Below are 55,909 nucleotides of genomic sequence, written 5' to 3'. Positions count from 1 at the left end.
CGCCCTCCTCGGTGCAGTCGCTGTGCTCGACCATGATGTACGGGGCCAGCGAGTGGCGGCGCATCGCCATGAGGTAGCCCTCGCACCGGGAGGCGCGGTTGCCCTCGATGTGCGCGATGCGCTTGTGCCCCAGCCCGACCAGGTGGTCGAGGGCGAGGCGGGCGCCGTGCTGGTCGTCGTCGACGACGATGTCGACCCCGGCGAGCTCGATGTCGCGCTCGCCGACCACCACGGTGGGCGTGTAGGACGTGGCCTCGATCAGGGTCTCGCTGGTGGGGGCGATGCCTAACAGCACCAGGCCGTCCACCCGCAGTTCCAGGAAGGCCTCGACCGCCTCGTCCTCGAAGGCGGGGTCCCACTGGGAGTTCCCGATCAGCATGCGCAGGCCGTCCCCGTGCAGGCTCTCCTGGAGCCCGTCGAGGAACTCGGCGTAGAACGGGTTGTGCAGGTCGGCGACGAGCGCCCCGACCAGGTGGGTCCGGCCTTCGACCAGGCTGCGCGCGACCGCGTTCGGCCGGTAGCCCAGCTCGCGCGCGGCCTGGAGCACCGCCTGCCGCCGGTGCTCGCTCACGTGCGGTGACCCGCGCAGCACTAGCGAGACCAGCGACTTGGAGACGCCCGCCCGTTCGGCGACGTTCCTGATCGTGGGCCGGGTGATGGTGGTGTTGACCGGCGGTCCTGACATATGTCTCCCCCGCGATGCGTGGATGGGCACCTGTCTCACCAAACGATCGAGTTCGCCGCAGGGTACGGCCTCCCGCGACGCTTGTCCGGGATTGAGGCGGATACTGTGCTCTGGTGAGCACCGGGAAGACGCGGCGCAGGCTCAGCGTCGACCGTCGCCGCGAGGAGTTGATGGCCGCGGCGCTCGAACTGTTCAGCAGGCGTGACGCGGAGGACGTCTCCATCGACGACGTGGCCTCGGCGGCCGGGGCGTCGCGGGCGCTCGTCTACCACTACTTCGGCGGCAAGCAGGAGCTGTACGTCGCGGCGCTGCGCAGCGCGGCCGAGCAGTTGGAGGCCCGGCTGCTGCCGCAGGAGGGCGGTCGCCCGCTGGAGCGGCTCGCCTCGGGGCTGAGCAGGTACTTCGACTTCGCCGAGGAGCACGCCGCGGGTTTCGCCGCGCTGCTGCGCGGCGGCCCGGCCGACCGCGCGGGCGAGGTGGGCGAGATCGTCGACGGGGTACGGCAGCGCCTGTTCCGGCTGATCACGCGCCAGATGTCGGTCGAGGAGCCGGGCCCGGTGCTGCGCACGACGCTCAGGTCGTGGATCGCCTCGGTCGAGACGGCGGGCCTGGACTGGCTCGAACACCGCGACCTCGAACGGGCGGTGCTGGAGCGGATGCTGGTCGAGCAGATGGTCGCGCTGCTGGGGGTGGCCGCCCGTCACGACGGGGACGTGGCGCGGCTCGTGCAGCGGCTGGGGTGAGGGGTCGGAAGGATGGCGCCGGGCGGGCGGCGCCAACTCCCGTGTACTCCCCCGTCACACGGATGGACCTCTCGGCCCACCATGACCCCCCTCAGGTCTGGTGACGAGCGGTGACTACTCCGAGCGCTGCTGCGGAATCCCCGCCAGCAGCGCCCGGACCTCGGTCTCCCGGTAACGCCGGTGACCGCCGAGGGTGCGAATCGACGTCAACTTGCCTGCCTTGGCCCACCGCGTGACGGTCTTGGGGTCGACCCTGAACATGGTCGCGACCTCGGCGGGCGTGAGCAGCGGCTCGGCCTCGGGTGTACGAGCTGACATTTGTGCGGCCTCTCCTCCGTGTGGACCGGCTTGAGCGATCCCTGCTTTTCGCGTGTCACGGATGTCCCCCTATGGCCCAGAGCGTGCGGCTTTTCTGAGCCATATGCGGCATCACCCGAAGTGACCATACCGCCACGCAGAGCGATTGGCGAGCCCTTCTTGGACCCAACTGCCCGCCCACGTGGCGATGTCACGCTCGGTGATTCTAGCGACACGTTTCGTGGTATCGCAGTGAAAACGGCAAACTACTCAGTTCGCAGATGCCGGAGGGCGTCCCCCTTGACCCACCCATGCAGGTCAGAGTGCCGCTTTGGGGTTCAGTTGGCGGATTCCAGCAGTTGCATTGACTTCCAGCGGAGTGTCACGCGCTGATACATGGCGAAGGCAAGTTCTTCTTGACCGGTGTCCAAACCCGTGAGAGCGGCCGCGATCTCGGCCACGGAGTGGTCGGCCTTCAGCGCCTCGTCGTCCATCAGATGGACCAGCCCACCGTAGTCCAGCTCCACCAGCGAGTGCGGATGGAACTCCTCCAGCCACCGCGCGACGTCCTCGACCTCCATGCTGCTGGCCACCCGGCCGACGTGCCGGCGCAGCACCTGCAGCGCCCGCGCGGTCCGGCGGCGGGCCTGGGCCATCGAGGTCACGTAGATGAGGTTGCGACCGGTCGTGGTGGTGACGTCCTTGCCCGCCGTACCCAGGACGAGCCAGCGCTCGGTCCCGTCGAACGGCACGCACCAGGAGATCGGAACGTGCCACGTGGTGGTCCGGATGTGGGTGCGAAGGCCGGAGGCGCCCGCGCCGCGCTTGAAGCGGTCGAAGTCGCCCACGGTCTGCTCGGCGATGGCCTTCGGGACGAAATGGTCCATCAGCTTCACCGGAGTGCTCCCGCGCAGCCGTGAGAACGCCAGCCACGAACGCAACTGGGTCTGCCAGGGACAGACGTACAGCCGGTCCTCAACGCGTCTCAGATACGCGTTGCGGCTCTCCTGGCCGGGTGCCGGATGCGGAGGTCGCGCCAGGAGCCGGATCAGCCCCTCGCCGTGCTCGGCCTCCAGCGCGGTGGCCCGGCGCGGGCGGTCGCGGGAGTCGGCGTAGTCCGCCCAGACCTTCTGCGCTTCCGGGGGGAAGGCGGTCAGCGGCTCGTACACGCGGAGATAGGCGGCATAGGGCAGCACGGAGGCATCGTGTCACGAAGTCTCCTAGGCTTGAAGGGATCTCTGCCGCGACGGGGCGGCGGACCTGGACAGGGAGTCACTACCGTGACCGACGTCTTCGGGCATGAGCAGGTCGTCTTCTGCGCTGATCGGCAGAGCGGGCTGCGCGCCATCATCGCCATCCACAACACCGCCCTCGGGCCGGGTCTGGGTGGCACGAGGTTCTATCCGTACGAGAGCGAGCAGGCGGCGCTGGCCGACGTGCTCAACCTCTCCAGAGGCATGGCCTACAAGAACGCGCTCGCCGGGCTCGACCTCGGCGGCGGCAAGGCCGTGATCATCGGTAACCCGGCGAAGGACAAGTCCGAGGCGCTGCTGCGCGCCTACGGCCGCTTCGTCGAATCGCTCGGCGGGCGCTACATCACCGCCTGCGACGTCGGCACCTACAGCGAGGACATGGACCTCGTCGCCCGCGAATCGCGCTTCGTGACCGGGCGCACCGTCGCCAACGGCGGCGCCGGCGACTCCTCCATCCTCACCGCGTTCGGCGTCTTCCAGGGCATGCGCGCCTCCGCCCAGCAGGTGCACGGCACGCCGTCCCTGCGCGGGCTGCGCGTCGGCGTCGAAGGCGTCGGCAAGGTCGGCCACCGCCTGGTCGACCTGCTGATCGAGGACGGCGCCTCGGTCGTCGTCTGCGACGTCTCGCCGCACGCCGTCGAGCTCGTACGGCAGCGCCACCCGGCCGTCGAGGTGGCCCGTTCCGCCACCGAGCTCATCGCCCTCGACCTCGACGTCTACGCCCCGTGCGCGCTCGGTGGCACGCTCGACGACGACTCGGTCGCGGCCCTGCGCGCCCGCATCGTGTGCGGCGCGGCCAACAACCAGCTCGCCCACCCCGGCGTGGAGAAGCAACTGGAGGAGCGCGGCATCCTCTACGCTCCCGACTACGTGGTCAACTCGGGCGGCGTCATCCAGGTGGCCGACGAGATCCAGGGGTTCAACATGGACCGGGCCCGCGCCAAGGCGGCCCAGATCTACGACACGACCCTGAAGATCTACGCCATCGCCGCGGAGGAGGGCGTTCCGCCCGCGGTCGCGGCCGATAGGCTGGCTGAGCGCAGGATGTCCGAAGTCGGGCGACTCAGGGGCATCTGGCTAGGCGGCTGACGTCCCACGCCCATACGGCGTACCGAGCTGGGCACAAAACAGGTACGGTAATAGGCGAACGAGAGAGCTGACGCCGCCGAGTCAGGCGTCAGTATTGCGGTGCGTTAGCGACGAGGGGTCGGGGACGACCCCACACGAGGGGGTCGAGCCAATGGGGCGCGGCCGGGCAAAGGCCAAGCAGGTCAAGGTTGCCCGCCAGCTGAAGTACAACAGCGGCGGCACCGACCTTGAGCGACTTCGCGACGAACTTGGGGTCAGAGACTCCAATGCCAATGACGACGCCGACGAGTACACCGACGAGCTGGCGGATCGGTACGCCGACTACGCCGAGGATTACGGCGACAACGACGAGGACGACGACGATCGTCCGTCCGGTCGCCGGTAACCGCTCTCACGGTCTTCGGTAGACACAGCACCCGGTGTGGCCAAGCCACACCGGGTTCCTGTGCTTCCCGCCAGTTCCCCTGATCGTCCCCGTACGGCCGGCCGCCCATGGGGTCTTCAGGCGGAGGTCACGGCCGTCGTGGTCGTGGCCAGGAAGGGCAGCAGCGCCTGCGCCACCAGCTCGGGGAACTCCGCCTGCGGGTAGTGCCCGGCCCCCGGGACCAGCACCGCCTCGGCCCCCATCCGAGCCCCCTGCAGCTCGGCGACCGCGACCGGGTCACCGAAATCCGGGTCCGCCGTCCCCATGATCACCAGCGCCGGGCAGACCACCCGGTCGAGCACGGCCTCGTCCACCGGAGCGGCCCGCACATAAGCCCGGGTGGCGTGCGTGCGCTCGCGCACGGCCGCCACCGACGCGGCCCGGTAGGCGTCGAAGTCGACCGGCGGGGCACTCGGGTAGGCCGTCTTGAGGTAGGCGCCCCACGCCCCCGGCACCACGGGGATCAGCCGCCCGACCGCCGCGAGCATCATGCGCTTGGCCCAGCCCACCGGCAGGTTCGGCACGAACCCGGCGACCGGCACGACCCCCGCCACCAGCTCGGGCGCCTCGGCGGCGGCGAACATGATCGACCCCGCCGCGTAGGAGTTGCCGACCAGCACCGCAGGCCCGCCGCCCAGGTGACGGAGCAGCGCGACCAGGTCGCCGCCCTGCGCCTCGTAGGAGTAGTCGGCCCACTCGGCGCTGGACTCGCCGAATCCACGGATGTCCACGGTGACGACGCGGTAGCCGGACTCGACGAGCAGCGGGCGCAGGAAGCGGTAGGAGGCGCGGGAGTCGAGCATGCCGGGAACCAGGACCACGAGCGGGCCCTCACCGGTGACGTCGTAGGCGATCCGGCCGGCGGGTACCTGGAGGTGCTGGGTCTGCATGGCATTCTCCGTGAGCGTTGGTCTGTTTCAAGAGCAGTGCTCTCACTATGGCGTACCTCACCCAGGAAAGGCAAGAGCAGTGCTCTCATTTCTCAGAAACTGTCGGTGGGATGGGGGAGACTAGGGCTCATCATGGTCATCTCCCCTCCCCTTCCGTTCAACGCCGTGCGTTCGCCGGCAGGCAGCATCGTCGTCTTCTACACCGGCGCCGAGCCGCGCCTGACCCGTGAGCAGGCGCTCGCCTTCGCCGACCAGCTCCGCGACCTGGCCACCCAGACCGCCGACTGAGCGACCGGCCCGCAGCCCAAAGGAACGGGCCCGCCGCGAGAAGTCAGCAGCGGCGAGCCCGGAGAATCAGCGGTAGCGGGCCTGGCCCGAGCCGGTCACGACCTCGCCCAGCACCCACGCCGGCACCCCGCGCCCGTTCAGCAGCCGCAGCGCCTCGTCCACCGCGCCGGGCGCGACGATCGCGGCCATGCCCACGCCGAGGTTGAAGGTGCGGTCCATGGCCTCCTGGCCCACGCCGCCGTGACCGGCCAGCACCTCGAAGATCGCCGGGGGAGTCCACGACCTCCGGTCGAGCACCGCGTCGAGAGTGGGCGGCAGCGAGCGCGCCAGGTTGCCCTCCAGCCCGCCACCGGTGATGTGCGCGTAGGCGTGCACCTCCACCGACCGGGCCAGCTCCAGGCAGTCGAGCGAGTAGATCCGGGTCGGCTCCAGCAGTTCCTCGCCCAGCGGCCGCCCCAGCTCGGGCAGCTCGGCGTCGAGCGATAGCCCGGCGGTCTTGATGACGTGCCGTACCAGCGAGTAGCCGTTGGAGTGCACCCCCGAGGAGGCCAGCCCCAGCACGACGTCACCCTCACGCACCAGCGACGGCCCGAGCATCTTCGCCGCCTCGACGACGCCCGTGCCGGCGCCGGCCAGGTCGTACTCGTCGGCGCCCATCGCGCCGGGGTGCTCGGCGGTCTCGCCGCCCACCAGCGCGGCCCCGGCCAGGCGGCAGCCCTCGGCCACGCCGCCGACGATCTCGGCGATGCGCTCGGGCACCACCTTGCCGCAGGCGATGTAGTCGGTCATGAACAGCGGCTCGGCCCCGCAGACCACCAGGTCGTCGAGGACCATGCCGACCAGGTCGATGCCGATGGTGTCGTGCTTGCCGTACTGCTGGGCCAGCATGACCTTGGTGCCGACGCCGTCGGTGGAGGTGGCCAGGATCGGCCGCTGGTACTTCAGCAGGAACGAGGCGTCGAAGAGCCCGGCGAAGCCGCTGGCGTCGTCGACGACCTCGGGCCGGCGCGAGCGCGCGACCTTCGACTTCATCAGCTCGACGGCACGCTCACCGGCGGCGATGTCGACCCCGGCGGCTTCATAGGTGGTCACGTGGAGCTCTCCAGCACGTATTTGCCGACGTTGTCGGAGTCGATCGGAATCGGGTACACGCCGTCGAAGCAGGCCCGGCACAACTTCGAGGCGGGCAGCGTGGTCGCCTCGGTGAGACCGTCGAGGGAGATGTACCCCAGCGAGTCGGCGCCGAGCGAGGCCCGGATCTCCTCCACGCTGAGCGAACCGGCGATCAGCTCGGCGCGGGTGGCGAAGTCGATGCCGTAGAAGCACGGCCAGGCCACGGGCGGCGAGGAGATGCGCACGTGCACCTCCTTGGCCCCGGCCTCGCGCAGCATGCGGACCACGGCGCGCTGGGTGTTGCCGCGCACGATGGAGTCGTCCACGACGACCAGGCGCTTGCCCTCGACGACCTCGCGCAGCGGGTTGAGCTTGAGGCGGATGCCGAGCTGGCGCAGCGTCTCGGACGGCTGGATGAAGGTCCGGCCGACGTAGGAGTTCTTCACCAGACCCTGGCCGTACGGGATGCCCGATTCCTGGGCGTAACCGACGGCGGCCGGGGTGCCGGACTCGGGCGTCGGGATGACCAGGTCGGCGTCGACCGGGTGCTCGCGGGCCAGGATGCGGCCGATCTCGACCCGGGTGACCTGCATGCCGCGCCCGGCGATCGTGGTGTCGGGGCGGGCGAGGTAGACGTACTCGAACAGGCAGCCCTTGGGCTCGGCCAGCGCGAAGCGCCGCGAGCGCACCCCCCGCTCGTCGATGGTGAGCATCTCGCCGGGCTCGACCTCGCGGATGAAGACCGCGCCGACGATGTCCAGCGCGGCGGTCTCGGAGGCGACCACCCAGCCGGACTCCAGCCGGCCCAGCACCAGCGGGCGGATGCCCTGCGGGTCGCGGGCGGCGTAGAGGGTCTTCTCGTCCATGAAGACGAGCGAGTAGGCGCCCTTGACCTTGGGCAGCAGCTCGGCCGCCGCGTCCTCGATCGGCTGGCTGCGGTCCTGCGCCAGCAGGGTGGTCAGGACCTCGGTGTCGGTGGTGGCCCTGGTCACCCCCGGGGCCAGCCGCTCGGCCAACTCGGGGGTGTTGATCAGGTTGCCGTTGTGCGCGAGCGCCAGGCCGCCCACCTCGGTGGAGCTGAGCGTCGGCTGGGCGTTCTCCCAGACGCTCGATCCCGTGGTGGAGTAGCGGCAGTGGCCGATGGCCAGGTGGCCTCTGAGGGTGCCCAGCACGGACTCGTCGAAGACCTGGGCGACCAGCCCCATGTCCTTGTAGACGAGGATGCGGCTGCCCTCGCTGACCGCGATGCCCGCGGACTCCTGTCCACGGTGTTGCAGCGCGTACAGCCCGAAGTAGGTGAGTTTGGAGACTTCTTCGCCTGGCGCCCAGACCCCGAAGACGCCACAGGCGTCTTTCGGTGCGCGGTCGTGGGGGTCCAGGTCATGGCCAAGACGGCCGTCGCCCTTCAGCACGTGCTTCAGTCTAGGTTGGGCGCTTCGGTGCTCGCACACTCGGGTCAGGTATGTGCGCTTCGGGCAGCGTTTGACCCCTCTCGAAGAATTTCTCCGGTGAGGTTGCGGTTGGCGGCGGAGCCGAGGAAAACGGCCAGGGCGGCCACGTCTTCTGAGGTGGACAGCCGCCTGCTCGGAATCTTCGCGGCCACCGCGTCCCGCACCTCCTGGGGCACCGGGGTGCTGTCGGTGGCGGTCAGCCCGGCCGCCAGCACGTTCACCAGCACCCCGTCGCCGCCCGCCTGCCAGGCCAGGGTGCGCATCAGGCCGTGCAGGGCCGCCTTGGCGGAGCCGTACGGGCCGGAGCCGGGGGTGCCCTCCTCGGCGATGCCGGACGAGATCAGGACGATCCGCCCGTAGCCCTTGGCCCGCATGCCGGGCAGGACGGCCTGCGCCAGCACCACGTTGCCGACCACGTTGGCGTGGAGGGAGGCAATCCACTCCTGCGCAGGCACGTCCTCGAAGCGGGTGGTGAACGTCGTGCCCTGGTCCCAGCGGACCGCGTTGGCGATCAGCGAGTCGAACGGGCCGTGCTCGGCGACGACCGCGCGGATGCCCTCGTGGTCGGCCAGGTCGAGGCGGACCGTCGTGGCGGTGCCGCCGGCCCGTTCGACCTCCTTGGCGACCCGGGCCGCCCGGTCGGGTCCGGAGTGGTAGGTCAGGGTGACGTCGGCGCCGATGCCGCCGAAGGCGACCGCGATGGCCGCGCCGATTCCGGAGGAGGCTCCGGTGACCAGAACGCGCATGGGGGAGTCCCTTCAATTAGCCAACTAATTAGCCAGCTAATCAGGGGTGCACTCGCCGTGCCCAGAGCTTTCGCCCTCAGCGGAAGGGCAGGACCACATCGCGGCCACCAGCCGGGTCAGCGTCTCGCGGTCCTCCGGCGGGAGCTGGGCGAGCAGGTCCTGGTCGGCGCGCTGCCAGAGCTCCTCCACCGGGCCCTGCAGATCCTTGCCCGCCTGGGTCAGGTGCACGCAGCTCTGCCTCGGCCGGCCGCTGAACGGCACCCGGGTGACGAAACCGGCCCGTTCCAGGCGCTGCAACGCCTTGGTCACCGTAGGCGGCTCCACGCCCAGCCGGGCGATCAGCTCGCTCTGGGGCAGGCCGTCCTCGCGCCAGAGCTGGTTGAGCAGCATCTCCTGGCCCACGTGCAGGCCGAGTTCGGCCAGGCCGGCGGCCACCCGGTAACGATGCACCTTGGTGATCTTGATCAGCGCGTAGGTCAGGGTCTCGTCCAGCATGTCCTCATCCTGCCCTGGCCTGGGGCTTTGGGGCACCCTGACCCAAGTATCGGCGGGCGCTTACCGTGTCGGCGGGTTCCGAGTCCCGTTCTCGGGGGAGTGTTGGGTATCCGGTATGCCGACGACACGTCGGGAGACGTAGACGTGACCACCACTCCTGAGGACCCGAACCAGCCGCCCCGCCGCAAGGGCGAGGAACCCGAGCGTCCGGCCGACGAGACGGACGGCGGCGAGACGGGCGCCGAGAGCACGATGGTGTTCGGCGCGCACGACTGGCCGGGCTCCGAACCCCCCGGCTCCGAACCTCCCGGCTCCGAACCTCCCGGCTCTGAGCAGGGCCGCTCCGGCTCCGGCTCCGGCTCCGGGCCTGGCTCCGGTTCCGGTTCTGGCTCCGGTTCCGGTTCTGGCGCGGCCGACGCGGACGCGGAGGAGCCGGCGCCCGCCTCGCCCTGGTCGCCACCGTCCGGCCCGGCCGACCCGCACCGGGGCACCGCCGACCCCTACCGGGGCACCAGCGAGCCCGACCAGCCCCGCGTGGAGCCGCCCGCTACGCTCCCGTCGGGACCTGACGGACCGGGCGGGGAACCGGGCCAGCCGGGACAGCCGGGACAGCCCGGCCAGCCGTACACCGTGCCGGGAGGGACGCCCGCCTACCCGGGCTGGGGCGGCGAGGCGGACGAGCCCGAGCCACCCGCGACCCCGCCGTCCCGCTACGAGCAGCCGCCCGCCACGCCGTCCCGCTACGAGCAGCAGCCGCCGTCGGGCACCACGCCGTCCCGCTACGACCCGCCGACCGCGCCCTCGCCCTATGAGGGCGGGCCCCGGGAGTACGGCCAGGCCACCCCGGGCGCCTCGCCGTACGGCGGCACCGCCCAGCCCACCGGCCAGTACGGCACGCAGCCCGGCCACTTCGGCCACGCCGGCCAGAGCGACCAGCCAGGCGACCAGCCCGGCCACTTCGGTCGGGCGGGCCAAGGCGACCAGCCCGGCCACTTCGGGCATGCCGGCCAAGGCGACCAGCCCGGCCACTTCGGGCACGCCGGCCAAGGCGAGCAGCCTGGTGACCAGCCCAGCCAGTACGGCAGCCCCGGGGACCGCCCCGGCCAGTACGGCCGGCAGTCCGCTCAAGGCCCCGGCGGCGAGCCGGAGCGGCCGAGCCAGGGCAGTCACCCGCTCCAGGGCGAGCAGCTCAACGAGCAGCCGCCGCTGTCCCAGCAGGAGCCCTACAGCATCCAGCCCGGCCCCCAGCCCCCCATGGGCGAGGAGCCGTACAGCGTGCAACGCCCCTTCGGCGAGCAACAGCAACACCAGCACCCCGGCTACGGCGCCGGCCAGGTGCCGCCCCCGCCTCCGGGCGGCGGCCTGCCGTACGGCGGGCAACAGCCCGCAGACTGGCAGCCCCGCAAGCCCGGCGCCGGCCTGGCCGTGGCGTCGCTGATCCTGGGCGTCGCCAGCCTGTTCCTGCTGGTCGTCTGCGGTCTAGGTGTGCTGACCGCGCTGGTCGGCCTGGTGCTCGGCATCGTGGCCGTGTCCAAGCGCGTGAAGCCGGGCATGGCGTGGGCCGGCATCGGCCTGAGCGTGCTGGCCCTTGTGCTGGCGGTGGTCGGCCTGTTCTGGTTCACCAACACCTTCGGCGAGTGCTTCGACCTGCCGTCGGAGCTGGTGCAGCGCTGCGTGGAGCAGAAGCTGGGCGGCGACTACTACTGAACCGGCAGGTGACCTGAGAGGTCGGCACGGGCGCCGCTCGCTGAGACGGCGCCCTTCGCCATGGCCTCGGTCCAGTCCAGCCGGCCGAGGGCGAGCTCCATCCAGGTGTGGGCGTCGGTCTCGATGACGTTGGGCGGGGTCCCGCGGGTGTGCCGGGGGCCTTCGATGGCCTGGACGGCGGCGAAGGGCGGCACCCGCACCTCGACCGTGCGCCCCGGCGAGCGGGCGGCCAATCGGTCGAGGGTGTGCCGGACCGCGAAGCGCAGCGCGGTCCGTTCCGGGGTGAGGCCCCGGTCGTAGGCGGTCATGACCGCGCCCACGAGCGCGTCGGCCAGCGCGGCGGCGGGGCCGTCGTAGGCGGGCGAGTCGAGCGCGACGAGCTGGGCGTCGAGGGCGCTGCGGAGCTTCTCCGGGTCGAGCTTGCGAGCGGGCACCGCTCCATCCTCCCAGCGTGTTCGTGCTCAGGGGTAAGAGCCTTCCTCCCAGCGTGTTCGTGCTCGCGGGTATGAGCCTTCATCGCGCATTCACCCCGGGTTCCGCCACGGGCCGTAACGTCCGGGCCGAACTACTGCGCATTTGTGGAGGACCCGTGAGGAAATTCTTGCCCCTGATCTCGCACCAAGGCGGCAGGAGCGCGTTGACCTGCCAGTTCCGGTGCGGCAACGCCTGCGCTCACGGGGTCGCCAACACCAGCGGCAACGAGTACTTCGGCGACATTGCGGCCAAGGCCCTGTCCCGGCGCGGGATGCTCCGGGCCGGAGCGCTCGGCGCGGTCGTCGTCGGCGTCGGGGCGGCGGGAGCCGTACCGGCGCTGGCCGACCCGGGCGCCGAGCCCGAGGTCGCGGCCAACGGCTTCGGCTGGGGCCGTGGCGACCTGCGCTTCACCCCGGTCGCGCCGAACACCGCCGACGCGCTGACCGTCCCGCAGGGCTACTCCTCGTCCGTGGTGGTGCGCTGGGGCGACCCGGTGCTGCCGGACGCGCCCGCCTTCGACTTCGACAACCAGAGCGCCGCCGCGCAGGCCAAGCAGTTCGGCTACAACTGCGACTACGTCACGCTCTTCCCGATGGGGCACCACCGCGCCCTGCTGTGGGTCAACCACGAGTACACCGACGAGAACCTGATGTTCCGCGGGTACACCAACGGCGCCGCCGCCACCGAGGAGCAGATCCGCATCGCCCTGGCCGCGCACGGCGGCTCGGTGGTGGAGATCGAGCGCCGGGGCAACACCGGCGACTGGAAGCTGGTGACCAGGGGCCGCCGCCGCTACAACCGGCGCATCACCGCCCAGACCCCGATGCGCTTCTCCGGCCCGGCGGCCGGCAGCGCGCTGCTGAAGACCGCGGCCGACCCCGAGGGCCGCACCCCGCTCGGCATGCTCAACAACTGCGCCGGCGGCACCACGCCGTGGGGCACGGTGCTGACCGCCGAGGAGAACTTCAACCAGTACTTCGTCAACGGCCCGCGCACCCCCGAGAACGCCCGCTACAGCATCCCGACCGGCGTCTCCGGCCGCCGCTTCGACCGGGTCGAGGAGCGTTTCGACCTGGCCAAGCACCCCAACGAGGTCAACCGCTTCGGGTGGATCGTGGAGATCGACCCGTTCGACCCGCAGTCGACGCCGATCAAGCGCACCGCCCTGGGCCGCTTCGCGCACGAGGCGGCGACCACCTCGGTCGGCCGCGACGGCCGCCTGGTGGTCTACATGGGCGACGACTCGCGCTTCGAGTACGTCTACAAGTTCGTCTCCAAGGAGCGGTACATCCCCGGCTTCGACCGGCACAACCGCACCCTGCTGGACGAGGGCACCCTGTACGTCGCCCGCTTCACCGGCGACAGCCCCGGCGAGATCGACGGCTCGGGCAAGCTGCCCGCCGACGGCGCCTTCGACGGCACCGGCGAGTGGATCCCGCTGGTCAGCGGCTCGGAGAGCTTCGTCGACGGGATGAGCGCCGAGCAGGTGCTGGTCTTCACCCGGCTGGCCGCCGACAAGGTCGGCGCGACCAAGATGGACCGCCCCGAGGACGTCGAGCGCAACCCGGTCACCGGCGCGGTCTACGTGGCGCTGACCAACAACGGCAACCGCACCGCCGCCCAGGTGGACGAGGCCAACCCGCGCCCGTCCAACAAGCACGGCCACGTGCTGGAGCTGGTCGAGCAGCGCGACGGCCGCTTCACCTGGTCGCTCCCGCTGGTCTGCGGCGACCCCAACGACGCCACGACCTACTTCGCCGGGTTCGACAAGACCAAGGTCTCGCCGATCTCCTGCCCGGACAACCTCGCCTTCGACCGCGACGGCAACCTGTGGATCTCCACCGACGGCAACCAGCTCGGCAGCAACGACGGCCTGTTCGTCATGCCGGTGCGCGGCCCGGAACGCGGCTACCTGCGCCAGTTCCTGACCGTGCCGTTCGCCGCCGAGACCTGCGGCCCCCTGGTCACCGACGACCAGCGCAGCGTCTTCGTGGCGGTCCAGCACCCGGGCGAGAGCGACGGCGCCACCCCCGACAACCCGACCAGCCACTGGCCCGACGGCGGCGCCTCCCAGCCCCGCCCGGCGGTCGCGGTGGTCTGGCACAGCCGGGGCAAGAAGATCGGCGCTTGACCTCAAGTCCACTTGAGCTCCTACTGTCGCTGCCATGAGCATGGAAGTGACAGCCTGGAACCAGCTTTACCGGATGAACGAGCGGCAGGAGCGCAGGGCCCTTTCCCGGGCCACGCTCCGCCGCGTCGCCGCCTTCGCGCGGCCCCACCGCCTGCGGCTGGCGTGGTTCCTCGGGCTGAGCGTGATCGCGGCGGCGCTCGCCGTCGGCTCGCCCGTGCTGGCCGGCCGGGTGGTGGACACCATCGTGGGCGGTGGCCCGGCCTCGACGGTCGTGACCATCGCCCTGGTGATCGCCGGCCTCGCGCTCGCCGAGGCCGGCATCGGCCTGCTGAGCCGCTGGTTGTCGGCCTCCATCGGCGAGGGCCTCATCCTCGACCTGCGCACCGCCGTCTTCGACCACGTGCAGCGCATGCCGATCGCCTTCTTCACCAGGACCCGCACGGGCGCCTTGGTCAGCCGGCTGAACAACGACGTCGTCGGCGCGCAGCGCGCCTTCACCGACGTGCTGTCCAGCGTGCTCGGCAACCTGGTCACCCTGGTGCTGACGCTGAGCGTGATGATCTCCCTGTCGTGGCAGATCACCCTGCTGGCGTTGCTCCTGCTGCCGGTTTTCGTGCTGCCCGCGCGCCGCATGGGCGTCCGCATCGCCCGGCTGCGCCGTGAGGCCGCCGACCACAACGCCGCCATGGGCAACCAGATGGTCGAGCGCTTCTCCGCCCCCGGCGCCACCCTGGTCAAGCTGTACGGCAGGCCGGACGCCGAGTCGGCCGAGTTCGCCGGCCGCGCCCGCCGCGTGCGTGACATCGGCGTGCGAGCCGCGATGACCCAGACCCTCTTCGTCACCGCGCTCACCCTGGTCTCCGCGCTCGCCCTCGCCCTGGTCTACGGCCTCGGCGGCGTCTACGCCCTGCGAGGGTCGCTCGACGCCGGCTCGGTCGTCGCGCTGGCCCTCCTGCTCACCCGCCTGTACGCCCCGCTGACCGCCCTGGCCAACGCCCGGGTGGACGTGATGAGCGCCCTGGTCAGCTTCGAGCGGGTCTTCGAGGTGCTCGACCTCAAGCCGCTCATCGCCGACAAGCCGGATGCGCGAGCCGTACCGGACGGGCCGGTCGCGGTGGAGTTCGACGACGTGCGCTTCGCCTACCCGGCCGCCGACAAGGTCTCGCTCGCCTCGCTGGAGGAGGTCGCGGTGCTCGACGCCCGCGGCGGCGAGGAGGTGCTGCACGGCGTCTCCTTCCGCGCCGAGCCCGGCCAGATGGTCGCGCTCGTCGGCTCCTCCGGCGCGGGCAAGTCGACCATCGCCCAGCTCCTGGCCCGCCTGTACGACGTGGACTCCGGCGCGGTACGGCTGGCCGGCACGGACGTGCGCGACCTGAGCGCGGCCTCCATCCGCGGCACGCTCGGCATGGTCACCCAGGACGGCCACCTGTTCCACGACACCATCCGCGCCAACCTGCTCTTCGCCCGCCCGGAGGCGAGCGACGCCGAGCTGTGGGAGGTGCTGCGCCGCGCCCGGCTCGGCACGCTGATCGAGTCGTTGCCCGACGGGCTCGACACCATGGTCGGCGAGCGCGGCTACCGGCTGTCCGGCGGCGAGCGCCAGCGGCTCACCATCGCCCGCCTGCTGCTCGCCCAGCCCCGCGTGGTCGTGCTCGACGAGGCCACCGCGGCGCTCGACTCCACCAACGAGGCGGCGGTCCAGGCCGCGCTCGCCGAGGCTCTGCAGGGCCGGACGGCTCTGGTCATCGCGCACCGGCTGGCCACGATCCGCGCCGCCGACCAGATCCTGGTCATCGAGGACGGTCGCGTGGTGGAGCGGGGCCGGCACGCCGAGCTCCTGGCCCAGGAGGGCCGCTACGCCGAGCTCTACCGCACGCAGTACGCCGAGGAGGAGGAACTGGCCGCCTGAGATGATGGGCGGCATGACCTTCGAGGTGGTTTGTGAGATCCAGCCGTCGACGAGACCCGACCTGAAGGCGGTCCGCCACCAGATCGGCACCCTGAGCACGGTCTCGTCGACCTTTCTCATCCCCGACAACCACATCGGCCGGGCGACGATCTCCAGCATCGCCGTGGCGCACGAGGTGCAGGCCATGGGCGGCCGGAGCATCGCCTGCCTCAACTCGCGCGACCGCAACCTGCTCGGCTTCCAGCGCGACCTGCTGACCGCCGCCGCCTACGGCGTCGACCAGTTCCTGTTCGTCTACGGCGACAAGCCGGCCAGCGGCAACCGCACCAGCGACCTGACCGTCCGGTCGATGATCGAGGAGGCCCGCGCCTTCTCCGGCGACCTCCGGCTGGGCGCGGCGGCCGGGCTCAAGCCGTTGCCCGGCTTCAAGCGGGCCGCCGACTTCCTCTTCCTCCAGGTCAGCTTCTCGGTCGAGGCCATGCTCCGCTGGCGGGAGGCCAACCCCGTGGACGTGCCGGTGTACGCCGGCGTCATGGTGCTGGCCAGCCAGAAGCACGCCCTCGCGCTCGGCGCGGCCATCCCGGACATCGAGATCCCGGCCGACCTCACCGAGCGCCTCGCCACCGACCGCATGGCCGGCGTCGAGGCGGCCTGCGCCCAGGTCGAGGCGATCCGCGACTCGGGCGCCTTCGCCGGCGTGCACCTCATCCCGGTCTCCCGCTACCGGGACGTGGAGGCCCGGCTGGCCAAAGCCTGACCCCGGAGGTCAGTCCCAGCGCTGGGCGTTGCCGTCGTTCAGCCGGCCCGGCGGATCGGGGATCACGCAGAAGTGCAGCCCGGCCGGGTCGCGCATGACCTGCCAGCCGTTGACCGCGCGCACCCGCACCGCCCCGAGCGCCTCCAGCCGGGCGGTCTCGGCGGCGACGTCGTCGGTGTGGATGTCGAGGTGGACTTTCGCCTCGCCCTCGCCGAGCCGCTGCACGAGCAGCCCGAGGTCGCCGGTGTATCCCAGCTCGGCCGACTGGTGGTACTCGGGGAAGCGCTCGATCTGCTCGAACGGGCGGCCGAGCGCGCCCTGCCAGAAGGCGACCTCGGCGTCGTGCGTCTCGTCCGGCGCGTCGATCACGACCACGCTCATTCTGCTGTAGTGGACCATGTACCGATCATGCCGCACCTGATACCGTTCGTACCCGAACGATAAGGTGAGGAGCGCCGATGTCCATGGTCGAGCACTGGATCGGCGGCGAGCGGGTCTCCTCCGGCGCCGGCTTCACCGACCTGTCGCCCATCGACGAGCAGCCCGTCGCGCAGGTCGCCCGGGGCGGCGAGCGAGAGGTACGGCAGGCGGTCGCCGCGGCCAAGGCGGCCTTCCCGGCCTGGGCCCGCACCAGCCGCGAGGAGCGCGCCCGGCTGCTCCACGCCGTCGCCGACGGCGTCGAGCGGCGCGTCGAGCAGCTCGCCCTGCTGGAGACCACCGACAACGGCGCGTTACTCCGGTCCCACCTGCGCGGGGTGATGCCGCGGGTGGCGCACAACTTCCGCTTCTTCGCCGACTGGCTGCTCGGGCTGAAACACGACGACTTCGAGACGCGCGGCCACACCAACCACGTGAGCTGGGACCCGGCGGGCGTCTGCGCGCTGATCACCCCCTGGAACGCGCCGCTCATGCTGGCCACCTGGAAGCTCGCCCCCGCGCTGGCCGCCGGTAACACCGTCGTGCTCAAGCCGGCCGAGTGGAGCCCGCTGACCGCCTCGGCGCTGGCCGACATCACCGCCGAGGCCGGCCTGCCGGAGGGCGTCTTCAACGTGGTGCAGGGCCTGGGCGCGGAGGCCGGGGCCGCCCTGGTCGACCAGCCCGACGTCGCCCGCGTCAGCTTCACCGGCTCGGTCCCGACCGCCCGGCTCATCGGCGCGGCGGCCGCCCGGCACCTGACCCCGGTCTCGCTGGAGCTCGGCGGCAAGTCGCCCAGCCTGATCTTCGCCGACGCCGACCTCGACCTGGCCGTCGACCTGGCCATCGAGCAGTACGACAACGCCGGCCAGGTCTGCCTGGCCTGCACCCGGCTGCTGGTCGCCGAGGAGATCGCCGCCCAGTTCACCGAGCGCCTGGTCGACCGGATCGGCCGGCTGCGCCAGGGCGACCCGCGCGACCTCGACACCGACCTCGGCCCGCAGATCCACCGGCGCCACCTCGAGCGCGTCGACGGCTTCGTCCGGCGGGCCAAGGCGGAAGGCGCCCGGGTGCTGGCCGGCGGCGGGCCGAACGAGGAACTCGGCGGCCTGTACTACCGGCCCACGCTCTTCACCGACGTGCCGGACGGGGCGGAGATCCTGCGCGAGGAGGTCTTCGGCCCCGTGCTGACCCTGCAGACCTTCCGCGACGAGGAGCAGGCGATCGAGCTGGCCAACGGCACCTCCTACGGCCTCGACGCCCTGGTCGTCACCGGCTCGCCCGAACGCGCCGCCCGGGTCACCCCGCGTCTGGTCGCCGGGACGGTGTGGGTCAACTGCTTCTTCGTCCGCGACCTGCGTGCCCCCTTCGGCGGCTCGCGCGAGTCCGGCATCGGCCGCGAGGGCGGCACCTGGAGCTTCGACTTCTACTGCGACGTCAAGAACACGGTGAGCGCGCCATGGGCGAAATAGTCGGCGCGGGCCTGCTGGCCCACGTCCCCACGATCGTGTTGCCGGAGGTCACCCGGCGCGAGCTGAACGAGGGCCGCGAGATCAGCCTCGTGCCGGGGCTGGAGCGGCTGCGCGCGGAGGTGTTCGAGCGCGATGACTACGACACCGTCGTCGTGCTCGACTCGCACTGGGCGACGACCCTGGAGTTCGTCGTCACCGCCCAGGACCGGCGGGCCGGGCTCTACACCTCCGAGGAGCTGCCTCGGGGGATGTGCCGCATGCCGTACGACATCCCGGGGGACCCGGAGCTGGCGCACGCCATCGCCGCGCAGGCGAGCGCGCACGGGACGTGGATCACCGCGATCGACGACCCGTACCTGCCGATCTACTACGCCACGGTCAACCTGTGGACGCATCTCGGCGTGCGCGACAACCCCTACCTGGGCGTCGCCGGCAAGCCGTGGATCTCCATCGGCGTCTGCCAGACCGCCGACACCGAGGACTTCCTGCGCCTGGGCCGAGCCCTCGGTACGGCTGTCGCCGCGAGCGAGCGGCGGGTGCTGCTGATCGCCTCCGGCGCGATGTCGCACACGTTCTGGCCCCTGCGCGAGATCCGCGCGCACGAGTCGAGCGACCCGGCGCACATCCGCACCCCCGAGGCGCGGGCGGCCGACCTGGAGCGCATCGCCTGGTTCCAGGAGGGCGCGCACGCCAGGGTGCTGGAGACGATGCCGGAGTTCCTGCGGCACAAGCCCGAGGCGCGTTTCGGCCACTACCTGATGATGATCGGGGCGCTCGGCGAAGGCGCCTGCACGGCGCCCGGGCGGCTGTTCAGCGAGTACGAGAACGCCGTGGGGACCGGGCAGGTGCACGTCTGGTTCGACCGGCCGGAGAGAGGGTGGCACGGGTGAGCGCCGAATACCGCCGGATCCTGCTGGACGGCGTGGCCGTCCAGGTCAGGGCCGAAGGCGACCTGCTGGTCAGTGCGGACGGGCGGGCGGTCGAGGCCGCCACGGCGGTGCACCTGCCGCCGGTCGAGCCGTCGAAGATCATCGCCGTGCACCTCAACCACCGCAGCCGGGTGGCGGAGTTCATGACCAGGCTGCCGCCCGCGCCGACCTACTTCCACAAGCCGGTCTCCGCGCTCAACGCGCACGGCGGCGCGGTCGTGCGGCCCGAGCGCTGCCGCTACCTCAACTACGAGGGCGAGGTGGCGATCGTCATCGGCCGCACCTGCCGCTCGATCACGCCCGAGCAGGCGGGGGAGTACATCGCGGGCTACACCGTCGCCAACGACTTCGGGCTGCACGACTTCCGCGACACCGACGCCGGCTCGATGCTCCGGGTGAAGGGCTCCGACACGCTCTGCCCGCTCGGCCCCGGCCTGGTCACCGGCTGGGACTTCCGCGACAAGGCGATCGAGACGCTGGTCAACGGCCGCCTCGCGCAGAGCGGGAGCACCGCCGAGATGGAATGGGACATGCACTACCTGGTCGCCGACATCGCGCGGACCATCACCCTGCGGCCGGGCGACGTGCTGCTCTCGGGCACTCCCGCCGGCTCGCGGCCGGTCGAGCCCGGTGACGTGGTCGAGGTGCGCGTCGAGGGCCTGGGGACGCTCCGCAACCACGTCGTGGCCGGGCCGCTGGCCGTGGACCCCGGCTTCGGCGCTCAGCCGACCGAGTCGGAAGAGGTCCTGTCCACCGCGTTCGGCGGCGACTGGGAGTTTCGCGGCATCCGCCCGCCGGCCCGCTGAGCCAGCACCCTGCCCCCGTTCCAGACGACGCCCACCTGCCGGTAGTACGCCCCGATCGGCTCGACCACCGGCAGCCGGGTCAGCTCCTCGGTCGGCGAGTCGAACAGGCGCAGCTCGAAGTCGCCCGCCCACACCGGCCCGCCCTCGAACGCGGCCGCGCCCGACTCGATCAGCTCCTCGTGCGCGTCCGGCTCGCCGGGCACGATCGAGGGCAGCCAGCGGTGATGTGCCATCGGGTGCCCGTTGACGAACCCGTTGCGCTCGGCCGGCCCGGTGAGCGTCACCACCGTCTCGGCCAGCCGCCGGTCGCCGGCCGCGAGCGTGGCGCCGAAGCGCGCGCCCTCCGCCAGCCGCGGCGCGGGCCCGAAGGGGTGCGGCCGGGTCTGGTGGATCGAGCCGAGCTTCTTCGGGTACCCCTGGTGCAGACCCCGGAGCACTGCGAAGTCCTTGTCCACCCAGATGTAGACGCAGCGCGAGTACACCCGGCCCTCGAAGGCACAGCGCACCACCGCGAAACACTCCTTGTACTGCGAGCGGACCGGATCGAGCAGTTCCTCGCCCGAGGCCCCGCACGACTGCCAGTCCGCCCAGATGAGCGCCACCGCACCGGGGCCGTCCGGCGCGGGCGCCAGCGGCGGAGGCAACAGCTCGGCGACCCGGCCCGGATGGGTCCGGTACTCGACGGTGAGCAGGTCGCCGGAGTAGTGCCAGGGCGGCGAGGGGATCAGCGAGGCCCGTCCGGTCGCGGTGCGCGGATAGAGGAAACCTCGCACGGCAGCACCTCTCTCGTATCGTTAGGATCCGTACGATAACCCTTGACCGCGGGGTGCGGCCAGCCTAGGTTTTGCGCAAACAATCTTTCCGAAGGGCGCGCGCCATGGAAGAGCTGGCATCCCGGGGCGTGGACGTGCTCCGGGTGGTCTATCCCGACCTGCTGGGCATCGACCGGGGCCGGGAGGTGCTGGTCGAGGCGCTGCCGCAGGCGATGGAGCACGGGCTGGCCTTCTGCCGGGCGGTCTACCACACGACGCCCACGGGGGAGACGATCCCGGTGCCGGGCGGGCTGGACCAGGGCTTACCCGACATGGCCATATTTCCGGACTTATCCACCGTGCAGGACCTCCCCTGGGAACCCGGCGTCGCCTGGTGCCTCGGCGACGCCCGCAACCCCGACGGCTCCCGCGCCGGCGAAGACCCCCGCGCGGTGCTCCGCGACCTGACCGCCAAGCTCGGTGAACTGGGCCTGACCGCGATCGTCGGCCCCGAACTCGAATACTTCCTGCTCAACCCGGACGGCACGCGGCACGGCGACTCCAAGGGCGACGTCTACACCGCCGGCCGCCGCGGCGACCCGGACGGCCACCTGCTCAAAGCCCTGCGCTGGACCCGCGACCTCGGCCTCGGCGTCACGATGGCCAACCACGAGTACGCCGGCTCGCAGTTCGAGATCAACCTCACCCATTCCGAGGCGCTCGACGCCGCCGACCGGGCCTTCCGCTTCAAGGCCGCGATCAAGGAGATCGCCCGGCTCGACGGGCGCATGGCGACCTTCATGGCGCGGCCCTTCGACGACGAGGGCGGGTCGGGCTTCCACGTGCACCTGTCGCTGACCGGGGCGGACGGGCGCAACGTCTTCGACGGGCCGGCCGAGCCGTACGGGCTGACCGAGACGGCCCGGCACGCCATCGGCGGGCTGCTCGCGCACGCGCCCGCGGCGGCGGCGCTGCTCAACCCGACGATCAACTCCTACAAGCGGTTCGGGCCGGACACGCTGGCGCCCTGGCTGATCGACTGGGGGCTCGACAACCGCAGCGCGATGCTGCGCGTGCCGCCCGAGCGCGGCGCCGGCGCCCGTTTGGAGGTACGGCTCGGCGACGCCAGCGCCAACCCCTACCTCGGCACCGCGGCCGTGCTGGCGGCGGTCTACCTGGGGATCCGCGACCGGATCGAGCCGCCCGCACCGCTGGAGGGCTACGGCTACGACACCAGCCGGTCGGCGGTGCTGCCGATGAGCCTCGGCGCGGCGCTGGACGCGCTGGAGGCCGACGCCGCCTTCGGGGCGCTGCTCGGCAAGGAACTGGTCACCTCCTTCCTCGCCTACAAGCGCAACGAGGTCGAACGGTTCGAGCGCGCGGTCACCGACTGGGAGTTCCGTGAATACGCCTACCACCTCTGACCTGGCCGACCTCGACCTCTTCGCGGCCGGGCCGCCCTGGGCCGCCTTCGCCGCGCTCCGCCGCGACGACCCGGTGCACTGGAACCCGGAGCGGGACGGGCGCGGCTTCTGGTCGGTCACCCGGCACGCCGACATCGTCGCGATCAGCCGGGATGCCGAGACCTACACCTCCGAGCTGTTCACCAACCTGGAGGAGGTGGACGATCCGGTCCGGCGGGAGCTGCGCCGCTCGATGCTGGAGACCGACGGACCCCGGCACCGGGCGCTGCGCAAGCTGCTGCAACGCGACTTCACGCCGCGGCGGGTCAACCAGCGCTACGAGGGGTTCCTGCGCGGGCTGACCCGGGTGACGGTCGAGGCGGCGCTGGCCAAGCCCGAGTTCGACTTCGTCACCGAGATCGCGGCCGACTTCCCGATCCGGGTGCTGGCGCGGATGCTCGGCGTGCCCGACGAGGACACCCCCAAGCTGATCGAATGGGGCAACCGCATCATCGGCAACACCGACCCGGACTACGCCGACGTGCTCCTCGAAACCCCCGAGAGCCTGAAATATCAGGACCTGCCGTTCCGGAGCCCCGCCTCCCTCGAGGTCTTCGCCTACGGCGACCGCCTGGCCGCCGAGCGCCGCGGCGGTGACGGGGACGACCTGGTCAGCAAGCTGGTCAACACCCTGCCCGAGGACGGCCGGCCGCTCTCGCCCGAGCACTTCCACAACTACTTCCTGCTCCTGGTCGTCGCCGGCAACGAGACCACCAGGCACGCCATCTCGCACGCCATGCTCGCGCTCATCGAGCACCCCGAGGAACTCGCCAAGCTCCGCCGCGACCCCGGCCTGATCCCCGGGGCGGTCGAGGAGTTCCTGCGCTGGGCCTCGCCGGTCTACCACTTCCGCCGCACCGCCACCCGCGACGTCGAGCTGCACGGCCGGCACATCCGCGAGGGGGACAAGGTCGTGCTCTGGTTCGCCTCCGGCAACCGCGACGAGACGGTCTTCGCCGAACCCGGCCGCTTCGACGTCACCCGCGCCAACGTCGACCACCTCACCTTCGGCAAGGGCGGCCCGCACTTCTGCCTCGGCGCGAGCCTGGCCCGGCTGGAGCTGCGGCTGATGTTCGAGGAACTGCTCCCGCGGCTGTCACACGTCGAGCTTGCCGGGGAGGTGACCCGCGTCCGCTCGAACTTCGTCAACGGGATCAAGCGCCTTCCGGTTCGGATCACGCGCCAAGGCTGACAACACCGCCCCGACCAGGGCGACCCCGAACAACACCGCATAGGTCAGCCGGAAGCCATCCATGAGCTGCGCCACCGCCACCGGCGACACCTCGTCCAGCGTGGCGGCATAGACCTGATCCCGTACGGCAGGCGAGACCGAGCTGGTCAGCATGCTCAGCGAGACGCCCACGCTGAGCACGATGCCGACGTTCATGATCATCACGCGGAGCCCGTTGACCACCCCCAGGCTGTCGGAGGGCAACGCGCTCATCATCTGCGTGGTGTTCCCGGTCAGGAAGGCGCCGCTGCCGCACCCGGCCAGGAACAACGCCACCCCGATCGGCCAGTACGGCACCTCCGGATCGGCGAAGACCATCAGCAGCCCCAGCCCGGCCGCGCTGAACAACGAACCGCCCACGGTGATCGCGTACGGCGAGGCCCGGAGCAGCCCCGCCACCGGCGAGGCGATCGCCATCCCGACGGCCACCGGGAGCACGCACAACCCGGCGGTGAAGGCGTCCATGCCGCGGGCCGCCTGGAAGTGCAACGCGGCCAGCAGCACCAGGGCGGCCCTGGCCAGCGCGTTGCAGAAGGAGGCGGCGTTGCCGAAGATCAACGTCTTGCCGGCGAACAGGCGCTTGTCCAGCACCGGGTGGGAGGAGCGCTTCTCCACCAGCACGATGAGCGGCACCAGCACCAGGCAGAGGGCGGCTCCGCCGTACAGGAAGGTGTCCGGCTCGGAGACGGCCAGCAGGGCCGCGCAGAGCGCGGCGAAGATCAGCAGGTTGCCCAGCGCGTCCACCGGCCGGCGCGGGCCGCGGGGCACCTTGCGCAGCACCAGCATGCCCAAGATCACGGCGATCACCCCGGCCGGGACGTTGACCCAGAAGATCCACTGCCAGCCCGCGGTCTCGGCGATCAGCCCGCCGAGCGACGGGCCGGCGAGCTGCGCGACCGACAGGGTGCCGATGTAGACGCCCATGCCGCGGCTGAGCTTGTCCGGCGGGAAGGCGTGCGTGATGATCACCGCGCCGTTGGCCAGGATCATCGCGGCGGCGGCGGCCTGGAGCACCCGCATCGCCACCAGGAACCAGACGTTCGGCGCGAACCCAGCCAGCAGCGAGGCGACGGTGAACAGCGCGAAGCCCGCCAGGTAGGTCTCGCGGCGGCCCAGCAGGTCGGCGACCCGGCCGAAGAAGACCATGCTGGCCGTCATGACCAGCAGGTAGGAGAGCAGGATCCAGCCGGATTCGAGGGGAGTCGCCCGGAAATGCCGCACCACCACCGGGAGGGCGACGTTCAGGGTGCTGCCGGCGATGCCGATGAGGATCAGGCCGAGGCTGGCAACCGAGCAGACTCGCCACGCATAGCGCAGATCATGGGGGGACGACGCCATACGCCCCACGCTACAGAAGGAGATTCTGCGCCGGCCCCTCGGGTGGACCCCGCCTCATCGGGCGCGCTTCTCAGGCAGGCTCGCGCCGCCTCATCGGGCGCGCTTCTTCAGGCCCTCCATGTCGTGGATGACGACGCGCCGCCGCCCCGTCTCGATGAGGCCGCGATCCCGCAGCGACCGCAGCGACTTGCTCACCGCCTCCCGCGAGGCCCCGGTCCAGCCCGCCAGCTCGTCCTGGGAGAGCGGCAACGCCACCCGCACCCCGCCGTTCGTCTTCTCGCCGTAACGCTCGGCCAGCTCCACCAGCCGCGTGGCCACCCGCCCGGTCGTGTCGAAGGCGCCGTACTCGATCCGCTTGCGGTCGGAGTCACGCAGCCGCGCGGTGACCATCTGCAGCAGCAACACCGCCACCCGCCCGTGCTGGGCCAGGAACCCGGCGAAGTCCCGCACCACGATCCCGGCGACCGGCTCCAGCGCGGTGACCGTCGCCGACCGGGGCGAACCGTCGATGGAGGACATCTCGCCCAGCAACCCGCCCGACCCGCGCACCGCCAGCACGACCTCGGTGCCGCTGGAGGTGTGCGAGGAGACCTTGACCCGGCCCTGGGTCAGGATCAGCACCCAGTCGGAGGTGTCCCCCTCGGACATGAGCGTCGCGCCGCGATCCCACCGTTTCGGCCGGCCGGCCGCCTGTAAGTCCGCGACCTCCTCGGGCGTGAGCAGGGACAGGAACTCGCCAGGCTCTGGAGTCGTCATCACAGCTCCGACAATACGTAGGCGTGGACCTTCTCCGCCTTTCCTTTCAGCGACAGATCACCGAGCGAGGCCGCCCGCGCCCCCGGCCCCAGCAGGTCGAGCGTCGTCTGCCCGATCACCACCGTGCCCGGCTCGGCCATCGCCTGCAGCCGCGCGGCCACGTTCACGCAGTCGCCCATCGCGTTGAAGCCGCGCAGCTCCGGGCTGCCGATGTTGCCCACCAGCGCGAGCCCGGTGTTGACGCCCACCCGGAAGGTCGGCCACTCCACGTCGCTCAACCGGCCCGCCGCCTGCTCCCACGCGACCTCCTCCGACACCCGCGCCGCCGCCTCCTGCATCGCCAGCGCCGCCTGGCAGGCCGCCCTGGCATGGTTGTCGAGCGTCGCCGGGGCGTTGAACAACGCCAGCAGCGCGTCACCCACGAACTGCACGATCGTGCCCTGGTTCGCCAGGATGCACGGCACCGCGGCGGTGTGGTAGCGGTTCAGCATCTCCACGATCTCGCCCGGTGATACCCGCTCGGAGAACGTGGTGAAGCCCTTGAGGTCGGCGAAGAGCGCGGTGAGCTGCTTCAGCTCGCCGCCCAGCGCCGCCTGCCCGGGATCGGCCAGCAGCGCGGCGGCGACATCCGGCGACATGTACTGCCGGAAGAGCGTCTCCAGCTCGCCGTACAGCCGGGCGTTCTCCAGCGAGATCGACACCTGGCTGGCCAGCGTCGTGGCCAGCGCCTCGTCCTGGGGCGTCCGGCCCACCGGCAGCTCGATCGCCCCGGCGAGCAGGCCCTTCACCGTCAGCGGGTAGGCCACCCGGCCGTCCGAGCGCCGCGGCTCGTTGCCCGGGAAGGTGTACACCCGGGACCCGATCGCCACCCGGCCCTCGCTCACCAGGCCGATCCGCACGTCGCCGTACGCCTGCCGGACGCGGTCGAGCGCGGTGGTCAGCATCTCGTGCTCGTTCAGGCCGACCCGGGCGCGGGTGCCGATGTCCACCAGCGCGGCCAGCCGTTCGGTCAGCTCGCGCTCCCTGGCCAGCGCGGTGCCCGCCCGGTCGATCACCGCCGACTGGGCCTCGGTCAGGCCGAACTTGCCCGACAACCGCTCCGCCGCCAGCGGCTCGCCCCGCCGTACGTGGTCGACCAGCTCCTCCAGCGCGCGCTCGTAGTGCTCCTGGATCGCCGCCACCGTGCGCGGCAGCGCCACCGAGTCGAACAGCCCCGCGCTGGACCCCTCGCGCCGGAACTGCAGGTAGGCGCTGTAGGCCACCAGCCCGAACGCCAGCGTCAGCAGGACGTGCCACTCCCACCACGACAACCGCCAGTTGAGCTGCGACATCCCGGCGATCATCGACTCGGCCAGCAGCGCGTACGCCGTCACCAGGCTGACCAGCATCGCCGACGGCCGCCGCCGATACAGCCGGTACATCATCACCCCGGCCGCCCCGAACAGCAGCAACCCCGGCAGCGAGAACCACACCAGCCAGTTCACCGGCGTCGTGTTCGGCGGCTGGCTCAACGGCGTCAGCTCCGGCAACAGCGACGCCAGCCCCCACAGGATCAGGAACCCCACCAGGATGCCGCGAATCAGGCTCTGCTGCTCCAGTACGGCACGCGCCACCTTCTCACCCAGCGGCAACGCCGACGCGAACGCGAACCCGCTCGCCACCGTCAGCCCCACCATCTGCCCGATGTCGAACCCCAGCGACCCCGTCTCCAGGATCACCTTCGGCGTCGCCAGCCCGTGCAGGAAGAAGAACCCCGCACTGCTGGTGAACACCATCGACACCAGGAACAGCCGCGCATCATCCCGCCGCCGCGACGCCTCGCTGATCAGCAGTCCCAGCGCCGTGTTCAACCCCGCCACCACGACGATCACCACGAAGTGGCTGGGCTCGTGCTTCAACTCGATGTTCAGATGCTCGTGATTGGCCAGCAACAGCCACAACCCCAGCAGCGGCAGGGCCAGATGCAACACCCAGACCACAGCCCGCACGGGCTGCGTCGCAGGAGGCAGGTAGGGAGCGGACACGCCCCTGATTATCCACAGCGAAGCCGCCAGGAGAATGCGTCGTTTTACCGGCAGTGACGTGACGAAACCGTTATGCCGAACCTGTGCTCCATTGGAACGGTTGAAACGTGAACCTCATGCTCCTCTCGAGCATCATCCTTAACTCTGGAAGGAAAGCCCATGGCTTTCAAGGTTCGCGGGCGCGCTGTCGCGCTGGCTTCGGTGGGCGCGCTCGCCGTGTCCCTGCTGTCCGTCGGTGGCGTGGCCACCGCTTCGTCGGCCTCGGTCGAGATCCACGCCTGTGTGCACAAGGTCACCCGCTACGCGCGGATCGTCAACCCGACCACCAAGTGCCGCAAGACCGAGGTTCGCGTCGTCTGGGGCGGCGAGTCCAGCACGAGCACCAACACCGGCGCCGTCGCGGGCCAGCCCGGCCCGGCCGGCCCCCAGGGCAAGCCCGGCAAGGACGGCGCTACCGGACCCCATGGCCCGGCCGGCCCCGCGGGCCCCGCCGGCCCGGCGGGCAAGAACGGCAAGGACGGCGAGGACGGCAAGCCGGGCGCCCCCGGCAAGGATGGCGCCACGGGCCCGGCCGGTCCGCAGGGTCCGGCGGGCAAGGACGGGAAGAACGGCGAGGACGGCAAGCCCGGCACCCCTGGCAAGGACGGCGCTCCTGGCAAGGACGGCGCTCCCGGTAAGCAGGGCCTCAAGGGCGACACCGGCCCGGCCGGCCCCGCGGGTCCGCAGGGCCCCCAGGGTCCGCAGGGCCCGGCGGGCGGCGGCATCAAGTCCACTGTCATCAAGCAACAGTCCTTCTCGGGCGACACCGGTTACGTCACCTGCGACAACGGCTACGTCATGACCGGTGGCGGCTTCAGTTCCAACAACGCCAGTGTCAAGGCCAGCTACCCGATCACCAATGGCTGGAAGGTTGAGCTCGCCGGTAACCGCAACGACAACGACGCGAACAGCCTCAGCTCGCAGGGCGGCGGTCACGGCAAGGGTGGAACGGTCTACGTCGTCTGCGGAAAGCTGTAGATAAAGCCGCTCAAACTACCCTCCTGGGTTGCAGACAGAAGGCCCTCCCCATACCTCCCAGCCATCCCCAAGATGACCGGCCGTGAAGATCAGAAGCATGGTTTACATGGCCACGGGGGCTCTGGTTGGCGGGATCCTGATGGCCGGAGGTGCGGCGGTCGCCGCCTCCGGTCCCGGGGACACGATCTACGCCTGCGTCGGCAAGTCCGGCGCAGTGCGGATCGTGGTCGCGAAGACGAAGTGCCCCACCGGTCAGACGAAGGTCTCGTGGAACCGGCAAGGCCCCCAGGGTGTGGAAGGCCCCGGCGGGTGCGCCGGGCGCACAGGGCGCCAAGGGTGACACCGGCGCGACCGGTGCCACGGGCGCACAGGGTTTGAAGGGCGACACCGGTCCGAAGGGTGACAAGGGCGACAAGGGCGGGACGGGAGCCCGCGGTCCGCAGGGCGAGCAGGGTGAGCGCGGCCCGAAGGGTGAGCCCGGCGGTGCGGCGGCGCTCAAGCTGACGTTCGTCAGGGGTTCGCGGGCCGCGGCCTACCCGGGCCGGGAGGCCAAGGCGCAGGCCTCCTGCCCGAGCAACCAGATCGCCGTGTCGGGTGGGTACATCGGCGCGGGCACGGGCCCGATGTCGGTGCTGACCAATGCCTCGACCGGCAGCGGCTGGGTGGTGGAGATCCAGAACAACAACACCGACCAGCAGAGCGGGCACGTCGAGGTCGAGGCGTGGGTCTACTGCGCGTCGGGCGAGGTCGACAAGTAGGGTTCGGCCGCCCGGCGCACCAGACCCCGGGGGAGCGCGGCGGGCGGAGCACTGCCAATCGGCACCCGAGGGCTGGTACGGCGGCGCCGTACCAGCCCGGAGACCGTCAGCCGAACAGGGCGGGCAGGGTGCCCTGGTGGGCGGCGCGGAGGTCGGGGAGCGGGATGTCCAGGACGCCGTCCACGACGAGGGAGTCGCCGCCGGTGACGCCGAGCCCGTAGCAGGGCACCTCGTGCTCGCCGCAGAGGGCGGCGAACTCCTCGAAGGCCTCGGGCTTGATGGCGACGAGGACGCGGGAGGACGACTCGCTGAAGAGGTCGACGAAGGGCTCACCGCTGAGCGTGACGGTGGCGCCGACGCCGGCGGCGAGGCAGGCCTCGGCCAGGGCGATGCCCAGGCCGCCGTCGGACAGGTCGTGCGAGCCCTCGATGAGCCCACGCTGGGCCGCCTCGACCAGCACCTCGCCGAGCGCCTTCTCGGCCACGAGGTCGGCCTGGGGCGGGAGGCCGCCGAGGTGGGAGTGCGCGACGTGCGCCCACTCCGAGCCGCCGAACTCCTCGTGCGTCTCACCGAGGAGGAGCACCTTGAGGTCCGGGGCGACAAATCCGGACTTGATGCGCTTGGCCACGTCGTCGATGACCCCGAGCACCCCGACCACGGGCGTCGGGTGGATGGCCTGCGCCCCGGTCTGGTTGTAGAACGAGACGTTCCCCCCGGTCACCGGCACCCCGAGCGTACGGCAGGCGTCCGCCAGCCCCCGGGTGGCCTCGGCGAACTGCCACATGACCTCGGGGTCCTCCGGCGAGCCGAAGTTGAGGCAGTTGGTGACCGCCAGCGGCCGGGCCCCGGTGGTGGCGACGTTGCGGTAGGCCTCGGCCAGCGCGAGCTGCGCCCCCGTGTACGGGTCGAGCTTGGTGTAGCGCCCGTTCCCGTCGGTGGCCAGCGCGATGCCGCGCGTGGTCTCGACCGCCCCCTCCATCCGCTCGGAGATGCGGATCATGCCCGCGTCGGCCGGCTGCGCGAGCACGGTGTTGGAGCGCACGTACCGGTCGTACTGCGAGGTCACCCACTCGCGGGAGGCGAGGTTGGGCGAGGCGAGCAGCTCCAGCAGCGCCGCCCGCAGGTCGGCGGGCCGCTCCAGCGACTCGGGTCCAGCGGCGTTGAGCGCCTGCTGCCCGGCCGGCTCGTGGAAGGGCCGCTGGTAGACGGGACCCTCGTCGGCCGCCGTGCCCGGCGGGATGTCCACGATGGTCTCGCCGCGCCACGTCATGATCAGGCGGCCGGTGTCGGTCACCTCGCCGATGACGGTCGCCGGCACGTCCCACTTCTCGCAGATCGCCAGGAAGGCCGCGATGTTGTCCGGGCTGACCACGGCCATCATGCGTTCCTGCGATTCGCTCATCAGGATCTCCTCGGGCCGGAGCGAGGAGTCGCGGAGCGGGACCAGGTCGAGGTCGACGTGCATGCCGCCGGTGCCCTTGGCGGCCAGCTCGGTGGTGGCGCAGGAGACGCCGGCCGCGCCGAGGTCCTGGATGCCCACGACCACGTCGGCCGCGTACAGCTCCAGGCAGCACTCGATGAGCAGCTTCTCCATGAACGGGTCGCCGACCTGCACGGCCGGGCGCTTGGCCTCGGAGCCGTCCTCGAAGGTCGCCGAGGCGAGCACGGAGGCGCCGCCGATGCCGTCGGGGCCGGTCGAGGCGCCGAAGAGCACGACCTTGTTGCCCGGTCCGGGAGCGGTGGCCAGCTTGATCTGGTCCTTGCGCAGCAGGCCGACGCAGAGCGCGTTGACCAGCGGGTTGCCGATGTAGCAGGGGTCGAAGACGACCTCGCCGCCGATGTTGGGCAGGCCCAGGCAGTTGCCGTAGTGGGAGATGCCCTCGACCACGCCGGGCAGCACGCGCCGGGTGTCCTTGGCGTCGGCCGCGCCGAAGCGCAGCGCGTCCATGACCGCGATCGGGCGGGCGCCCATCGACATGATGTCGCGCACGATGCCGCCCACGCCGGTGGCCGCGCCCTGGTGGGGCTCGACGTAGCTCGGGTGGTTGTGCGACTCGATCTTGAAGGTGGCCGCCCAGCCGTCGCCGATGTCGACGACGCCGGCGTTCTCGCCCATGCCGACCAGCAGCGCGTCGGAGTGGGGCGCCTTGGTGGCGAACTGCTTCAGGTGCACCTTGGAGGACTTGTAGGAGCAGTGCTCCGACCACATCACCGAGTAGATCGCCAGCTCGGAGGAGGTCGGGCGGCGCCCGAGGATCTCCTTGACCTTCTGGTACTCGTCCTGCTTCATCCCGAGCTCGGCGTACGGCATGGCCTCGTCGGGCGTCTCTGCGGCGCGCTTGACGTTGTCGGTGCTCATGCGTTCACCAGCTTCTTGAGGATCGAGGTGAAGAAGCCGCGGCCGTCGGTCGAGGGCGCCCCGACCAGCTCTTCCACCGCGTGCTCGGGGTGCGGCATCAGCCCCACGATGGTGCCGGACTCGTTGGTGATGCCGGCGATGTCGTTGAGCGAGCCGTTCGGGTTGCCGCCGAGGTAGCGGAAGACGACCTGGCCGTTGGCCTCCAGCGCGGCCAGCGTCTCCGCCGAGGCGACGTAGCGCCCTTCGCCGTGCTTGACCGGCAGCACGATCTCCTGGCCCTCGGTGAAGTCGGCGGTCCAGGCCGTCTTGGCCGACTCGACCTTGATCGCCTGGTCGCGGCAGACGTAGTGCAGCGAGGCGTTGCGCGTCAGCGCCCCCGGCAGCAGGTGCGCCTCGCACAGGATCTGGAACCCGTTGCAGGTGCCGAGCACCGGCAGTCCGGCACGAGCGGCCGGGATGAGCTCGTCCATCAGCGGCGCGAAGCGCGAGATCGCACCGCACCGCAGGTAGTCGCCGTAGGAGAACCCGCCGGGCAGGAAGACCGCGTCGACGCCCTTCAGGTCTCGGTCGGCGTGCCAAAGCGGCACGGCCTCCGCTCCGGCCAGGCGGACGGCTCGCGCCGCGTCCTGATCGTCGAGCGTTCCGGGAAACGTGACCACGCCCACGCGGGCAGCACTCATGACCTTCAACCCTCCGGGAGAATGCGGCGGCTCAAAGGTTACCGGCTCCCCGTCGCTGCCTTGGCGGCGGCCTCGACCGGGGAGCTCTCAGACGGCGGCGAGTTGCCTGGCCCGGGCGGGTGCCTCGTCGTCCCAGGTCAGCTCTTTGCAAAGCCGGACGGTCGTGCCGCGGCCGGGAGTGATGCCGAAGCTCATCTCGTCGACGACGGAGCGCATGATGAGCAGCCCGCGGCCGTTCTCGACCTCGGCGGGCGGAAAATGAGCGGGTACGGCGGGCAGTCCGCTGCCGTAGTCGGCGACGCTGATCTCGCACCGGCCGTAGCCGATCGCGGCGCTGACTTCGTAGCGGTTTGCGGGACCCCCGTGGCGGACCGCGTTGGAGCAGGCCTCGGAGACCGCGAGAAGCAGTTCGGCGATACACGTCTCGCTCACGTTGAGCGAGCGGAGGGCATCGCCGAGCACTCGCCTGACCATCGGGATGCCGATCGCATCCCGAGGCAGTGCCAGCGAGAACTCAATGTCCACCGGTCTCCTCCCGGCGCCAGAATGTCACCTGGAGTAGGTTTCCCCGTGAAATCAGGGCTAACCGCAAAATCACGTTGTTGTTATTTAGTGTTGGCAAGCCCGTGGGATTGTGACACGGCGAAATGCGACATTACTCCGCCAGGGGGAAATCGGACCGGCAAATGTGCCGTTCTCCCCCCGGGGCGGCTAGTCCTCGACGTGGACGGCGTAGTCCTCGATGACGGTGTTGGCCAGCAGGGTCTCGGCCATCTTCCGGACGTCCGCAAGTGCGGCCTCGTCGGCGGGGCCGTCGAGCTCGATCTCGAACCTTTTGCCCTGCCGTACCGCGGAAACGCCGTCGAATCCGAGCCGGGGCAGCGCTCGGGCGATCGCCTGGCCCTGCGGGTCAAGAATTTCCGGCTTGAGCATGACGTCGACGATGACGCGCGCCACGATGTGCCTCCTGAGGTCGCGGATTACCGTGGCCAAGCCTAGTGCCAGCCAGAACGAGCCCTGCGGCCAGGCAGGCGAGCGGGATGGCCGGGATGACGTATCGCACGTCGTACGCGGCCAGGAAGGGCGGCGCGACCAGCAGCGCCAGCGCCGCCAGGCCCGGCAGCAGCGCCTCCTCGCAGCGCCGGACCAGCGCCGCCACGAGCGTCGCCACCAGGCCGAGGACGAGCAGCGGGAAGGGCAGGTAGCCCACGCGCTGGTAGGCGCGCAACACCCCCGCGTACGGCTCGGCGACCCGGGTGGCGGCCGGCCCGGCCTCGTAGGACTCCGCGGTGCCGCGCACGGACGCGGGCAGTTCCTTGCCGGTCGCCGGGAGCTTGTACGGGCTCTTCTCCGTGCTGCCGGTGCGCTCCCAGGCCAGCAGCTTGCGCAGGTCCACCGCGACCGAGGCGAGGTAGCCGCCCGGCTGGGAGAGGATCGCCCGGCGCGCGAACTCCCCGGCCAGCCCGTTGCGCCGGTCCACGCCCCGCACCTTGGTCAGCGGCGAGAACTCCTCCCACAGCCAGTGCGGCGCGTACGGCCGCTGCTCGACGGGCATGCCGGGGCACAACACGGCCAGCCGTGGCTCCGGCTTGATCACCCGGCAGTCGGCGAAGCTCATCGTGCGTGACCACAGGAAGGTCCCGTCGGCCCGGGTGAGCGCGAAGCTGCCGTTCTCGGCCTTGGCCCAGGTCGCGTAGGCCCCGAGCGGCAGGATTCCCGCCAGCGCGAGGGCGAGCAGGGGGCGCCAGCCGTACCGCCGGAACATCAGGTAGCCGGCCGCCAGCCCGAGCAGGGGCAGCCCGATCGTCCGGGTGACGCCGGAGCAGCCGAGCAGCAGCCCGGCCACCGCGCACGTCACCGGCGTGACCCGCCACACCAGGAGCGCGATCGCCGCGGTCACCAGCACGGTGAAGAGCGCGTCGGCCATGATCATGTGTTCCAGGAGCAGCATGAATTCGTCGAAGAGCAGCGGCGTGACCAGCAGCGTCGCCCCCCGGCCCGGCAGCCCGCGCTTGCGCAGCAGGGCGTAGAGGCCGGTCGCGAGGGCGAGCACGAGCAGGTGCTGCACCACGGTCACGAGGGTGAGGCTGTGCGCCGGGCGCAGGAGCGCGAGCAGGAAGGAGTAGCCGGACGGCCGGGTGGTGCCCGGGGCGAGATCCTCGCGCAGGAAGGCGAAGGAGTCGGCCCAGAAGTACAGGGCGGGCGAATAGCCGAGCACGGCGGCGGCCCGCAGGGCCACGGCGGGCACCAGGGCGATGATCAGCGCTCGGTGCGCTCTCAGACGGTGATCCATTTCTTCGCTGGGTAGGGAGAGGGTATGCAGGGAACGGGAGGATATGGGGCTTGCGCACCTCGCTGTGTGCTCTGCCACGATGTCCCCATAAGCGTACGAACACCTACCAGTGAGACTGCGCCCATGAAGCCGGGACTAAGTTGGCGAACCCAGACAAACCGGCTCCGACCGCACAGGAGTGGCACATGACAGTGGAGGCCGCACCTCCGGAACTCGTCCAGCTCCTCACCCCCGAGGGCGAGCGAGTCGAGCACCCCGACTACGACATCGACCTGACACCGGAGGAGGTCAGGGCGCTCTACCGCGACCTCGTCCTCGTCCGCCGCATCGACCTCGAAGCCGTCGCGCTGCAACGCCACGGCGAGCTGGGCATCTGGGCCTCGCTGCTCGGCCAGGAGGCCGCGCAGATCGGCTCCGGGCGCGCGCTGACCGACGTCGACATGGCCTTCCCGACCTACCGTGAACACGGTGTGGCGTGGTGCCGGGATGTCGACCCCGTCAAGCTCCTCGGCCTGTTCCGTGGCGTCAACCACGGCGGCTGGGACCCTGCCGAGCACAACTTCCACCTCTACACCATCGTCATCGGCAGCCAGACCCTGCACGCGGTCGGCTACGCCATGGGCATGCAGCGCGACGGCGGCGAGGGCGCGACCATCGTCTACTTCGGCGACGGCGCCTCCTCCCAGGGCGACGTGAACGAGTCCTTCGTCTGGGCCAGCGTCTTCAACGCCCCGGTCGTCTTCTTCTGCCAGAACAACCAGTGGGCGATCTCCGAGCCGATCGAGAAGCAGAGCCGCATCCCGCTCTACCGGCGTGCGGCCGGTTTCGGGTTCCCCGGCGTCCGCGTCGACGGCAACGACGTCTTCGCCTGCCTGGCGGTCACCCGCAAGGCGCTGGCCGACGCGCGCAGCGGGCAGGGCCCCACGCTCATCGAGGCCTTCACCTACCGCATGGGCGCCCACACCACGACCGACGATCCCACGCGCTACCGCGTCGCCAGCGAGCTGGAGGCCTGGAAGCTGAAGGACCCGATCGAGCGGGTCAAGGCCTACCTGTTCAAGAACGAGCTGGCCGACCAGGAGTTCTTCGACGCCGTCGAGGCCGAGGCCGAGCAACTCGGCGCCGACCTGCGCCGGCGCTGCGTGGAGATGCCCGACCCGACGCCGATGGCGATGTTCGAGCACGTCTACGCCTCCGGGCACCCGCTCATCGACGAGGAACGAACCGCCTACGCCGCCTATCTGGAGGGTTTCGAGGCATGAGCATTCTCTCCCTCTCCAAGGCGCTCAACGAGGGCATGCGCAAGGCCATGGAGGACGACCCCAAGGTCCTCATCATGGGCGAGGACGTCGGCAAGCTCGGCGGCGTCTTCCGCGTCACCGACGGCCTGCAGAAGGACTTCGGCGAGGACCGGGTCATCGACACCCCGCTGGCCGAGTCCGGCATCATCGGCACCGCGATCGGCCTCGCGCTGCGCGGCTTCCGCCCGGTCTGCGAGATCCAGTTCGACGGCTTCGTCTTCCCGGCGGCCGACCAGATCATCACCCAGCTCGCCAAGATGCCCATGCGCGCCCTGGGGGCCATCAAGCTCCCCATCGTCGTCCGCATTCCGTGCGGCGGCGGCATCGGCGCCGTCGAGCACCACAGCGAGTCGCCCGAGGCGTACTTCATCCACACCGCCGGGCTGCGCGTCGTCGCCTGCTCCAACCCCGCCGACGCGTACACGATGATCCAGCAGGCCATCCGGAGCGACGACCCGGTCATCTTCTTCGAGCCCAAGCGGCGCTACTGGGAGAAGGCCGAGGTCGACACCTCGGCCACCGACTGGTGGACCCCGTTCGACGAGGCCCGCGTGGTGCGCGAGGGCGGCGACGCCACGCTCGTCGCCTACGGCCCCATGGTCAAGACCTGCCTGGAGGCGGCCACGGCCGCCGCCGAGGACGGGCGCTCGCTGGAGGTCATCGACCTGCGCTCGCTCAACCCGCTGGACACCGGCCGGCTGTTCGCCTCCGTGCGCAAGACCGGCCGCGTCGTCGTCGTCCACGAGGCGCCCGTCAACAGCGGCTTCGGCGCCGAGCTCGCCGCCCGCATCACCGAGCAGTGCTTCTACCACCTCGAAGCGCCCGTGCTCCGGGTCGGCGGCTTCTCCACCCCCTACCCGCCGTCCAAGCTGGAAGAGCACTACCTGCCCGACCTCGACCGGGTCCTCGACGCCGTCGACCGGACCTTCGCGTACTGAGAGGCCTCGCATGCGACGTGAATTCAAGCTTCCCGACGTCGGTGAGGGCCTGACCGAGGCCGAGATCGTCCGCTGGCACGTCAAGCCGGGCGACACGGTCAAGGTCAACCAGATCGTCGTCGAGATCGAGACCGCCAAGTCCATCGTCGAGCTGCCCATCCCGTGGGCCGGCGTCATCGCCGACCTGCTGGGCGAGGAGGGGCAGACGCTCGACGTGGGCGTGCCCATCATCGCCGTGGAGACCGACGAGCCCGGTGGTGGTACGGCGGAGCCGGCCGTCTCCGAAACGCCCTCCCGGCTGGAGGCGCTGGCCGACGACATGGTCCCGCGTCCGCCCGCGGAGGGCGCGGTCGAGCCGGGCGCGCACGGCAGCCCCGCTCCCAAGGAGGAGCGCCAGGCGGTCCTGGTCGGCTACGGCGTCAAGACCGGCGCCTCCAAGCGCCGCGCCAGAAAGACCCCCTCCGCCCCCGAGACGGCCCCCGCTGAAGCACCGGTTGTCACCCCAGTCGCGTCCGTATCGCCGGCGCGGCTGGCGGTGCTGGCGAAGCCGCCGGTGCGGAAGCTGGCCAAGGACCTGGGCGTCGACCTGACCACCCTCAAGGGCACCGGCCCCCAGGGCTCGATCACCCGCGACGACATCCAGGCCGCCGCTACCGCCGGCCAGACTCCCGGCCAGACCGTCGGCCAGCAGGCCGCCTCCGTCCAGCCGGGCGTGCGGGAGGAGCGCATCCCGGTCAAGGGCGTACGGAAGATGACCGCACAGGCCATGGTGGCCAGCGCGTTCACCGCCCCGCACGTGACCGAGTTCCTCCAGGTCGACGTGACCGCCACCATGACGGCCGTCCAGCGACTCAAGACCCTCGCCGACTTCGCCGAGGTGAAGGTCTCCCCGCTGCTCCTGGTGGCCAAGGCGGTCCTGGTCGCCGCCCGCCGCTACCCGATGATCAATTCGTCGTGGACGGACGAGGAGATCGTGGTCAAGCACTACGTGAACCTCGGCATCGCCGCCGCCACGCCCCGGGGCCTGATCGTCCCGAACATCAAGGACGCGCAGGCCCTGTCCCTCCCCGAGCTGGCCAAGGCGCTCACCGCCCTGGCCGAGACCGCCCGGGCGGGCAGGACCCAGCCGGCCGAGATGTCCGGCGGCACGTTCACCATCACCAACGTCGGCGTCTTCGGCGTCGACACCGGCACCCCGATCCTCAACCCCGGCGAGTCCGCGATCCTGGCGTTCGGCCAGGTGCGGGACATGCCGTGGGTGGTGGACGGGGAGCTGGCGGTGCGGAAGGTGACCACGCTGGCGCTCTCGTTCGACCACCGCATCGTCGACGGCGAGCTCGGCTCGCTGTTCCTGCGCGACGTGGGCGCGATGCTGGAGGACCCGCTCCGCATGCTCGCCTGGAGCTGATCGACGGCCGCCGGGCAGGCTCACCCCTGCCCGGCCTGCCGTACCGCACGAGGGCCTGTGTCACCCTGGTGCGCATGAAGTTCCGACACATCGTCCTGCTGAAGTGGACCGACGAGGCGACGGCCGAGCAGAAGGCCACCGTCGCGACCGAGCTGGGCCGGCTGCCGGGGATCATCCCCGAGCTGGGCGCCTACACCATCGGCCTGGACGCGGGGGTGAACGACGGCAACCACGACCTGGCCATCGTCGCGGACTTCGCCTCGGTCGAGGACTACCTGGTCTACCGCGACCACCCCGAGCACCAGGATGTGATCGCCAAGCACATCAAGCCGATCCTGGCCGCCCGGGCCGCCCTCCAGCACGAGCTCTGAGCTCAGCGGTCCGGCGGGTTGTTCTCGCGGCGCAGGAGTTGGTCGTCGGAGGTGCGCCCGCGCTTGGGGGCCAGCACGACGCTCAGCACGATGCCGATGCCACCGACGATCATGAAGATCAGCCCGATGCGGTCCATGTGCACGGAGCTGCCGAAGACGTCGGGTTCGATGGCGAAGTAGAGGATCGCGCCGAGGGTGAGGAAGAAGATGCTGACTCCGACGCCCATGGCGACCTCCGGGGGTAAGGACCGCGTACGCCACCGTCATACCCGGCAGCGGGTGATCACACCCAACGAAGGACGGCGCCACCCGGAAGGGTGACGCCGTCCTTGCGGCCTGCCGCGGGAGCAGGTGGTTCACACGCCCTTAGAAGGCTTCCTCCGGAAGCTCCATCAGGGACAGGTCGGTCGCCTCCAGCACGCGGCGCTCGGCGGCCAGCCGGGGGAGAACCGTCTGGGCGAAGAACGACGCGGCCGCGATCTTGCCCTGGTAGAAGGCGTCCTCGGTGCCGCCGAGGCGGTTGAGCGCCACCTCGGCCTGGCGCAGCAGGAGCCAGCCGATGACCAGGTCACCGAGGCCGAGCAGCAGGCGGGTGGTGTTGAGCCCCACCTTGTAGACCTCGTTCGGCGCCTCCAGGGAGCCGAGCGCCCAGCCGGCCATGGTGTCGCCCATGGTCTTGATCTCGGCGGCGGCCTCGGCCAGGAGTTTGCGCTCCTCCTTGAGCCGGCCGTTGCCCGCCTCGGAGGCGGCGAAGGCGTTGATCTCGGCCAGGAGCGCGCCGATCGCCTTGCCCTGGTTGCGCAGGATCTTGCGGAAGAACAGGTCGAGACCCTGGATCGCGGTGGTGCCCTCGTAGAGGGAGTCGATCTTGGCGTCGCGGATGTACTGCTCGATCGGGTAGTCCTGCAGGTAGCCCGAGCCGCCGAGGGTCTGCAGCGAGCGGGAGAGCAGCTCGTAGGAGCGCTCGGAGCCGACGCCCTTGACCAGCGGCAGGAGGAGGTCGTTCATGGCCTCCGCGTCCTTGTCGCCCGGGTTGAGCTGGATGGCGTCCTGGAAGGTCGCGGTGTAGAGCACCAGGGCGCGCATGCCCTCGGCGTACGCCTTCTGGAGCATGAGCTCGCGGCGGACGTCGGGGTGGTTGGTGATGGCGACGCGCGGGGCGCTCTTGTCCATCATCTGGGTCAGGTCGGCGCCCTGCACGCGGGACTTGGCGTACTCCAGCGCGTTCAGGTAGCCGGTGGACAGCGTCGCGATGGCCTTGGTGCCGACCATCATGCGGGCGTGCTCGATGACCATGAACATCTGCTTGATGCCCTCGTGCACGTCGCCGACCAGCCAGCCGATCGCCGGGTGCTTGTCGCCGAAGGTGAGCTCGCAGGTCGTGGAGACCTTGAGTCCCATCTTCTTCTCGACGTTGGTCACGTAGACACCGTTGCGCTCGCCCAGCTCGCCGCTGTCGAGGTCGACGTGGTACTTCGGCACGAGGAACATCGACAGGCCCTTGGTGCCGACGCCGTGGCCCTCGGGGCGGGCCAGCACGAGGTGGAAGATGTTCTCGGCCATGTCGTGCTCGGCGCTGGTGATGAAGCGCTTGACGCCGGTGATGTGCCAGGTGCCGTCGGGCTGCTGGACCGCCTTGGCGCGGCCGGCGCCGACGTCGGAGCCCGCGTCGGGCTCGGTCAGCACCATGGTGGCGCCCCAGTTGCGCTCGATGGCCATCTCGGCGAAGCGCTTCTGCTCGGCGGTGCCGAGCGTCCACAGGGTGTAGCCGAAGTTGGGGCCCGAGGCGTACATGTACAGCGCCGGGTTGGAGCCGAGGATCATCTCGGCGGCGGCCCACGCCAGCGAGCGCGGGATGCCGGGGCCGCCGAGCTCGGTCGGGAGGTCGAGGTGGCCCCAGCCGCCGTCCATCAGCGCCTTGAAGGACTTCTTGACCCCCTCGGAGACCGTCACCGTGCTCGTGGCGGGGTCGAAGACGGGCGGGGTGCGGTCGCCCTCCTCGAACGAGGCGGCGAGGACGTCCGTGGCCAGGCGCGCCACCTCGTCCAGGATGGTGCGCGCGGTGTCCTCGTCGACGTCGGTGTACGGGCCGGTGCCCAGGATGTCACCGCGGCCGAACACCTCGAAGAGGTTGAACTCCAGGTCGCGCACGTTGCTCTTGTAGTGGCCCATGGCTGGTGCTCCTTGGAACCGGAGGGGATTCAGTACTGGCGAGTAACCTTACTCATAATGCTACCCGCGGGTAACCACGGATATGCGTGTCATGCTCGACACATGGATGCCGAAGTACTCGACGCCCGCTGGCGCGCGCACCTTGAGTCATGGGCCATCCCCGCGGAGATCCGGGCCGCCGCCCCGGTCGATCCCTGGGGTCACGACCCCACCCGATTCGTCGTGCGCACCGATCAGGCGATGGCCGCGCCCGGCCCCACCATCCACCGCCTGGGCGAGGTCCTGCCGGGAACGGTCCTGGACGTCGGTTCGGGGGCGGGCGCCGCCTCGCTGCCGCTGCGCGGGCTGATCACCGCCATCACCGCCGTGGACGTCTCGCCCGAGATGCTCACCGAGTTCGTGGCCCGGGCCGACAAGCTGGGCATCTCCGCCGAGACCGTCGAAGGCCGCTGGCCCGATGTCGCCGGCGAGGTGCCCCAGGCCGACGTGGCCGTCGCCGCGCACGTGGTCTACAACGTCCCCGGCCTGGCCGACTTCCTGCGCGCCCTGCACGCGCACGCCCGCCGGAGGGTGGTGATCGAGCTCACCCACCGCCACCCGTTGAGCTGGCTCAGCCGCCTCTGGTCGCACTACCACGGCTCCGAGCGGCCGGTCCGTCCCATCGCCGAGGACGTCGTCGCCCTGGCCGCCGCCCTGGGCTACCCGGTCCGGGTGGAGGAGCGCGAGGCCCCCATCTCCCGCTTCAGCGACATCGAGGAGCTCGCCGCCAGCGCCTGCCACCGGCTGTGCCTGTCGCCCGAGCGGGCCGGCGAGGTCGCCGGGACGGCGATGGAGCTCGGCATGTGGCCGGTGCCGCGCGACCGCTGGGTGACCGTCTGGTGGGACGTGCGCTGAGGAATCACCGCGGCCCCCGGAGCGTTGTGACTCGATGAGTGGGTCGATCCTGCCCCGCTCCCGGACGAGACGCGCCGTACCCGGCCTGCCAAGACGACGCGCACCGGGAGTTCGTCATGGCTTGGCTCTTTCTCGTCACCGCCGGTCTCTTCGAGGTCGCGATGGCCTACTCGCTCAAGATGAGCGAAGGCTTCTCGCACCTGTGGTGGGCCGCCTCCTTCCTCCTCTTCGCCGTCCTCAGCTTCGGGCTGCTGGCCACCGCGCTCAAGTCGCTGGAGGTCGGTACGGCCTACGCCGTCTGGACCGGCATCGGCGCAGTCGGCACCGCCATCCTCGGGATGATCGTCCTCGGCGACGACTTCTCCCTGCTCAAGGTGGGCTCGATCGCGCTCATCCTGGTCGGCGTCGTCGGCCTCAACCTGGCCGGCGCGGGTCACTAACCCGTTTGACCGGGTCCCCGGGCAGGCGCTTGAGTGACTCCATGATTGAGATCCACGCTGTCACGATCGACGCCGACGACCCCTACGAGCTGGCCAGTTGGTGGAGCAAGGCCACCGGCTACCCACTCGGCGAGGGCGACGTCCCCGGCGACGACGAGGTCATGCTGCGCACCCCGGCCGACCCCTTCCTGCTGTTCATCCGCGTCCCCGAGGCGAAGGCGGTCAAGAACCGCGTGCACCTGGACGTCAACGGCACCGAGGGCCGCACCCGCGACCAGGAGGTCGAGCGGCTGCTGGCCCTCGGCGCCACCGTGTACGACGACCGCCGCAAGGACGACGGCACCGGCTGGGTCACCATGCGCGACCCGGAGGGCAACGAGTTCTGCGTCTGCCGCAGCCAGGCGGAGCGCGAGGGGACCTTGCCGGAATAATGTTCGGTAGGCGAAGCTGATCCCATGAGGGCGGTCGTCTGCAGCGAGCTGGGCCGGGTCGAGCTCCAGGATCTCCCCGATCCCGAACCGGGGCCGGACCAGGTGGTCATCGAGGTCGAGGCCGCGGGGGTCAACTTCGTCGACGGGCTGATCGTCGCGGGCCGCTACCAGATCAGGCCGCCCCTGCCCTTCGTCCCGGGCAGCGAGGTGGCCGGGCGGCTGGCGGACGGCACGCGGGTGCTGGCCTTCTGCATGTTCGGCGGCTTCGCCGAGCGCGTCCTGGTGCATCGGACGCAGGCCGTACCCATCCCCGACCGGCTGGAGACCACGCGGGCGGCCGGCTTCGTGCAGAGCTACTGCACCGCGGCCTACGCGCTGAGCGAGCGGGCCCGGCTGCGGCCGGGCGAGCGGGTCCTCGTGCTGGGCGCCGGCGGCGGGGTGGGGCTCGCGTGCGTCCAGGTGGCCAAGGCGTACGGCGCGGCCGTCCTGGCCGCGGCCTCCACGCCGGGCAAGCGCGAGCTGGCCCGAGAGGCGGGCGCCGACGAGGTCATCGGCTACGAGGGACTGAAGGACGCGGCCCGGAGCTGGGGCGTCGACGTCACGGTCGACCCCGTCGGCGGCGAGCCGGCGGAGCAGGCGTTGCGGGGGATGCGCGAGGGCGGGCGGCTGCTGGTGGTCGGGTTCGCCTCGGGGACGATCCCGCTGCTCCCGGCCAACCAGGTGTTGCTGCGCAACCGGTCGGTGGTCGGCGTGGACTGGGGTGCGTGGGCGGTCTCGAACGCCGCCGCCAACCGGGACCTGCTGGAGGGCCTGCTCCGGCTGGACGGCATCGACCCGGTGGCACCCCGGGTCCGGCCGCTGGCCGAGGCGGGCGAGGCGATGGCGGACCTGGTCGGACGCCAGGTCACTGGGAAGATCGTGCTCGTCCCTTCATCGCCGTGGTGATGATGCCGGCGATCAGATAGACCAGGGCGCCGCGCCAGAGCGAGTCCCAGGCCGCGTCGAAGATCCCCTCACCATCGAAGAGCAACTGGACCGGGTATTCCAGCACCGCGGTGATTCCGGCGGGCAGCAACGCGAACTTCCACGGATGCTGCAACGACCACAACCGCGCCTGGCGCGTGGTCCGGTCGCCGACCTGGGGGTTGGCCACCGCGCCGATCGCCGCGACCAGGGCGAACAGGCTGATGCCCAGGCCGAGGGCCCAGGTGAGGTTCGGGGACCCGGACGGGATCAGGCCCACCAGCAGGCTGACGCCCGCGATGCCGCCGCCGGCGACGGCCGCGGCCTTCCAGGGAGCGCCTCGCAAGGCGGCGCCCGACAACGAGAGTTCTTCGCTCCGCGAGATTTCGGTCATGGGCCCAGAGTGCCCCCGAATGCCCTGTGTCCACATCGGGGATGGACCCTGAACCGTCCCTGACATGATGCTGACCATGCGGAACATCACTGTGGAACAACTTGGCGCGCACGAGGCGATGCGACTGAAGGAGATCCGGCTGCGCGCGCTGAAGGATTCGCCCGACGCCTTCTACTACACCTACGAGGTGGAGAGCGAGTACTCGCCCGAGCGCTGGCTCGAAAGCGTGAAGAATCAGGACCGGGCGTGGTTCGTGGCCACGCAGGACGGCACCGACGTGGGCCTGGTCGGCGGCCGGATCGAGGACAACGGCGACGGCCACCTGTTCTCCATGTGGATCGCCCCCGAGGCCCGAGGCCGCAAGCTCGCCTCCCTCCTCGTCGATGTGGTGATCGACTGGACCCGCGAACGCGGCGCGACCCGGCTCAACCTGTGGGCGGTCGACGACAACACCGCCGCCCGCGCCCTTTACCGGGGCAAGGGCTTCCTCCCCACCGGGCAGACCGCGTTGATGCGCGACGTGCTGCCCGAGTCGGAGTACTTCCTGTCCTTCCTGTTCCGCACCGCCACCCTCGCCGACCTGCCGGCCATCGTCGCCCTCATCGCCGACGACGCCATCGCCGCCGACCGCACCGGCAGCTACGGCGAAGCCCATCTGCAGGCTTTCGAGGCGATCGAGGCCGACCCCAACAACGAGCTGGTCGTCGCCGAGATCGACGGCCGCGTGGTCGGCACCGCGCAGCTCACCTACATCCCCGGCGTCTCCCGCAACGGCGCCACCCGCCTGCTGGTCGAGGCGGTGCGCATCGCCCAGGACCTGCGCGGCCACGGCCTGGGGCGGCGGCTGATGGAGTGGTGCCACGCCAAGGGCCGCGACCGCGGCTGCGCGCTGGTGCAGCTCACCTCCGACAAGGCCCGCGAGGACGCCCACCGCTTCTACCGCGCGCTCGGCTACGCCCAGTCGCACGAGGGCTTCAAGCTCCCGCTGGGCTGATCTCCACCCGGTTGTCGTGGTACAGAGCCCCCCGGCCGAGGTCGGCGTCGCCCTCCTGCACCACCGAGTTCGGGTTGGCGCCGCCGCTCAGCTTGGGCCAGCGGCCCTTCGGCGAGGCCACGACGCCGGGCGCGACCCGGTCGCTGATCTCGACCAGGGCCGGGAAGGCGCCGTGGTCGTTGTGCACGCGCACCCGCTGGCCGTCGCTCAGCCCCCGTGCCGCCGCGTCGGCGGCGTTCACCAGCACGACCGGCTCCTTGGCTCGCCGTACGAGCTCCGGGTTGTTGGCGAAGGTGGTGTTCAGGAAGGTGTGCGCCGCCGGGGTGATCAACGTCAGCCCGTACGGCGAAGCCGCCACCGACCGCGGCGGCACGTACGCCTTGCCCCGGGGCGGGAAGCGCAGCCGCCCGTCCCGCGTCGGGAAGCCCTCCGCGAACGGCGTGAACGGCTGCGGGTAGCTCATCCGCACCCAGCCCTCCTTGCGCAGCCGGTCGAGGGTGATGCCCTCCAGCGAGGGGTGGCCGCTGTCCAGCAGCTCGGCCGCGAGCTCCAGGTCACTGGCGTGCAGGGCGGGTTCGTCCAGCCCCATGTGCGCGGCCAGCCGCCGGAAGGTCTCGGTCGTGGACAGGCACTCCCCGGGCGGCGCCACGGCCGGCTCGTTCCACAGCAGGTAGAGATGGCCGTACCCGGCGTGCAGGTCCATGTGCTCGATCTGCATCGTCGCCGGCAGCACGATGTCGGCGTAGTCGACGGTGTCGGTCGGGAAGTGCTCCATGACCACGGTGAACAGGTCGTCGCGCAGCAGCCCCCGCCGGATGCGCTCGCTGTCGGAGGTGGAGCCGACCGGATTGGCGCCGTAGACCCACAGGCACTTGACCTTCTCCAGGTCGGAGGCCAGCCGCGTCATGGTGAGCGTCCGGACCGGCTGGGCCAGCAGGTCGTCGCGGGTGTCGATGTTGAGGTGCACGTGGCCGCTGGTGGAGTAGGCCACGCCGCCGCCCTGGTGCCGCCAGTCGCCGGTCACGCCGGGGATGGCCGCGATGGTGCGCAGCGCGGTGCCGCCGCCGGCGTGCCGCTGGATGCCCATGGTCGCCCGGATCGCGGTCGGGCGCGTGTGCGCCAGCCGCGTCCCCAGCCTGTGGATGGCCTCGGCGGGGATGCCGGTGAGCTCGGCGACGCGCTCCACCGGATAGCGCGCGATCTCGGCGGCGAAGTCGTCCCAGCCGGAGGTGTGCTCGGCCACGAACGCCTCGTCCACCGCGCCCTCGGCCACGACCACGTTGAGCAGGCCCAGTGCCAGCGCCGCGTCGGTGCCCGGCCGGATGGCCAGGTGCTCGTCTGCCTGGTCGGCGGTGCGGGTGCGGATGGGGTCGATCGCCACCACGTGCGCCCCGGCCGCTTTGGCGTCCTGGATGAACTTCCACAGGTGGTGCCCGGAGGTCAGCGTGTTGGTGCCCCACAGCAGGATCAGCTTGGCGTGCGCGAAGTCCTCGGGGTCCATGCCGCCCGGGGTGCCGTTGGCCAGGGTCAGACCGGAGTTGCCGGCCGCCGAGCAGATGTTGAGCCAGTGCTTGGAGGCGCCCAGCGCGTTCCAGAAGCGCCGGCCGCCCACGCCCTCGCAGCCCTGCAGGTAGCCCAGCGAACCGGTGCCCTGGTAGGGCCAGATCGCCTCACCGCCGAACTCCTCGACGATGCCGCGCAGCCGTACCGAGATCTCCTCCAGCGCCTCGTCCCACGAGATGCGCTCGAACTGTCCCGACCCCTTCGGGCCGACACGGCGCATCGGGTGCAGGATGCGGTCGCTCGCCTGCGTGTGCTCCAGGTAGCGGTTGACCTTCACGCACAGCGCGCCGCGCGTGTAGGGGTGCTCGGGGTTGCCGCGCATCTTGACCGCCTTGCCGTCCTCCACGCTCACCACCCACGAGCAGGTGTCGGGGCAGTCGAGGGGGCAGGCGCCGAGCACGTTCAGCATGCTTCCAGACTAAAGGGGCGGGTACGGCAAGCCTGCCGTACCCGCCCCTCAGCCTCGCCTAGCCGGCGACCGCGGGAGCGTCGTGGTCGGCGACGCTCGCCTTGGCCGTCTTGGCGCCCGGGTGGGCGGCGCCGGCCTTGTGCACCGACTTGAGCGCGTCACCGAAGGCGTACAGCCCGGTGACGGTCGCGATGGCGTCCGCGTTCACGTCGAGCGCGGTGTCGTTGATGTTCTTGATGGTGTCGCACTTCTGGTGGTAGCACGGGTCGTACCGGCCGTTGAGGACGCCGCCGAACAGGGCGTACTCCGCGGCGGTCTTGCGGCCCTCGGCCCCGGTGAACAGGCCGCCGGCCGGGATGCCCGTGGCGATGAACGGCCCGTAGTCGGAGCGCCCGTCGAACGCGGTCGGCACCGAACCGAGGTTGCGGCCGGCGTAGAAGTCCTCGAAGGCCTTCTCGATCTCCGCCGAACCCTCCGGCCCGGCGGTGCCGAAGGCGTCGCCGTCGCCGTCGTAGATCGCGTACTTGTAGTTCGGCGAGGCGACCATGTCGAAGTTCAGGTACAGGCCGATCTTGGCCTTCTCCGCCTCGGTCAGCTGTGCGACGTAGTGCTCGGCGCCCAGCAGGCCGAACTCCTCGCCGCCCCAGAACGCGAAGCGCACCGCGTTGTCCGGCTTCATGTGCGCCAGCTTGAGCGCCACGTCGAGGATCGCCGCGACGCCGGAGCCGTTGTCGTTGATGCCCGGGCCCTCGTGCACGGAGTCCAGGTGGCCGCCGACCATGACGACGTTGTTCTTGTCGCCGCGCCGGGTCTCGGCCAGCACGTTGTACGAGTCGTACTTCGTGGTGACCTGCTCCAGGTCGATCGCCGCCTTGACGGTCGTGCCCGGGGTCTTGGCGAACTCCTCGCCCAGCAGGTACTCCACGCCGATGACCGGCACGCTCGCCGGAGCGGTCGACAGGTCGGGGCGGATGACGCCCTCGCGGCCCGGCTGGCCCTCGTTCATGATGACCACGCCGGTCGCGCCGGCGGCCACGGCGTTGGCCACCTTCTGGGTGAAGGGGCAGGTGCCGCGCTGGACCAGCGCCCAGTTGCCCGCGGTGAAGCCGGCGAAGTCGGCGGCCTCGCACCCGGAGGTGTTGGAGTTCGGGTTCGGGCCGGGCGGGATGACCAGGTCCACGTTCTGGAGCTTGCCGTTGCCCGCACCGGTGCCGGTGCCGAGCGCCTCGTAGAAGTCGAGGCCGCGGGCGAAGCTCTTGGGGTCGGGGGAGACCCGCTCGAAGGACGGGGTCACCTTGAAGTCGGTGTCCTCGAACTCGAACTTCTGGATCGACACCTCGTAACCGGCGGCCTTGAGCAGCTTGGCGACGTAGTCGCGCGACAGCTCGAAGCCCCGCGAGCCGTCGACGCGGGTGCCGCCGGTCGCACTGGCGATGGCCTGCAGCGCGTACAGATGCGCCTTGGCGTGCTTGCCCTTGACCAACTGCACCAGCTTGCTGACGGGATCGGGCTTGGCTGCGGCCTGCGCGGAACCGGTCGTCACCACCGGGGCGGCGACGAGAACCGCCGCGGCCAGCGCGGTGCCGACGCGAAGTCGGATACGCATAAAGCTCCTCGGGTGAGGGTTAAAGGGGGACCCGGGTTGAAGCGCGCGCTTGTTCCGAGAAACTATTGATTCCGGAACTTTTCTGGAAGGCCCGCACACGTTGCTTTCCCATCACGAAAGTGTGGTGTCAGGACCGCCAGGCGAGCTTCGCCAGCACCGCCGCGACCGCTTCCGCGCTGGTCCGCAGGGCCGTCCGGTTGACGTTGGCCAGCGAGTCGCAGGGCAGGTGGTAGCACTTGTCCAGTGGCTTGCCCGCCTCGCCGCCGAAGACCTTGGCCTCCGCGGCCGTCTTGTCGCTGTCCGCCCCGGTGAACAGCCCGCCCGCCGGGATGCCGACCTGGATGAACGGCCCGTAGTCGGAACGCCCGGAGAAGTCCGTCCCCTGGTACGGCAGGCCCTTCGCGGTGAACCAGCGCTCGAAGGCCCGCTCGATCCGCGCCGACCCCTTGGGCCCCGGACCCGCGCCCTCCTTGTCGGAGTCGTCGCCGTCGTAGATGCCGAAGGTCGGGTTCGGCGAACCGATCATGTCCAGGTTGAGATACGCCTTGATCTTCTCGCGCGCGGCGTCGTCGAGCTGCATCACGTAGTGGATCGAGCCCAGCAGCCCCTCCTCCTCCGCGCCCCACCACGCGAAGCGGATCGCCCGGTCCGGCTTGGCCTTGGCCACCTGCTCGGCCAGCTCCAGGATCGCCGCGCTGCCTGAGGCGTTGTCGTTGATCCCCGGACCGTCCGGCACCGAGTCCAGGTGCGCGCCGACCATGACGACCTTGTTCGCGTTGCCGGCCTTGGTCTGCGCGATCACGTTGTAGGTGACCCGCTGCTCGCTGGCCGTCCGGGTGACCACCCGCACCCGGCGCTGCGCGGCCACCTGCTTGCCGACCGCCGCGCTCACCCCGACCACGGGGATGGACTGCGGCGTCTCCAGGCTCCCGCCGAACGGCCCGCCCTGGTTCACGATCACCAGCGCCGAGGCGCCCGCCCGGCGCGCGTTCACCGCCTTGACCTGGAACGGGCAGGCTCCCCGCTGCACCACGGCCACCTGACCGGCGCGGAACTCGGCGAACGACCGCGGCAGGCACCCGTCGCCCGCCCGGCGCGGCCGCCCGCTCGCCCGGCCGGAGCCGGAGAAGACCAACGTGGAGACCTTCGGGAAAGCCTTCTTCCCCGACAGCTTCGCGGCGCTCAGTTCGCGGTAGAACGGAAAGACGAACGGCTGCAGCTCCACCTCGTACCCCGCGGCTCGCAGCCGGGCGGCGACGTAGTCGGCCGAGGCGTCGTAACCGGACTCCCCGGCGGCCCGGTTGCCGCCGTGCGCGTCGGCGATCGCCTGGAAGGCCTGGAGGTGGCTCATGACCTCGTCCACCGAGACCTCGACGGTTCCGGGCGTGGCAAGAGCGAGAGCGAGCAGGGCACGAGTGATCATGGGAAGAGTTTCGCCAAAGGTTCCGGGAATGCTGTGGAGGGCACGACCGACCTGGCCGACTCCTTACCCGGTGCCATGTCTGGAGTGACGGTTCGGGACACTGGAGGCGAAAGATCGCACTATCGCCAGCGGAAAGGGCAGAATCGCGTCGGTGGCCAACATCAGGGAACGTGCTGACACGGAGGATCTCGCGGAGGAGGATCCCGCCGTGGCCCAGTCGCGCGACGAACCGGCCGTCTTCGTGGTCGAGCCGCTGTTTCCGCAACGCCTGCGCCGGCCCTCGGACGCCCTGCGCTTCCTCGCCACGCTGCTCGCCCTCGCCGCGGTCATCCTGCTCTCGCTGGTCGCCAAGCAGACGCTCTACGGCCTCGAACAGGACGTCCTGACCGGAGCGGGCTTCGCGCCCGAGTTCCTCACCCGCATCGCCACCTTCCTCGGCGGCGCCGCCGTCCTCGGCGTGCCCGCGGCCTTCGCCGTCGAACGGGTCTTCCACCGCGACGGCCTGCGCGTCGCCGAGGGCCTGATCGCCGCGATCATCGCGATGCTCGCCTCCTACCTGGTCGGCGAGTGGGTGCGCTCCCCGGCCGGCCCGCAGGACCTCGGCCGCCTGCTCACCGGCGGCCGCGACCTCGAACCGCTCAACACCCTGCTGACCTCGGTCATCGCCTACGCCACCGCCGTGCGCATCTCCCGGCGGCCGACCTGGCGCGCGCTCATGTGGACCGTGATCGCGCTCTTCCTGCTCTCCCTGTTCAGCGGCCGGGCCATCACCATCCCGAGCGCCCTGGTCACCGTCCTGTTCGGCATGGCCATGGGCTATGCCACCCTGTACGGCGTGGGCAGCCCCAACACCCGGCCGCCCGGCAATGCCGTGGTCACCGCGCTGCGCCGGCTGGCCTTCAAGCCGGTCGCCGCCCGCCGCATCGAGGACGACCACCAGGGCAGTCGTCGCTACGCCGTCGGGCTCAAGGACGGCGGCAGCCTCGACGTCACCGTGCTCGACCGCGACCAGCAGGTGGCGGGCCTGCCGTACCGGCTGTGGCGGCGGATCTGGCTGAGCTCGGAGACCCGGCGGCGGGCCATCCGCTCGCTGCGCGCGGAACTGGAGCGCGAGGCGCTGATGGCCTACGCCGCGCAGGCCGCGGGCGCCTCGACCCCCCGGCTGCTGGCCACCAGCGAGATCGGCACCGAAGCCGCGCTGCTGGCCTACGAGCACCTCGACGCCCGCCCGCTCGACCTCCTCGACGACGAGGAGATCACCGACGAGCTGCTGCTGCGCATCTGGCGCCAGGTCCGGCTGCTGCAGCGCCAGCGGCTGGCGCACCGGCGGCTGACCGGCGACAGCATCCAGGTGGACGCCGACGGCGAGGTCATCCTGACCGACGCGCGCAGCGGCGAGATCGCCGCCGGCGACCTGCTGCTGCGCATCGACGTGGCGCAGTTGCTGACCTACCTCGGCCTGCGGGTCGGCGCCGAGCGCTCGGTCAAGGCCGCCCGCGAGATCATGGGCGAGGCCTCGCTGGCCGCCGCCATCCCGCTGCTGCAGAAGATCGCCCTGACCCGCGACACCCGCAGCGCGCTGGCCAAGAACAAGCAGCTCCTGACCGAGCTGCGCGACCAGATCGTGGTGCTGAAGCCGCAGGCGGCGGTGGAGGAGGTGCGGCTGGAGCGGTTCCGGCCCCGCACCCTGATCACCATCATCGCCACCGCCCTGGCCGCCTACATCGTGCTGCCGCAGCTCAGCCAGGTCGACGTCGGCCACGTGGTGACCACGGCCAACTGGGGCTGGGGCGCGCTCGCCCTGGGCGCCGCCTTCGTCTCGTTCGTCGCCGCCGCCCTGGTCATCATGGGCTTCGTCCCGGCGCGGCTGGGCTTCTGGCGGACCCTCCTGGTGCAGTTCGCCTCGTCGTTCGTCAAGCTGGTCGCCCCGGCGGCGGTCGGCGCGGTCGCGATCAACACCCGCTACCTGCAGAAGAGCGGCGTGCCGCCGACCCTGGCCCTGGCCAGCGTGGGCGCCTCCCAGCTCATCGGCCTGGTCTTCCACATCGCGCTGCTGCTCTTCTTCGCCTACGTGACCGGCACCAGCACGGCCACCTCGTTCACCCCGTCGCGCGGGCTGCTGCTCGTGCTGCTCTCGGTCGCCGTGCTCATCGTCATCGTGCTCGGCGTGCCGCCGCTGCGCCGCCTGGTGACCACCCGCACCCGCTCGCTGTTCACCAACGTGCTGCCGCGCCTGCTCGACGTGCTGCAGTCGCCGCGCAAGATGCTCGAAGGCTTCGGCGGCACGCTCCTGCTCACCATCGCCTTCGTGAGCTGCCTCGACGCCTGCGTGCGTGCCTTCGGCGGCGACATGAACTTCGCCGCCGTGGCCGTCGTCTTCCTGGCCGCCAACGCGATCGGCTCGGCCGCGCCCACACCTGGCGGTCTGGGCGCGGTCGAGGGCGCGCTCATCGCCGGCCTGCGAGTGGCCGGCCTGGAAGTGGACGTCGCCACCTCAGCCGTGCTGCTCTACCGGTTGCTCACCTTCTGGCTCCCGGTGCTGCCCGGCTGGGCGGCCTTCACCTACCTGCAGCGGAACGCGGCCCTGTGAGCTTGTCGATCTCCGCCAGCTCGTCGTCGGTGAACGGCGGCCCGTCCACGCAGGCCACGTTCGCCGCGAGCTGCTCGGTGCTGCTCGCGCCGATCAGCACGCTGGTCACCCGCGCGTCGCGCAACGCCCAGCTCAGCGCCATCTGCGCCAGCGACTGACCCCGCTGCTGCGCGATCGCGTTGAGCGCGGTCGCCAGCTCCACGTCCACCTGGTTCTCCGACAGGAACCTGCTGGTCGCCGCCCGCGAGTCGGCCGGCACCCCCTTCAGGTAGCGGTCGGTCAGCAGGCCCTGGGCCAGCGGCGAGTAGACGATGCAGCCCATGCCCTCCTGCTCCAGGGTGTCGAGCAGGCCGTCCTCGATCCACCGGTTCACCATCGAGTACGACGGCTGGTGGATCAGCAGCGGCGTGCCCAGCTCGCGCATGATCCGCGCCGCCTGCGCGGTCTGCTCCGGGTCGTAGTTGGAGATCGCCGCGTACAGCGCCTTGCCGCTCCGGACCGCGTGGTCCAGCGCGCCCATCGTCTCCTCCAGCGGCGTCTCCGGGTCGGGACGGTGGCTGTAGAAGATGTCCACGTAGTCGAGGCCGAGCCGGCCGAGCGACTGGTCGAGGCTGGCCAGCACGTACTTGCGCGACCCCCACTCGCCGTACGGCCCCGGCCACATGTCGTAGCCCGCCTTCGTCGAGACGACGATCTCGTCGCGGTAGGGCGCGAAGTCCTCGCGGAAGATCCGGCCGAAGGTCTGCTCCGCCGAGCCGTACGGCACGCCGTAGTTGTTGGCCAGGTCGAAGTGGGTCACTCCGAGGTCGAACGCCTTGCGCAGGATGCCGCGGCTCGTGGCGATCGGCCGGTCGTCGCCGAAGTTGTGCCAGAGACCCAGACTCACCGCGGGCAGCTTCAGCCCGCTGCGCCCGCTCCGGTTGTACGGCAGGCGTCCGTAGCGGTCGTCGGCGGCCTCGTAGCGGGTCGGCCCGCCGGGCGGTGGCTTCACTTGGTGCCCCTTTCGATGATCCACGACAGCGCGAAGGCCTCTTCGCGCCAGGAGTCGTACCGGCCGCTGCGGCCGCCGTGCCCGGCGCCCATCTCGGTCTTCAGCAGGAACGTGCCCTGCGCCGTGGCCCGCAGCCGCGCGATCCACTTGGCCGGCTCGTGGTAGAGCACGCGGGTGTCGTTCAGGCTGGTGATCGCCAGGATCGGCGGGTACGGCTTGGCCTCGATGTTCTCGTAGGGGGAGTACGACTTCATGTAGGCGTAGACGTCCGGGTCGTGCAGCGGGTCGCCCCACTCGTCCCACTCGATCACGGTCAGCGGCAGGCTCGGGTCGAGGATGGTGTTGAGCGCGTCCACGAACGGCACCTCGGCCACCACGCCGGCGAACTCCTCCGGAGCCAGGTTGGCCACCGCGCCCATCAGCAGCCCGCCCGCCGAACCGCCGCGCGCCACGATCCGGCTCGACCAGCCGCTCGCGTGCAGGTGCTTCGCCGCGGCCACGAAGTCGGTGAAGGTGTTGCGCTTGTGCAGCATCTTCCCCTCCTCGTACCAGCGCCGGCCCATCTCGCCGCCGCCGCGCACGTGCGCGACCGCGAAGACGAACCCGCGGTCCAGCAGGCTCAGCCTCGCCACCGAGAAGCCGGGGTCGATCGAGGTCTCGTAGCTGCCGTAGCCGTACAGCACCGTCGGCGCGCCCTTGGCGGTGCTCTTCCGCTTGACCAGCGAGATCGGGATGCGGGTGCCGTCCTCGGCGGTCGCCCACTCGCGGAACTGCTCGTAGTCGGCCGAGTCGTAGCCGCCCAGCACCGGCCGCTGCTTGAGCAGGATCAGCTCGCGCGTGGCCAGGTCGAAGTCGTAGACGCTCGGCGGGGTGACCATGCTGGTGTAGCTCAGCCGCAACCGCCCGGTCGAGAACTCCGGGTTGCCCGCCGGCCCGACGTCGTACAGCGGCTCGGGGAACTCGATCTGGTACGGCTCGCCACCGTTGGGCAGGATGCGGATGCCGGTCAGGCCGTCCTTGCGGAAGTGCACCACGGAGTGGGTCTCGAAGGCCTCGATCTCCATGAGCCGCGTGTCGTCGCGGTGCGGGATGAACGGCGTCCATGAGCCCGGGTCGTCGAGGGGCGCGGTGGCCACCTCGAAGTTCTCCGCGTTCTGGTTGTGCAGGACGAAGAAGTGGTCGCCGGCGTGCTCGACGCCGTACTCCACGCCGGTCTCGCGCGGCCGGACGACCTTGAACTCGCCGGTGGGGTCGGCCGCGTCCAGCAGCCGGACCTCACTGGTGATCTTGCTGCCGACGCCGAGCACCAGGTAGCGCTCGCTGCGGGTCAGGCCGATGCCGACCCAGAACCGCTCGTCCGGCTCCTCGAAGACCAGCACGTCGGGCTCGCTGCTGCCCAGGGTGTGCCGGTAGACCTGGAACGGCCGCCACGCGTCGTCCACGCGCGTGTAGAAGAAGACCGACCCGTCGGCCGACCACGCGCCGCCGTAGAAGACGTTCTCGATCTCGTCCGGCAGCACCTCGCCGGTCTCCAGGTTCTTGAACCGGAGGGTGAAGCGCTCGTCGCCCTTGAAGTCGGTTGAGTAGGCGAGCATCGTGCCGTCGGGCGTGACGGCGCTGGTGCCGACGGAGAAGAAGGCGCTCTCGCCGGCCAGCTCGTTGCCGTCGAGCAGCACCTGCTCGCCGGGGAGCCGCGTGCCGGGCTCGACCGCCGGCGGGGCCTCGCCCTCCGCGCGCACCCGGCAGGAGATGCCGTACTGCTTGCCCTCCTCGGTGCGGGAGAAGTACCACCACGCGCCCTTGCGGCTGGGCACGGACAGGTCGGTCTCGAGGGTGCGGCTCTTGATCTCCTGGAAGACCTGCTCCTGCAGCTCCTCGAGCTGGCCGGTCTCGGCCTTCAGATAGGCGTTCTCGGCTTCCAGGTAGGCGATGGTGTCGGGGTCTTCCTTGTCACCGAGCCACGCGTACTCGTCGATCACGGTGTCGCCGTGATGGGTGCGGTCGGTCGGAACCCTCTTGGCCACTGGCGGCGTGTTGCTGCTCACATGGCGAGTCTAGGAGCCCGCGCCACGGGGATTCCGGGGCGGCGTCTCAGGAGTGCGTCACAAGTGGTCTTGAGCGCTGCTAATCTTTTCAAGCCGACGCAGTTCGGCGCCCTCCCTTGTAGCTCGCAGGTTCTGATGATCGGTTCGCGGACTGGTCAGAAGGCTGGTAACTTAGAGGGGTTGCCCCGGAGACGGGGCGGTCTGAATTCCCGCAGATTTCGCCGGGCCGGTC

General features: G+C 70.9%; 52 protein-coding genes and 1 riboswitch (1 of these 53 cut by a window edge). Of the genes, 25 read left to right on the top strand and 27 right to left on the bottom strand.

From position 1 onward, the window contains the following. Window positions 1-685: the 5' portion of a LacI family DNA-binding transcriptional regulator gene (locus AB0I67_RS37005; protein WP_357933803.1), read on the bottom strand. It extends 329 nt beyond the left edge of the window; only the first 685 of its 1,014 coding nucleotides appear in the window; it begins with the start codon at window positions 683-685; its stop codon lies beyond the left edge, outside the window. A 113-nt stretch (window positions 686-798) separates the two neighbouring features. Between AB0I67_RS37005 and AB0I67_RS37000 the strand changes: the two genes are divergently transcribed. After that, window positions 799-1,428 carry a TetR/AcrR family transcriptional regulator gene (locus tag AB0I67_RS37000; protein WP_357933800.1) on the top strand — a complete coding sequence of 210 codons (630 nt, stop codon included), beginning with the start codon at window positions 799-801 and terminating at the stop codon, window positions 1,426-1,428. 114 nt (window positions 1,429-1,542) lie between these two features. Here the strand turns inward: AB0I67_RS37000 and bldC are convergent, their stop codons facing one another. Continuing rightward, on the bottom strand, window positions 1,543-1,746 hold the full coding sequence (gene bldC / locus AB0I67_RS36995; RefSeq protein ID WP_013133571.1) for a developmental transcriptional regulator BldC: 204 nt from the start codon (window positions 1,744-1,746) through the stop codon (window positions 1,543-1,545). Window positions 1,747-2,063: 317 nt separating this feature from the next. Then, on the bottom strand, window positions 2,064-2,921 hold the full coding sequence (locus AB0I67_RS36990) for a hypothetical protein (RefSeq protein ID WP_357933798.1): 858 nt from the start codon (window positions 2,919-2,921) through the stop codon (window positions 2,064-2,066). 84 nt (window positions 2,922-3,005) lie between these two features. Here AB0I67_RS36990 and AB0I67_RS36985 point away from each other — a divergent pair, with 84 nt between their 5' ends. Both AB0I67_RS36985 and AB0I67_RS36980 read left to right on the top strand, forming a co-directional pair. Then, complete coding sequence (locus AB0I67_RS36985; RefSeq protein WP_357933795.1) at window positions 3,006-4,067, top strand: Glu/Leu/Phe/Val dehydrogenase dimerization domain-containing protein; 1,062 nt, start codon at window positions 3,006-3,008, stop codon at window positions 4,065-4,067. 151 nt (window positions 4,068-4,218) lie between these two features. Next, window positions 4,219-4,452: a DUF3073 domain-containing protein gene (locus AB0I67_RS36980; RefSeq protein ID WP_357933792.1), complete on the top strand. Its 234-nt coding sequence runs from the start codon at window positions 4,219-4,221 to the stop codon at window positions 4,450-4,452. A gap of 116 nt (window positions 4,453-4,568) precedes the next feature. On the opposite strand, the gene AB0I67_RS36975 is transcribed toward AB0I67_RS36980, so the two are convergent. Continuing rightward, window positions 4,569-5,381: an alpha/beta hydrolase gene (locus AB0I67_RS36975; RefSeq protein ID WP_357933789.1), complete on the bottom strand. Its 813-nt coding sequence runs from the start codon at window positions 5,379-5,381 to the stop codon at window positions 4,569-4,571. Between the two features lie 165 nt (window positions 5,382-5,546). On the opposite strand from AB0I67_RS36975, the gene AB0I67_RS36970 reads away from it, so the two are divergent. After that, complete coding sequence (locus tag AB0I67_RS36970) at window positions 5,547-5,669, top strand: hypothetical protein (protein WP_357933786.1); 123 nt, start codon at window positions 5,547-5,549, stop codon at window positions 5,667-5,669. 66 nt (window positions 5,670-5,735) lie between these two features. Here AB0I67_RS36970 and purM read toward each other — a convergent pair whose 3' ends face one another. The 4 genes from purM to AB0I67_RS36950 are packed head-to-tail and all read right to left on the bottom strand — an operon-like array spanning window position 5,736 to window position 9,474. Then, window positions 5,736-6,761: a phosphoribosylformylglycinamidine cyclo-ligase gene (purM, locus tag AB0I67_RS36965; protein ID WP_357933783.1), complete on the bottom strand. Its 1,026-nt coding sequence runs from the start codon at window positions 6,759-6,761 to the stop codon at window positions 5,736-5,738. Further along, window positions 6,758-8,194, bottom strand: a complete 1,437-nt coding sequence (gene purF, locus AB0I67_RS36960) for an amidophosphoribosyltransferase (protein WP_357933780.1) — start codon at window positions 8,192-8,194, stop codon at window positions 6,758-6,760. Before purF ends, purM begins: the two co-directional genes overlap by 4 nt. A gap of 44 nt (window positions 8,195-8,238) precedes the next feature. Beyond that, on the bottom strand, window positions 8,239-8,979 hold the full coding sequence (locus AB0I67_RS36955; protein WP_357933777.1) for an SDR family NAD(P)-dependent oxidoreductase: 741 nt from the start codon (window positions 8,977-8,979) through the stop codon (window positions 8,239-8,241). Between the two features lie 36 nt (window positions 8,980-9,015). After that, entirely contained in the window at window positions 9,016-9,474 is a 459-nt protein-coding gene (locus AB0I67_RS36950) for a MarR family winged helix-turn-helix transcriptional regulator (RefSeq protein WP_357933774.1), read from the bottom strand. Between the two features lie 144 nt (window positions 9,475-9,618). Here AB0I67_RS36950 and AB0I67_RS36945 point away from each other — a divergent pair, with 144 nt between their 5' ends. Next, a complete protein-coding gene (locus tag AB0I67_RS36945) occupies window positions 9,619-11,181 on the top strand; it encodes a hypothetical protein (RefSeq protein ID WP_357933771.1) in 1,563 nt (520 codons plus the stop codon). Here AB0I67_RS36945 and AB0I67_RS36940 read toward each other — a convergent pair. Next, a complete protein-coding gene (locus AB0I67_RS36940) occupies window positions 11,175-11,615 on the bottom strand; it encodes a sterol carrier family protein (protein ID WP_357933768.1) in 441 nt (146 codons plus the stop codon). The genes AB0I67_RS36945 and AB0I67_RS36940 overlap by 7 nt on opposite strands. Before the next feature lie 71 nt (window positions 11,616-11,686). On the opposite strand from AB0I67_RS36940, the gene AB0I67_RS36935 reads away from it, so the two are divergent. The 3 genes from AB0I67_RS36935 to AB0I67_RS36925 are packed head-to-tail and all read left to right on the top strand — an operon-like array spanning window position 11,687 to window position 16,452. Next, window positions 11,687-13,786, top strand: coding sequence for a PhoX family phosphatase (locus AB0I67_RS36935; RefSeq protein WP_357933765.1), 2,100 nt, complete (start codon window positions 11,687-11,689; stop codon window positions 13,784-13,786). 34 nt (window positions 13,787-13,820) lie between these two features. Beyond that, on the top strand, window positions 13,821-15,695 hold the full coding sequence (locus tag AB0I67_RS36930; protein WP_357933763.1) for an ABC transporter ATP-binding protein: 1,875 nt from the start codon (window positions 13,821-13,823) through the stop codon (window positions 15,693-15,695). A gap of 13 nt (window positions 15,696-15,708) precedes the next feature. Beyond that, the gene (locus AB0I67_RS36925) at window positions 15,709-16,452 is read left to right on the top strand and encodes a methylenetetrahydrofolate reductase (protein WP_357933760.1); all 744 of its coding nucleotides are present in this window, start codon (window positions 15,709-15,711) and stop codon (window positions 16,450-16,452) included. Between the two features lie 9 nt (window positions 16,453-16,461). On the opposite strand, the gene AB0I67_RS36920 is transcribed toward AB0I67_RS36925, so the two are convergent. Next, a complete protein-coding gene (locus tag AB0I67_RS36920; RefSeq protein WP_357933758.1) occupies window positions 16,462-16,851 on the bottom strand; it encodes a VOC family protein in 390 nt (129 codons plus the stop codon). Between the two features lie 59 nt (window positions 16,852-16,910). Between AB0I67_RS36920 and AB0I67_RS36915 the strand changes: the two genes are divergently transcribed. From AB0I67_RS36915 to AB0I67_RS36905, 3 genes are read left to right on the top strand one after another with little or no spacing between them, the layout of a single operon-like run. Continuing rightward, window positions 16,911-18,338 carry an aldehyde dehydrogenase gene (locus tag AB0I67_RS36915; RefSeq protein ID WP_357933756.1) on the top strand — a complete coding sequence of 476 codons (1,428 nt, stop codon included), beginning with the start codon at window positions 16,911-16,913 and terminating at the stop codon, window positions 18,336-18,338. After that, window positions 18,326-19,228 (top strand): catechol 1,2-dioxygenase, encoded by a 903-nt coding sequence (locus tag AB0I67_RS36910; RefSeq protein WP_357933753.1) that lies wholly within the window; start codon window positions 18,326-18,328, stop codon window positions 19,226-19,228. The genes AB0I67_RS36915 and AB0I67_RS36910 overlap by 13 nt, the downstream gene beginning before the upstream one ends. After that, window positions 19,225-20,073, top strand: a complete 849-nt coding sequence (locus tag AB0I67_RS36905; RefSeq protein ID WP_357933750.1) for a fumarylacetoacetate hydrolase family protein — start codon at window positions 19,225-19,227, stop codon at window positions 20,071-20,073. Before AB0I67_RS36910 ends, AB0I67_RS36905 begins: the two co-directional genes overlap by 4 nt. Here AB0I67_RS36905 and AB0I67_RS36900 read toward each other — a convergent pair. Then, a complete protein-coding gene (locus tag AB0I67_RS36900) occupies window positions 19,989-20,846 on the bottom strand; it encodes an acetoacetate decarboxylase family protein (RefSeq protein WP_357933747.1) in 858 nt (285 codons plus the stop codon). The genes AB0I67_RS36905 and AB0I67_RS36900 overlap by 85 nt on opposite strands. A 104-nt stretch (window positions 20,847-20,950) precedes the next feature. Here AB0I67_RS36900 and AB0I67_RS36895 point away from each other — a divergent pair, with 104 nt between their 5' ends. After that, the gene (locus AB0I67_RS36895; RefSeq protein ID WP_357933744.1) at window positions 20,951-22,249 is read left to right on the top strand and encodes a glutamine synthetase family protein; all 1,299 of its coding nucleotides are present in this window, start codon (window positions 20,951-20,953) and stop codon (window positions 22,247-22,249) included. Continuing rightward, window positions 22,227-23,480 carry a cytochrome P450 gene (locus tag AB0I67_RS36890; protein ID WP_357933741.1) on the top strand — a complete coding sequence of 418 codons (1,254 nt, stop codon included), beginning with the start codon at window positions 22,227-22,229 and terminating at the stop codon, window positions 23,478-23,480. The genes AB0I67_RS36895 and AB0I67_RS36890 overlap by 23 nt, the downstream gene beginning before the upstream one ends. Here AB0I67_RS36890 and AB0I67_RS36885 read toward each other — a convergent pair. From AB0I67_RS36885 to AB0I67_RS36875, 3 genes are all read right to left on the bottom strand, one after another. Next, the gene (locus tag AB0I67_RS36885) at window positions 23,385-24,857 is read right to left on the bottom strand and encodes an MFS transporter (protein WP_357933739.1); all 1,473 of its coding nucleotides are present in this window, start codon (window positions 24,855-24,857) and stop codon (window positions 23,385-23,387) included. The genes AB0I67_RS36890 and AB0I67_RS36885 overlap by 96 nt on opposite strands. A 90-nt stretch (window positions 24,858-24,947) precedes the next feature. Then, a complete protein-coding gene (locus AB0I67_RS36880) occupies window positions 24,948-25,613 on the bottom strand; it encodes a Crp/Fnr family transcriptional regulator (protein WP_357933737.1) in 666 nt (221 codons plus the stop codon). Further along, window positions 25,613-27,637 (bottom strand): adenylate/guanylate cyclase domain-containing protein, encoded by a 2,025-nt coding sequence (locus tag AB0I67_RS36875; RefSeq protein ID WP_357933735.1) that lies wholly within the window; start codon window positions 27,635-27,637, stop codon window positions 25,613-25,615. Before AB0I67_RS36875 ends, AB0I67_RS36880 begins: the two co-directional genes overlap by 1 nt. A 159-nt stretch (window positions 27,638-27,796) precedes the next feature. On the opposite strand from AB0I67_RS36875, the gene AB0I67_RS36870 reads away from it, so the two are divergent. Together AB0I67_RS36870 and AB0I67_RS36865 are read left to right on the top strand one after the other, a co-directional pair. Further along, on the top strand, window positions 27,797-28,654 hold the full coding sequence (locus tag AB0I67_RS36870; protein ID WP_357933732.1) for a hypothetical protein: 858 nt from the start codon (window positions 27,797-27,799) through the stop codon (window positions 28,652-28,654). Between the two features lie 374 nt (window positions 28,655-29,028). Next, window positions 29,029-29,412: a hypothetical protein gene (locus tag AB0I67_RS36865; RefSeq protein ID WP_357933729.1), complete on the top strand. Its 384-nt coding sequence runs from the start codon at window positions 29,029-29,031 to the stop codon at window positions 29,410-29,412. Window positions 29,413-29,518: 106 nt separating this feature from the next. Here AB0I67_RS36865 and purL read toward each other — a convergent pair whose 3' ends face one another. The 5 genes from purL to AB0I67_RS36840 form a co-directional block, all read right to left on the bottom strand. Next, complete coding sequence (purL, locus tag AB0I67_RS36860; RefSeq protein WP_357933726.1) at window positions 29,519-31,771, bottom strand: phosphoribosylformylglycinamidine synthase subunit PurL; 2,253 nt, start codon at window positions 31,769-31,771, stop codon at window positions 29,519-29,521. Further along, the gene (purQ, locus tag AB0I67_RS36855; protein WP_357933723.1) at window positions 31,768-32,451 is read right to left on the bottom strand and encodes a phosphoribosylformylglycinamidine synthase subunit PurQ; all 684 of its coding nucleotides are present in this window, start codon (window positions 32,449-32,451) and stop codon (window positions 31,768-31,770) included. Before purQ ends, purL begins: the two co-directional genes overlap by 4 nt. 87 nt (window positions 32,452-32,538) lie before the next feature. Beyond that, window positions 32,539-32,976: an ATP-binding protein gene (locus AB0I67_RS36850; protein ID WP_357933721.1), complete on the bottom strand. Its 438-nt coding sequence runs from the start codon at window positions 32,974-32,976 to the stop codon at window positions 32,539-32,541. Window positions 32,977-33,162: 186 nt separating this feature from the next. Further along, window positions 33,163-33,408, bottom strand: coding sequence for a phosphoribosylformylglycinamidine synthase subunit PurS (gene purS, locus AB0I67_RS36845; protein WP_357933719.1), 246 nt, complete (start codon window positions 33,406-33,408; stop codon window positions 33,163-33,165). Further along, a complete protein-coding gene (locus AB0I67_RS36840; RefSeq protein ID WP_357933716.1) occupies window positions 33,362-34,744 on the bottom strand; it encodes a hypothetical protein in 1,383 nt (460 codons plus the stop codon). The genes purS and AB0I67_RS36840 overlap by 47 nt, the downstream gene beginning before the upstream one ends. A gap of 185 nt (window positions 34,745-34,929) precedes the next feature. On the opposite strand from AB0I67_RS36840, the gene pdhA reads away from it, so the two are divergent. From pdhA to AB0I67_RS36820, 4 genes are all read left to right on the top strand, one after another. After that, window positions 34,930-36,006 carry a pyruvate dehydrogenase (acetyl-transferring) E1 component subunit alpha gene (pdhA, locus tag AB0I67_RS36835; RefSeq protein ID WP_357933713.1) on the top strand — a complete coding sequence of 359 codons (1,077 nt, stop codon included), beginning with the start codon at window positions 34,930-34,932 and terminating at the stop codon, window positions 36,004-36,006. After that, entirely contained in the window at window positions 36,003-36,983 is a 981-nt protein-coding gene (locus AB0I67_RS36830) for an alpha-ketoacid dehydrogenase subunit beta (RefSeq protein ID WP_357933710.1), read from the top strand. The genes pdhA and AB0I67_RS36830 overlap by 4 nt, the downstream gene beginning before the upstream one ends. A 10-nt stretch (window positions 36,984-36,993) precedes the next feature. After that, window positions 36,994-38,391, top strand: a complete 1,398-nt coding sequence (locus AB0I67_RS36825; protein WP_357933707.1) for a dihydrolipoamide acetyltransferase family protein — start codon at window positions 36,994-36,996, stop codon at window positions 38,389-38,391. Between the two features lie 74 nt (window positions 38,392-38,465). Beyond that, a complete protein-coding gene (locus tag AB0I67_RS36820; RefSeq protein ID WP_357933704.1) occupies window positions 38,466-38,762 on the top strand; it encodes a Dabb family protein in 297 nt (98 codons plus the stop codon). Window positions 38,763-38,764: 2 nt separating this feature from the next. On the opposite strand, the gene AB0I67_RS36815 is transcribed toward AB0I67_RS36820, so the two are convergent. Together AB0I67_RS36815 and AB0I67_RS36810 are read right to left on the bottom strand one after the other, a co-directional pair. After that, window positions 38,765-38,989 (bottom strand): hypothetical protein, encoded by a 225-nt coding sequence (locus tag AB0I67_RS36815; RefSeq protein ID WP_357933702.1) that lies wholly within the window; start codon window positions 38,987-38,989, stop codon window positions 38,765-38,767. Between the two features lie 139 nt (window positions 38,990-39,128). After that, entirely contained in the window at window positions 39,129-40,934 is a 1,806-nt protein-coding gene (locus AB0I67_RS36810; protein ID WP_357933700.1) for an acyl-CoA dehydrogenase, read from the bottom strand. A 102-nt stretch (window positions 40,935-41,036) separates the two neighbouring features. Here AB0I67_RS36810 and AB0I67_RS36805 point away from each other — a divergent pair, with 102 nt between their 5' ends. From AB0I67_RS36805 to AB0I67_RS36790, 4 genes are all read left to right on the top strand, one after another. Then, window positions 41,037-41,828: a class I SAM-dependent methyltransferase gene (locus AB0I67_RS36805; RefSeq protein WP_357933697.1), complete on the top strand. Its 792-nt coding sequence runs from the start codon at window positions 41,037-41,039 to the stop codon at window positions 41,826-41,828. Window positions 41,829-41,863: 35 nt separating this feature from the next. Further along, a riboswitch (guanidine-III (ykkC-III) riboswitch) is annotated at window positions 41,864-41,931 on the top strand. Between the two features lie 13 nt (window positions 41,932-41,944). Continuing rightward, entirely contained in the window at window positions 41,945-42,268 is a 324-nt protein-coding gene (locus AB0I67_RS36800; protein WP_357933694.1) for a multidrug efflux SMR transporter, read from the top strand. Between the two features lie 41 nt (window positions 42,269-42,309). Continuing rightward, entirely contained in the window at window positions 42,310-42,699 is a 390-nt protein-coding gene (locus AB0I67_RS36795) for a VOC family protein (RefSeq protein ID WP_357933691.1), read from the top strand. A 24-nt stretch (window positions 42,700-42,723) separates the two neighbouring features. Next, the gene (locus AB0I67_RS36790; protein ID WP_357933688.1) at window positions 42,724-43,644 is read left to right on the top strand and encodes an NADPH:quinone oxidoreductase family protein; all 921 of its coding nucleotides are present in this window, start codon (window positions 42,724-42,726) and stop codon (window positions 43,642-43,644) included. Here AB0I67_RS36790 and AB0I67_RS36785 read toward each other — a convergent pair. After that, entirely contained in the window at window positions 43,604-44,056 is a 453-nt protein-coding gene (locus AB0I67_RS36785) for a hypothetical protein (protein WP_357933685.1), read from the bottom strand. The genes AB0I67_RS36790 and AB0I67_RS36785 overlap by 41 nt on opposite strands. A 76-nt stretch (window positions 44,057-44,132) precedes the next feature. Here AB0I67_RS36785 and AB0I67_RS36780 point away from each other — a divergent pair, with 76 nt between their 5' ends. Then, window positions 44,133-45,050: a GNAT family N-acetyltransferase gene (locus tag AB0I67_RS36780; protein ID WP_357933683.1), complete on the top strand. Its 918-nt coding sequence runs from the start codon at window positions 44,133-44,135 to the stop codon at window positions 45,048-45,050. Here the strand turns inward: AB0I67_RS36780 and AB0I67_RS36775 are convergent. From AB0I67_RS36775 to AB0I67_RS36765, 3 genes are all read right to left on the bottom strand, one after another. Next, on the bottom strand, window positions 45,031-47,022 hold the full coding sequence (locus AB0I67_RS36775) for a molybdopterin-dependent oxidoreductase (protein WP_357933680.1): 1,992 nt from the start codon (window positions 47,020-47,022) through the stop codon (window positions 45,031-45,033). The genes AB0I67_RS36780 and AB0I67_RS36775 overlap by 20 nt on opposite strands. A gap of 58 nt (window positions 47,023-47,080) precedes the next feature. After that, the gene (locus AB0I67_RS36770) at window positions 47,081-48,628 is read right to left on the bottom strand and encodes a M28 family metallopeptidase (protein WP_357933677.1); all 1,548 of its coding nucleotides are present in this window, start codon (window positions 48,626-48,628) and stop codon (window positions 47,081-47,083) included. 127 nt (window positions 48,629-48,755) lie between these two features. Further along, window positions 48,756-50,051, bottom strand: coding sequence for a M28 family metallopeptidase (locus AB0I67_RS36765; protein ID WP_357933674.1), 1,296 nt, complete (start codon window positions 50,049-50,051; stop codon window positions 48,756-48,758). Window positions 50,052-50,202: 151 nt separating this feature from the next. Between AB0I67_RS36765 and AB0I67_RS36760 the strand changes: the two genes are divergently transcribed. Continuing rightward, window positions 50,203-52,641 (top strand): lysylphosphatidylglycerol synthase transmembrane domain-containing protein, encoded by a 2,439-nt coding sequence (locus AB0I67_RS36760; protein ID WP_357933671.1) that lies wholly within the window; start codon window positions 50,203-50,205, stop codon window positions 52,639-52,641. Here the strand turns inward: AB0I67_RS36760 and mgrA are convergent. Both mgrA and AB0I67_RS36750 read right to left on the bottom strand, forming a co-directional pair. After that, window positions 52,610-53,632, bottom strand: a complete 1,023-nt coding sequence (mgrA, locus tag AB0I67_RS36755; protein WP_357933669.1) for an L-glyceraldehyde 3-phosphate reductase — start codon at window positions 53,630-53,632, stop codon at window positions 52,610-52,612. The genes AB0I67_RS36760 and mgrA overlap by 32 nt on opposite strands. Beyond that, window positions 53,629-55,677 carry a S9 family peptidase gene (locus tag AB0I67_RS36750; RefSeq protein WP_357933666.1) on the bottom strand — a complete coding sequence of 683 codons (2,049 nt, stop codon included), beginning with the start codon at window positions 55,675-55,677 and terminating at the stop codon, window positions 53,629-53,631. The genes mgrA and AB0I67_RS36750 overlap by 4 nt, the downstream gene beginning before the upstream one ends. Window positions 55,678-55,909 lie beyond the last annotated feature (232 nt).

The sequence above is a fragment of the Nonomuraea sp. NPDC050310 genome (genome assembly GCF_040655795.1).
Classification (GTDB): Bacteria; Actinomycetota; Actinomycetes; order Streptosporangiales; family Streptosporangiaceae; genus Nonomuraea.
Note: the sequence above shows the minus strand (reverse complement) of the source record. Positions and strands in the feature narration are given on the sequence as shown.

What these genes read in the sequence shown, in the direction of transcription:
- bldC (WP_013133571.1), bottom strand. Translation starts at nt 1,746, where the DNA reads ATGTCAGCTCGTACACCCGAGGCCGAGCCGCTGCTCACGCCCGCCGAG.
- AB0I67_RS36980 (WP_357933792.1), top strand. Translation starts at nt 4,219, where the DNA reads ATGGGGCGCGGCCGGGCAAAGGCCAAGCAGGTCAAGGTTGCCCGCCAG.
- AB0I67_RS36975 (WP_357933789.1), bottom strand. Translation starts at nt 5,381, where the DNA reads ATGCAGACCCAGCACCTCCAGGTACCCGCCGGCCGGATCGCCTACGAC.
- AB0I67_RS36955 (WP_357933777.1), bottom strand. Translation starts at nt 8,979, where the DNA reads ATGCGCGTTCTGGTCACCGGAGCCTCCTCCGGAATCGGCGCGGCCATC.
- AB0I67_RS36950 (WP_357933774.1), bottom strand. Translation starts at nt 9,474, where the DNA reads ATGCTGGACGAGACCCTGACCTACGCGCTGATCAAGATCACCAAGGTG.
- AB0I67_RS36935 (WP_357933765.1), top strand. Translation starts at nt 11,687, where the DNA reads ATGAGCCTTCATCGCGCATTCACCCCGGGTTCCGCCACGGGCCGTAAC.
- AB0I67_RS36930 (WP_357933763.1), top strand. Translation starts at nt 13,821, where the DNA reads ATGAGCATGGAAGTGACAGCCTGGAACCAGCTTTACCGGATGAACGAG.
- AB0I67_RS36925 (WP_357933760.1), top strand. Translation starts at nt 15,709, where the DNA reads ATGACCTTCGAGGTGGTTTGTGAGATCCAGCCGTCGACGAGACCCGAC.
- AB0I67_RS36920 (WP_357933758.1), bottom strand. Translation starts at nt 16,851, where the DNA reads ATGGTCCACTACAGCAGAATGAGCGTGGTCGTGATCGACGCGCCGGAC.
- AB0I67_RS36915 (WP_357933756.1), top strand. Translation starts at nt 16,911, where the DNA reads ATGTCCATGGTCGAGCACTGGATCGGCGGCGAGCGGGTCTCCTCCGGC.
- AB0I67_RS36910 (WP_357933753.1), top strand. Translation starts at nt 18,326, where the DNA reads ATGGGCGAAATAGTCGGCGCGGGCCTGCTGGCCCACGTCCCCACGATC.
- AB0I67_RS36895 (WP_357933744.1), top strand. Translation starts at nt 20,951, where the DNA reads ATGGAAGAGCTGGCATCCCGGGGCGTGGACGTGCTCCGGGTGGTCTAT.
- AB0I67_RS36885 (WP_357933739.1), bottom strand. Translation starts at nt 24,857, where the DNA reads ATGGCGTCGTCCCCCCATGATCTGCGCTATGCGTGGCGAGTCTGCTCG.
- AB0I67_RS36880 (WP_357933737.1), bottom strand. Translation starts at nt 25,613, where the DNA reads ATGACGACTCCAGAGCCTGGCGAGTTCCTGTCCCTGCTCACGCCCGAG.
- AB0I67_RS36870 (WP_357933732.1), top strand. Translation starts at nt 27,797, where the DNA reads ATGGCTTTCAAGGTTCGCGGGCGCGCTGTCGCGCTGGCTTCGGTGGGC.
- purL (WP_357933726.1), bottom strand. Translation starts at nt 31,771, where the DNA reads ATGAGCACCGACAACGTCAAGCGCGCCGCAGAGACGCCCGACGAGGCC.
- purQ (WP_357933723.1), bottom strand. Translation starts at nt 32,451, where the DNA reads ATGAGTGCTGCCCGCGTGGGCGTGGTCACGTTTCCCGGAACGCTCGAC.
- AB0I67_RS36840 (WP_357933716.1), bottom strand. Translation starts at nt 34,744, where the DNA reads ATGGATCACCGTCTGAGAGCGCACCGAGCGCTGATCATCGCCCTGGTG.
- pdhA (WP_357933713.1), top strand. Translation starts at nt 34,930, where the DNA reads ATGACAGTGGAGGCCGCACCTCCGGAACTCGTCCAGCTCCTCACCCCC.
- AB0I67_RS36830 (WP_357933710.1), top strand. Translation starts at nt 36,003, where the DNA reads ATGAGCATTCTCTCCCTCTCCAAGGCGCTCAACGAGGGCATGCGCAAG.
- AB0I67_RS36825 (WP_357933707.1), top strand. Translation starts at nt 36,994, where the DNA reads ATGCGACGTGAATTCAAGCTTCCCGACGTCGGTGAGGGCCTGACCGAG.
- AB0I67_RS36820 (WP_357933704.1), top strand. Translation starts at nt 38,466, where the DNA reads ATGAAGTTCCGACACATCGTCCTGCTGAAGTGGACCGACGAGGCGACG.
- AB0I67_RS36815 (WP_357933702.1), bottom strand. Translation starts at nt 38,989, where the DNA reads ATGGGCGTCGGAGTCAGCATCTTCTTCCTCACCCTCGGCGCGATCCTC.
- AB0I67_RS36810 (WP_357933700.1), bottom strand. Translation starts at nt 40,934, where the DNA reads ATGGGCCACTACAAGAGCAACGTGCGCGACCTGGAGTTCAACCTCTTC.
- AB0I67_RS36805 (WP_357933697.1), top strand. Translation starts at nt 41,037, where the DNA reads ATGGATGCCGAAGTACTCGACGCCCGCTGGCGCGCGCACCTTGAGTCA.
- AB0I67_RS36800 (WP_357933694.1), top strand. Translation starts at nt 41,945, where the DNA reads ATGGCTTGGCTCTTTCTCGTCACCGCCGGTCTCTTCGAGGTCGCGATG.
- AB0I67_RS36795 (WP_357933691.1), top strand. Translation starts at nt 42,310, where the DNA reads ATGATTGAGATCCACGCTGTCACGATCGACGCCGACGACCCCTACGAG.
- AB0I67_RS36790 (WP_357933688.1), top strand. Translation starts at nt 42,724, where the DNA reads ATGAGGGCGGTCGTCTGCAGCGAGCTGGGCCGGGTCGAGCTCCAGGAT.
- AB0I67_RS36785 (WP_357933685.1), bottom strand. Translation starts at nt 44,056, where the DNA reads ATGACCGAAATCTCGCGGAGCGAAGAACTCTCGTTGTCGGGCGCCGCC.
- AB0I67_RS36780 (WP_357933683.1), top strand. Translation starts at nt 44,133, where the DNA reads ATGCGGAACATCACTGTGGAACAACTTGGCGCGCACGAGGCGATGCGA.
- AB0I67_RS36775 (WP_357933680.1), bottom strand. Translation starts at nt 47,022, where the DNA reads ATGCTGAACGTGCTCGGCGCCTGCCCCCTCGACTGCCCCGACACCTGC.
- AB0I67_RS36770 (WP_357933677.1), bottom strand. Translation starts at nt 48,628, where the DNA reads ATGCGTATCCGACTTCGCGTCGGCACCGCGCTGGCCGCGGCGGTTCTC.
- AB0I67_RS36765 (WP_357933674.1), bottom strand. Translation starts at nt 50,051, where the DNA reads ATGATCACTCGTGCCCTGCTCGCTCTCGCTCTTGCCACGCCCGGAACC.